The 47,820-nt window shown below is 54.6% G+C and carries 39 protein-coding genes and 2 pseudogenes; 27 read left to right on the top strand and 14 right to left on the bottom strand.

Going from position 1 to position 47,820, the window contains the following annotated elements:
- Nucleotides 1-236, bottom strand: a pseudogene (locus tag NV64_RS18205) (iron ABC transporter permease); the annotation flags it as partial.
- Between the two features lie 86 nt (nt 237-322).
- On the bottom strand, nt 323-1,348 hold the full coding sequence (locus tag NV64_RS18210) for an ABC transporter substrate-binding protein (RefSeq protein WP_101506484.1): 1,026 nt from the start codon (nt 1,346-1,348) through the stop codon (nt 323-325).
- A gap of 216 nt (nt 1,349-1,564) precedes the next feature.
- On the opposite strand from NV64_RS18210, the gene NV64_RS18215 reads away from it, so the two are divergent.
- Together NV64_RS18215 and NV64_RS18220 are read left to right on the top strand one after the other, a co-directional pair.
- Nucleotides 1,565-2,605, top strand: a complete 1,041-nt coding sequence (locus NV64_RS18215; protein ID WP_101506485.1) for a LacI family DNA-binding transcriptional regulator — start codon at nt 1,565-1,567, stop codon at nt 2,603-2,605.
- Between the two features lie 171 nt (nt 2,606-2,776).
- A complete protein-coding gene (locus tag NV64_RS18220; protein ID WP_056232968.1) occupies nt 2,777-3,688 on the top strand; it encodes a pyridoxal-phosphate dependent enzyme in 912 nt (303 codons plus the stop codon).
- Nucleotides 3,689-3,903: 215 nt separating this feature from the next.
- Here NV64_RS18220 and NV64_RS18225 read toward each other — a convergent pair whose 3' ends face one another.
- Nucleotides 3,904-4,890, bottom strand: a complete 987-nt coding sequence (locus NV64_RS18225) for a threonine/serine dehydratase (RefSeq protein WP_082502284.1) — start codon at nt 4,888-4,890, stop codon at nt 3,904-3,906.
- Between the two features lie 52 nt (nt 4,891-4,942).
- Between NV64_RS18225 and NV64_RS18230 the strand changes: the two genes are divergently transcribed.
- Nucleotides 4,943-5,287 (top strand): helix-turn-helix transcriptional regulator, encoded by a 345-nt coding sequence (locus NV64_RS18230; protein ID WP_056232966.1) that lies wholly within the window; start codon nt 4,943-4,945, stop codon nt 5,285-5,287.
- 97 nt (nt 5,288-5,384) lie between these two features.
- Here NV64_RS18230 and NV64_RS18235 read toward each other — a convergent pair whose 3' ends face one another.
- From NV64_RS18235 to NV64_RS18245, 3 genes are all read right to left on the bottom strand, one after another.
- Nucleotides 5,385-6,992, bottom strand: a complete 1,608-nt coding sequence (locus NV64_RS18235) for a glycoside hydrolase family 43 protein (protein ID WP_101506486.1) — start codon at nt 6,990-6,992, stop codon at nt 5,385-5,387.
- On the bottom strand, nt 6,989-8,365 hold the full coding sequence (locus tag NV64_RS18240) for a glycoside-pentoside-hexuronide (GPH):cation symporter (RefSeq protein ID WP_101506487.1): 1,377 nt from the start codon (nt 8,363-8,365) through the stop codon (nt 6,989-6,991). The genes NV64_RS18235 and NV64_RS18240 overlap by 4 nt, the downstream gene beginning before the upstream one ends.
- Nucleotides 8,366-8,615: 250 nt before the next feature.
- The gene (locus NV64_RS18245) at nt 8,616-9,524 is read right to left on the bottom strand and encodes a helix-turn-helix transcriptional regulator (protein WP_056232959.1); all 909 of its coding nucleotides are present in this window, start codon (nt 9,522-9,524) and stop codon (nt 8,616-8,618) included.
- Between the two features lie 197 nt (nt 9,525-9,721).
- Between NV64_RS18245 and NV64_RS18250 the strand changes: the two genes are divergently transcribed.
- The 3 genes from NV64_RS18250 to NV64_RS18260 all read left to right on the top strand — a co-directional run bounded on the left by NV64_RS18250 (nt 9,722) and on the right by NV64_RS18260 (nt 12,301).
- Entirely contained in the window at nt 9,722-10,321 is a 600-nt protein-coding gene (locus NV64_RS18250; protein ID WP_056232956.1) for a nitroreductase family protein, read from the top strand.
- 289 nt (nt 10,322-10,610) lie between these two features.
- Nucleotides 10,611-11,330 (top strand): DUF6088 family protein, encoded by a 720-nt coding sequence (locus tag NV64_RS18255; protein ID WP_056232955.1) that lies wholly within the window; start codon nt 10,611-10,613, stop codon nt 11,328-11,330.
- Nucleotides 11,327-12,301, top strand: a complete 975-nt coding sequence (locus tag NV64_RS18260; RefSeq protein WP_056232953.1) for a nucleotidyl transferase AbiEii/AbiGii toxin family protein — start codon at nt 11,327-11,329, stop codon at nt 12,299-12,301. Before NV64_RS18255 ends, NV64_RS18260 begins: the two co-directional genes overlap by 4 nt.
- A gap of 132 nt (nt 12,302-12,433) precedes the next feature.
- Here NV64_RS18260 and NV64_RS18265 read toward each other — a convergent pair whose 3' ends face one another.
- The gene (locus NV64_RS18265; RefSeq protein WP_056232951.1) at nt 12,434-14,569 is read right to left on the bottom strand and encodes a TonB-dependent siderophore receptor; all 2,136 of its coding nucleotides are present in this window, start codon (nt 14,567-14,569) and stop codon (nt 12,434-12,436) included.
- Nucleotides 14,570-14,848: 279 nt separating this feature from the next.
- Entirely contained in the window at nt 14,849-16,018 is a 1,170-nt protein-coding gene (locus tag NV64_RS24195; protein WP_233209033.1) for a helix-turn-helix transcriptional regulator, read from the bottom strand.
- A 374-nt stretch (nt 16,019-16,392) separates the two neighbouring features.
- Between NV64_RS24195 and NV64_RS18280 the strand changes: the two genes are divergently transcribed.
- The 12 genes from NV64_RS18280 to NV64_RS18330 all read left to right on the top strand — a co-directional run bounded on the left by NV64_RS18280 (nt 16,393) and on the right by NV64_RS18330 (nt 30,293).
- Nucleotides 16,393-16,818 (top strand): PAS domain S-box protein, encoded by a 426-nt coding sequence (locus NV64_RS18280; RefSeq protein WP_056232947.1) that lies wholly within the window; start codon nt 16,393-16,395, stop codon nt 16,816-16,818.
- Nucleotides 16,819-16,821: 3 nt separating this feature from the next.
- Nucleotides 16,822-18,357, top strand: coding sequence for a sulfite reductase flavoprotein subunit alpha (locus NV64_RS18285; protein ID WP_056232945.1), 1,536 nt, complete (start codon nt 16,822-16,824; stop codon nt 18,355-18,357).
- A 265-nt stretch (nt 18,358-18,622) separates the two neighbouring features.
- Complete coding sequence (gene xapA / locus NV64_RS18290; RefSeq protein WP_056232943.1) at nt 18,623-19,450, top strand: xanthosine phosphorylase; 828 nt, start codon at nt 18,623-18,625, stop codon at nt 19,448-19,450.
- A 26-nt stretch (nt 19,451-19,476) separates the two neighbouring features.
- Nucleotides 19,477-20,727, top strand: coding sequence for a nucleoside permease (locus NV64_RS18295; RefSeq protein ID WP_101506488.1), 1,251 nt, complete (start codon nt 19,477-19,479; stop codon nt 20,725-20,727).
- Nucleotides 20,728-20,792: 65 nt separating this feature from the next.
- Nucleotides 20,793-21,707, top strand: coding sequence for a LysR family transcriptional regulator (locus NV64_RS18300; protein ID WP_056232938.1), 915 nt, complete (start codon nt 20,793-20,795; stop codon nt 21,705-21,707).
- A 547-nt stretch (nt 21,708-22,254) separates the two neighbouring features.
- Complete coding sequence (locus NV64_RS18305) at nt 22,255-24,828, top strand: type VI secretion system Vgr family protein (RefSeq protein ID WP_101506489.1); 2,574 nt, start codon at nt 22,255-22,257, stop codon at nt 24,826-24,828.
- 90 nt (nt 24,829-24,918) lie between these two features.
- Nucleotides 24,919-26,892, top strand: a complete 1,974-nt coding sequence (locus NV64_RS18310; protein WP_101506490.1) for a lipase family protein — start codon at nt 24,919-24,921, stop codon at nt 26,890-26,892.
- Nucleotides 26,879-27,661 carry a hypothetical protein gene (locus tag NV64_RS24200; protein WP_233209034.1) on the top strand — a complete coding sequence of 261 codons (783 nt, stop codon included), beginning with the start codon at nt 26,879-26,881 and terminating at the stop codon, nt 27,659-27,661. The genes NV64_RS18310 and NV64_RS24200 overlap by 14 nt, the downstream gene beginning before the upstream one ends.
- Before the next feature lie 129 nt (nt 27,662-27,790).
- The gene (locus NV64_RS23475) at nt 27,791-27,937 is read left to right on the top strand and encodes a hypothetical protein (RefSeq protein WP_156365549.1); all 147 of its coding nucleotides are present in this window, start codon (nt 27,791-27,793) and stop codon (nt 27,935-27,937) included.
- A 38-nt stretch (nt 27,938-27,975) separates the two neighbouring features.
- Nucleotides 27,976-28,242: a PAAR domain-containing protein gene (locus NV64_RS18320; RefSeq protein ID WP_072166278.1), complete on the top strand. Its 267-nt coding sequence runs from the start codon at nt 27,976-27,978 to the stop codon at nt 28,240-28,242.
- Nucleotides 28,243-28,247: 5 nt separating this feature from the next.
- Complete coding sequence (locus NV64_RS18325; RefSeq protein WP_101506491.1) at nt 28,248-29,393, top strand: type VI secretion protein; 1,146 nt, start codon at nt 28,248-28,250, stop codon at nt 29,391-29,393.
- A gap of 225 nt (nt 29,394-29,618) precedes the next feature.
- On the top strand, nt 29,619-30,293 hold the full coding sequence (locus NV64_RS18330) for an acyl-homoserine-lactone synthase (protein WP_101506492.1): 675 nt from the start codon (nt 29,619-29,621) through the stop codon (nt 30,291-30,293).
- On the opposite strand, the gene NV64_RS18335 is transcribed toward NV64_RS18330, so the two are convergent.
- Together NV64_RS18335 and NV64_RS18340 are read right to left on the bottom strand one after the other, a co-directional pair.
- The gene (locus NV64_RS18335; RefSeq protein WP_101506493.1) at nt 30,279-31,022 is read right to left on the bottom strand and encodes a LuxR family transcriptional regulator; all 744 of its coding nucleotides are present in this window, start codon (nt 31,020-31,022) and stop codon (nt 30,279-30,281) included. The two genes, NV64_RS18330 and NV64_RS18335, sit on opposite strands and share 15 nt — an antisense overlap.
- 282 nt (nt 31,023-31,304) lie before the next feature.
- Entirely contained in the window at nt 31,305-31,601 is a 297-nt protein-coding gene (locus NV64_RS18340; RefSeq protein WP_072166277.1) for a helix-turn-helix transcriptional regulator, read from the bottom strand.
- A 642-nt stretch (nt 31,602-32,243) separates the two neighbouring features.
- On the opposite strand from NV64_RS18340, the gene NV64_RS18345 reads away from it, so the two are divergent.
- Nucleotides 32,244-33,734, top strand: a complete 1,491-nt coding sequence (locus tag NV64_RS18345; RefSeq protein ID WP_158239906.1) for a sensor domain-containing diguanylate cyclase — start codon at nt 32,244-32,246, stop codon at nt 33,732-33,734.
- 175 nt (nt 33,735-33,909) lie between these two features.
- Complete coding sequence (locus NV64_RS18350; RefSeq protein WP_101506495.1) at nt 33,910-34,524, top strand: TetR/AcrR family transcriptional regulator; 615 nt, start codon at nt 33,910-33,912, stop codon at nt 34,522-34,524.
- 691 nt (nt 34,525-35,215) lie between these two features.
- Here the strand turns inward: NV64_RS18350 and NV64_RS18355 are convergent.
- Entirely contained in the window at nt 35,216-35,353 is a 138-nt protein-coding gene (locus NV64_RS18355) for a DUF2256 domain-containing protein (protein WP_072166275.1), read from the bottom strand.
- A gap of 228 nt (nt 35,354-35,581) precedes the next feature.
- Here NV64_RS18355 and NV64_RS18360 point away from each other — a divergent pair, with 228 nt between their 5' ends.
- The 3 genes from NV64_RS18360 (at nt 35,582) to NV64_RS18370 (ending at nt 40,721) form a co-directional block, all read left to right on the top strand.
- On the top strand, nt 35,582-36,691 hold the full coding sequence (locus NV64_RS18360) for an efflux RND transporter periplasmic adaptor subunit (RefSeq protein WP_101506496.1): 1,110 nt from the start codon (nt 35,582-35,584) through the stop codon (nt 36,689-36,691).
- A complete protein-coding gene (locus NV64_RS18365) occupies nt 36,688-39,768 on the top strand; it encodes an efflux RND transporter permease subunit (protein WP_101506497.1) in 3,081 nt (1,026 codons plus the stop codon). Before NV64_RS18360 ends, NV64_RS18365 begins: the two co-directional genes overlap by 4 nt.
- 335 nt (nt 39,769-40,103) lie before the next feature.
- Nucleotides 40,104-40,721 carry a TetR/AcrR family transcriptional regulator gene (locus tag NV64_RS18370; protein WP_056232919.1) on the top strand — a complete coding sequence of 206 codons (618 nt, stop codon included), beginning with the start codon at nt 40,104-40,106 and terminating at the stop codon, nt 40,719-40,721.
- Nucleotides 40,722-40,737: 16 nt separating this feature from the next.
- Here NV64_RS18370 and NV64_RS18375 read toward each other — a convergent pair whose 3' ends face one another.
- Nucleotides 40,738-41,025: a hypothetical protein gene (locus tag NV64_RS18375; RefSeq protein WP_101506498.1), complete on the bottom strand. Its 288-nt coding sequence runs from the start codon at nt 41,023-41,025 to the stop codon at nt 40,738-40,740.
- Between the two features lie 123 nt (nt 41,026-41,148).
- Between NV64_RS18375 and NV64_RS18380 the strand changes: the two genes are divergently transcribed.
- From NV64_RS18380 to NV64_RS18395, 4 genes are all read left to right on the top strand, one after another.
- Entirely contained in the window at nt 41,149-41,817 is a 669-nt protein-coding gene (locus NV64_RS18380; RefSeq protein ID WP_101506499.1) for a DUF3313 domain-containing protein, read from the top strand.
- Between the two features lie 387 nt (nt 41,818-42,204).
- Nucleotides 42,205-42,855 carry a dTMP kinase gene (locus NV64_RS18385; protein ID WP_101506500.1) on the top strand — a complete coding sequence of 217 codons (651 nt, stop codon included), beginning with the start codon at nt 42,205-42,207 and terminating at the stop codon, nt 42,853-42,855.
- 689 nt (nt 42,856-43,544) lie between these two features.
- Nucleotides 43,545-44,630 carry a nucleoid-associated protein gene (locus NV64_RS18390; protein ID WP_101506501.1) on the top strand — a complete coding sequence of 362 codons (1,086 nt, stop codon included), beginning with the start codon at nt 43,545-43,547 and terminating at the stop codon, nt 44,628-44,630.
- A gap of 2 nt (nt 44,631-44,632) precedes the next feature.
- On the top strand, nt 44,633-45,919 hold the full coding sequence (locus NV64_RS18395) for a hypothetical protein (protein WP_101506502.1): 1,287 nt from the start codon (nt 44,633-44,635) through the stop codon (nt 45,917-45,919).
- Between the two features lie 564 nt (nt 45,920-46,483).
- On the opposite strand, the gene NV64_RS18400 is transcribed toward NV64_RS18395, so the two are convergent.
- Both NV64_RS18400 and NV64_RS18405 read right to left on the bottom strand, forming a co-directional pair.
- Nucleotides 46,484-46,888: a hypothetical protein gene (locus NV64_RS18400; protein WP_101506503.1), complete on the bottom strand. Its 405-nt coding sequence runs from the start codon at nt 46,886-46,888 to the stop codon at nt 46,484-46,486.
- A 241-nt stretch (nt 46,889-47,129) separates the two neighbouring features.
- Nucleotides 47,130-47,820, bottom strand: a pseudogene (locus NV64_RS18405) (hypothetical protein); the annotation flags it as partial.

The raw sequence follows: 47,820 nt of genomic DNA on the forward strand, positions 1-47,820 counted from the left end.
GCCTGTTGCAGGCGGGCCAGCCCGCACAGCGCCAGCATCAGCACGGCAACGGCCAGCCACGGGCGCTCAAACAGGACGATTTGCCACAGTGCGGGGGCGCTGTCAGCATCGCTCCACAGCGTGCTCAGCCAGCCGAAATCGAAAAAGCCGGCTTCCTGGCTGTACCACGGCAGCAGCAGCAGGGCGCAGGCACCCAGCAGCAAAGCCCCGTTCAGGCGGCGGTTTTGCGCATTCATTTTCACCTCGGTCATCGGGTGTCAGGGAACAGGCCGTGCGGCGCATCGGGTTGGCCGCACGGCGTCAGAGGTCAGGGTGGGAGGCGTTACTGCGCGCTGGCACCGATCTCTTTATCCCAGCGGCTGAGCAGCTCTTTACGTTTTTCAGAGTTGCCGTAGGTTTTGAAGTCGTAGTCGATCAGCTTGATGTTCTCGAAGCGCGGCGCGTATTCGGAGATCTCCGCCTTACTGTTGGACGGCAGCTGGAAGGATTTGGCGTCTTTCATATGCGACTGGGCGTCGGCGCTCAGCGCCCAGTCGTACCACACTTTGGCGCTGGCGAGGTTGCGCGCGCCTTTGACGATCGACATCGAACCAATCTCATAGCCGGTGCCTTCGCACGGGGCCACCGCCTTGACCGGGAAGCCGTCCACCTGCATCGCCACCGCGTCGTGCATAAACACGATGCCGATGGTGGTTTCGCCCCGTGCCGCCGCCTTCACCGGGGCAGAGCCGGATTTGGTGTACTGCGAGATATTGGCGTTAAGCTTTTTCAGATAGTCGAAGGCTTTCTCCTCGCCCATAATCTGCACCAGCGTGGCGAGAGTGTTATAGGCGGTGCCGGAGGAGTTCGGGTTAGCCATCTGGATCTCGCCTTTGTAGGCCGGGTCGAGCAGGTCGGCCCAGCAGGCCGGTGCCTTGAGCTTTTTATCGGCGATCAGTTTGGTGTTATAGCCCCAGCCCAGCGCACCCGCGTAGACGCCGACGGTGCGGTAACCGGCGCTCTCTGCCTGCTTGCGCGCCCACTCCTGCTGTTCGCCGAGCAGCGGCGACTGGTAAGGCTGGGTCAGCCCTTCGTCGGCGGCCTGCATATGCGGATCGCCGGTGCCGGCCCACCAGATATCGGTGCGCGGGTTCCGCGCTTCGGTGCGGATGCGGGCGTAGGCCTCCCCGGCGGAGAGCCGCACCATACTGACCTTGATATCCGGGTGCTGCTTTTCAAACAGGTTGGTCATTTGCTCACACACCACCACGTCGGCGGAACAGATCATATTCAGCTTGCCGGCCGCCTGGGCCGGGGCGGCGAAGGCGGATCCGGCGACGACTGCTGCAATCAGGGTCAGACGATACATAGTGTTCTCCTTGGTTCTGTAGGGTGGCGATACGGTGTCGCCGGAGTTTTTTTGCACTTGTGTGCAATTAATTAATGGACAACAATTAACCTGTCAATCGCGTTACATGGCATTTCAGTGGTTGCGTCACAAAAACAGAACAATATTGTAACAATCTTGTTTGCACAGGCGTGCAAACTGCGACAAAATCAGTTTTCGTTTACCAGGGGGTGCAACATGGCAGTGGAGAAGGCGGTAGTCAGTGCAAAAGATGTGGCCGACCTGGCCGGCGTGTCGCGTTCGGCGGTGTCACGCACCTTCACGCCGGGAGCCAGCGTATCGCCAGCCACCCGTAAACGGGTGATGCAGGCGGCGGAATCGCTCGGCTATCACGTCAACCATCTGGCGCGTGGGTTAGTCAGCCACCGCAGCGGCATCATCTGCCTGATCGTCTCGGAGCTGGCTACCCCGTACCGCGCCAGCCTGGTGCGGCTGCTGACCCTGCAGCTGCAGGCGGCCGGTAAGATCACCATGCTGATTAACACCGACCGCTCCGACGACAGCGTGGCCGCCGCGCTGCAGCAGGCGATTAACTTCCGCGCCGACGCCTCGTTTCTGCTCTCCGGCATGCCGGACAGCGCCATCGCCCGCCTGTGCCACAGGCACGGCCAGCGGCTGGTGCTGATCAACCGTAATGACGTGCTGCCGGGGTCGCTGAGCATCAATCAGGACAGTCAGGAGGCCGCCAGCCGGGTGGTGATGGCCTTCGCCCGCGCCGGCTGCCGCCGTCTGGCTTTTGCCAACTCGCTGGCCGGCACGCCCAGCCTGATGGCGCGCGAACAGGGATTTGTGCAGGCGGCGGAAGCGGCCGGGCTGCAGGTCAGCGTCGAGCGCTTTGGCACCACCTCCTACGAGAGCGGGCAGATCCTCGCCCACCGGCTGCTGACCCGCCGCGACCGCCCGGACGCGGTGTTCTGCGTCACCGACCTGCTGGCCTGCGGCTTTATGGACGAGGCGCGGCACCGCTTTGCCCTGCGCATCCCTGAAGACCTCTGCATCGCCGGTTACGATGATATCCCGCAGGCCAGCTGGTCCTCGTATAACCTCACCACCTTCACCCAACCGGTGGCGCTGTTTGCCGAGGACGCGGTGAAGTGGCTGGTGGCGCAGGAGCGCAAGGAGGAGCGGGACAGCGCGAACGCGGGGCTGGAAACCGCCGGTGAGACGCGCAGCTATCAGGCCGAATTTATCTGGCGCGGGACGATTCGCGGGGGCTGAGCAGGACAGCAGCTGAGCTGTCAGACTATTTAAACAAATTGTTGATTTAAGTGGTCTGTAAGCGTAATTTACTCCACGCCCTTTAAGAACAATTCGAGTTAATTTCACTATTTTGTTGAAATAAATCCTCGCTATCCCTTTGCCGGATCCCCTTTTCCGATGGAGCGTTACATGCCACTGAGTATCACCACTCCGCTGCTGGAGTCGCTGCCGCCTGGACAGCTGAATCAGACCCGCGTCTGGCTGAAGATGGAGGCGCTGCAGCCCTCCGGCTCGTTTAAAATTCGCGGCGTCGGCCACGCCTGTGAAACCCACTACGCGCGCGGTGCCCGCCGCTTTATCTCCTCTTCCGGCGGTAACGCCGGGCTGGCGGTGGCCTATGCCGGGCGGCAGCTTGGCGTACCGGTCATCGTGGTGGTGCCGGAAACCGCCTCCGTCCGCGCCCGCCAGCTGCTGGTGCTGGAAGGGGCGGAGGTCCGGGTACATGGCAGCACCTGGGCAGAAGCGAACGATCTGGCGCTGTCGCTGCTGACCGACAACGATGCCTTTATCCATCCGTTTGACGATCCGCTGCTGTGGCAGGGCCACGCGACGATGATTGATGAAGTGGTGGCGGCTGGGGTGCGGCCGGATGCGGTGGTGCTGTCGGTAGGGGGCGGTGGCCTGCTGGCCGGCGTGGGCGAAGGGCTGCTGCGTAACGGGTTACAGGATGTGCCGGTGTATGCCGTCGAAACCGGGGGGATGGCGTCATATGCGGCGGCGCTGTCGGCGGGCCAGCCGGTGGAACTGGCGCAACTGTCCGGCGTGGCGACGTCGCTGGGTGCCCGGCAGGTGTGCCAGCGTGCCGTGGATCTGAGCCGTGAGCTGAATATTACCTCCGTTACCGTCAGCGATCGTCAGGCCGTGGATGCCTGCCTGAGCCTGCTGGACGACCAGCGCGTGCTGGTGGAACCCGCCTGCGGCGCGGCGCTGGCGGCGCTGTACTGCCGGAAGCTGCCGCTGGACGGGGTGAACAACGTGCTGGTGATTGTCTGTGGCGGATCCACCGCCACCGTGGCTTCGCTACAGTCATTTGCGGGCTGAGCGCTGAGGCAGACAAGTAACGCCGCCGACCTGACGGGTCAGGGCTGGCTAATGCAGTTGGGCTGACAGGTCATCATTGCCGGTCAGGATGGCTAATGCAGTGGAGATGACAGGTCATCATTGCCGGTCAGGATGGCTAATGCAGTTGGGCTGACAGGTTCCATTGCCGATCAGGCGGGCTACAGCAGCCAGCCCGATCGGGCTGACGTTGCCGATCAGGCGTCGTTAAGCAGCGACAGATAGCGCGAACCCGCCACGTTTCTGCCGCTGATCACCGCCACGGTGCGGCGTCCGGCGATCTCCCCCGCATAGCGCAGCGCCCCGGCCAGCGCCGGTACGCCGGACGGTTCAGCGACCTGGCGCTCAACGTCAAGCAGGATGCGCATCGCGGCTTTGATCTCCGCTTCCGAAACGGTCAGCACCCGATCCACCCGGTCGCGCACCAGCGGCCAGGTGAGGGTGGAGGCTTCAATCGGGCCGCTGACGCCTTCGGCAACCGACGGGCTGTGCGCAACCGGCACGGGTTCACCCGCATCCATCCAGCGGGCGAAGGTTGGGCTGGCCTCGCTCTGAATCCCCCATACTTCAATCGCCGGATTGATCGCTTTCACCGCCGTTGCGATCCCGGCCGCCAGACCGCCGCCGCCGATGTTGACGAGGATGATCTCCGCGTCGGCCCACTGTTGCAGGATCTCCAGCCCGACCGTGCCGCCGCCGGCCACCATGGCGAGGTTGTTGTAGGCCGACACAAAGACGGCACCCGAGCGTTGCGCCTCAGTCAGCGCCGCATGGCGAGCCTGTTCAACGTCGTCGAAGAAGGTTAAGCGCGCGCCAAAATCGCGCATGGTGGCGACCTTGCCCGGATCTGCCGCGTGCGGCAGGTAGATGCTGACCGGCACGCCGGTGGCATGGCCGGCACAGGCCAGACCCAGCCCGTGGTTGCCGGCGGTGGGAGCAATCACGCCGGTCTGCCGCTGTTCGGGCGTCAGGCTGGCCAGCACGTTGGTCGCTCCACGCAGCTTAAAGCTGCCGGTCAGCTGCTGGCTCTCCAGCTTGAGGCGCAGCTCCGCACCGATGCGTGCCGAGAGGGCGGGGGAGGGATCTAACGGCGTGGTGCGCACCGTGGAACGGATGCGCTCCGCAGCGGCAACAATATCCTGCACGCTGACCGTGTCGGTTGCCGTTTGCTGTGGGTCTGTCATAGTAGTGGCTCGGTAAGTGTATTGTGAAATAACTATATAGGTATTTGGCTATATGAACAAGCAGATGACGACCACGGCAGAACTGCTGCGGGCGATGGGCAACGAACAGCGGCTGATGATACTGCACTGGCTGGCCGATCCGTGCGCCTGGTTTCCCGCCCAGCGCGACGGCGATCTGGTTGAGGATGGCGTCTGCGTCGGCTTTATCACCGAAAAGCTTGGCCTCAGCCAGCCGACCGTTACCGGCCACCTGCAGCTGCTGGCGAAGGCCGGGCTGGTAACCTCAAAACGCATCAAAAACTGGGTGTTCTACAAGCTGGTGCCGCAGCGGCTGGCCGAAGCCAGCGCGGCGGTCAGCGCGCTGACGCACACCGCAACGGAGACGATCGCTAAGTAAGCACGCCACCACACGGGCCCTTTGTCCGGCCCTGAGTCTTGCCGGCGCAACGGGTCCATGGTCAGGTCAGTTCAACGGAGTAGTATTCTGTCCGGTTCTACACCTCCTCACCCTCCGCCCGGTACTCAAAGTAATCGAAGTCGGCATACGCGTTTTCACCGGTAAAGTCCTGGCAGCACAGGCCGACGAAGGTGCCGGTAAAGCGCTCAATGCCGCGCTCTTTAAAGTATTCGTCCGACAGTTTGCTGAACTCAACATAGCCGCCGACCGGATGCCACGTGGTTTCGTCGGCGGACCAGAAGAAGAACGCCGCATCGAAGCTGACCTCCACTTTCAGATACACCGGGCCGTCATGGCCCGTTTCCGTGCCGCTTTCCGTTGGCTGGCTGAGCCGGTTGAGATCGTTAATCATCAGATTAACGACGCGCCTGCCGTCAGCGCCGCGCGTCAGGTAGAGATAGAGGTAGTGGGTGGTGTCGTAAATACACACCAGCCCGGCCATCTGCTGGAACGAGGTCGGCTGGAAATCGACGCGGGTCTGCGCGGTGAAGGCGAAATCCGTCTGCCGCCGCGCCACCAGGCTCTGGCAGTGGCGCGAGCTGAGGGATTCGCGGCCGTACAGCCGCAGCCATCCCGGGCGCTGCCGCAGGCTGCAGACCGCTTCCGCCAGCGGGATGCGTAAGGTCTGCAGGTGCAAGGGTAGCGCTGGATCGTCAAAGTTATCGCGGACGGGCAGCGCAGGCCAGGGGTGTTCCGGCAGCGACGACCACACCTGCAGTTCCGGCGTGGTCTTTTCATTCGCCAGGCGCAGCCAGCCCTCTTCGTTCCAGTACACCGCCTGGATAGCGGTTTCCCGCCCCATGGTGCTGCGGCCGCGTGACGGCAGCGGCCTGCCGCACAGGTGCACCAAAAACCAGTCGCCCTGCGGCGTTTGCACCAAGTCGGCGTGGCCCGTGCGCTGCAGCGGCAGGCGGCAGTCGTAGCGCGAGGTCAGCATCTGGCCGATCGGGTCAGTCTCATAGGGGCCGAGTAAATTACGCGAGCGCGCCATCGTTACGCCGTGGTTGTAAAAGGTGCCGCCCTCGGCGGTCAGCAGGTAAAACCAGCCGTCGCGCTGATAGAGATGCGGCCCTTCGGTGATCCCCAGCTCGCTGCCGCCGTAGATCGTGCGGCACTCGCCGGTCAGGCGCTGCTGCTGCGGGTCATACTGCTGGATGATGATGCCGTTCCACTTCGGGAAGCCCGGCTTGCCGCCGTCGCGGTAGCTCATCTCCATGCTCACCAGCCATGTGCTGCCGTCAGCGTGGTGAAACAGCGACGGGTCGATGCCGCGACCGTTCAGGTAGACCGGCTCTGACCACTCGCCTTCGATATCGCGGGTGGTGACCACGTAGTTGTTGACGTCCCAGAAGCGGCCGCTGAGGTTTTTCACGTCGCTGTAGACCAGGTAAAACACGCCATCTTTTTCGCTCAGGCAGGGGGCATAAACGCCGCCGGAGTCCGGATTGCCCTTCATATCCAGCTGGCTGACCCGGTTAAGCGGATGGGCTATCAGCGACCAGTGCTTTAAATCATACGACTTATAGAGGCACACGCCGGGAAACCACTCAAAGGTCGACGTGGCGATATAGTAAGCGCCGTTGGCAAAGAGTATCGACGGGTCCGGGTTGAATCCGGGCAGAATCGGATTGGTAATGGTGGTCATTTTATCTCTCCCTGAGCGTCAGCCAGTGCGCTAACGGTGGGTTGCGGACTTGCCGGCGCGTGTTCGGCAGCAACGGGGTGGTGGCGGTAGTTTCTGAGTATCAGGATCAGGCTGAGCAGCAGCAGTGCGGGGATCACGGTGAAAATCAGCCGGATGCACAGCACGGCGCTCTCGCTCTGTAGTGTCGCGCCCCCGGTATAGCCGCCGAACGTTAATATCCAACCCATCAGCGCACCGCCAATGGCGATGCCAACCTTAATGGCGAAGATATTGGTGGAGAACACCAGCCCGCTAAATGATTTCGCCGCCTGCCGTTCAACATGGTCAATGATGTCGCTCAGCAGGCTCCACTGCAGCGGCGTGGCCATTGAGTTAATCAGGTGGATAATGCCAATGAGAGCGCAGATGGCGACGGCCTGCTGCGAGGGGACAAAAAACAGACCGATCATAATCAGCGCCTGCAGCGACATCGCCAGTTTATAAGCCCGCAGCCGTTCGATGCGTTTTGCGACCAGCGGGGTCAGCATTGAGCCAAAAAACTTGGCGGCGAGGATCAGCGTCAGCACCACGCTGACCAGCTCCGGGCGCTGCAGGTAATACGTCACGAAGTACATGGCGCCACCGGTTTTTAAAATCCCGGCGGTCAGGTTTACCACGTTGAGAGTAAACAGCTTGCGCCAGTTGGCATCCGCCGCCAGATAGCGCAGTTCGCTGAACACGCTGCTAAACTTCTGGCTGCGGTCTACCGGGCGAATATAGCGCTCGCGGGTCATGGCGAAGCAGAGGTAAAACATCAGCGTGCTGAGCCCGCCCATCAGCAGCATGGCGTAAAAGTAGCCGTGCTGCAGGTTACCGCCGCCCAGTACTTTGGTCAGCGGCAACGCCACCAGCGATACCAGAACGCCGCCCAGCGCCGCAAAGGCGAAACGGTAAGACTGCATCGACACCCGCTCCGCCGGGTTTTGCGACAGGTTGTTGATCAGCGCACAGTAGGGGACGTTAACCAGCGTATACAGCAGCGACAGCGCGGTGTAGGAGATATAGGCGTAAACCAGCTTGCCGGTCTCGCCGAACTCCGGCGTGTAAAAGGTCAGTGAACCAATTACGCCGAACGGCAACGCGAACCACAGCAGATAAGGGCGGAACTGGCCATGCCTGGTCAGCGTATGGTCGGCCAGGAAACCGATCCAGACGTCGAAAAAGGCGTCCAGCACCCTGACCACCAGGAACATAATGCCCATATGGTAGGCGCTGAGGCCATAAATGTCGGTGTAGAAAAAGGCCATAAACAGCATGATGGTTTGCCAGATGATGTTTGACGCACCATCACCGAGGCCGTAACCGATTTTTTCTCTGAACGTCAGTGCAGACATAGGGAGTCCTTTTTTGATTTTATTGTCAGGGCAGGCAAGCCGGGCTTGCGATATCAAAAATAGGCCTTATCAGGGCGCAATAATGTAGTGGAAAACGAGTGGAATATAATTTTCTTGCGCAGGAGGGGTAACGGCGATCACTGTTTTGCAAAGAAGCCGTTGGGCGGTCAGCCGGGCGAGGGTGCTGGCAGTGTTTCAGTCAGGTAACGCAGAGATAAGCCCTGGTCAGGCGGATGATGATAGCGACGCACTATCCGTCGGCGGCAGGCGTCAGCACGGCCACGTCATGGTAAGAGGAGAGCTGGCGGGTGGTGCGGCTGCGCTGGCGGAAGGTTTTCGGCGATACGCCCATCAGCGCTTTAAATTTGTAGCAATAGTAGGCGCTGTCGGTAAAGTCGCAGCGGTAGGCGACGTCGGTTATGCTCAGGTCGCTGTTTCTCAGCAACTCTGCGGACCGGGCGATCTTCTTGCGGATCAGATACTCCTTAAAGCCGACCTGCATAATCTTTTTAAAGGTGCGCGAGAAGTGGCTGGTGGAGAGCCCGCAGCGGGCGGCGGCCTCGGTCAGTGAGAGGGTAAAGCGCTGCTGGTGTTCCAGCCACACCACAAAATCAATCAGCGTATCGAACGGGCCTGCCTTATCGCCTCTGACGATGACTTTATCAGCCTGTTCGCCGCAGCCGTACACCGTGTTGAGCAGCAGCACCAGCAGCGGATCGATCTGCTCCGGGCCCTGCGGCGCGGCGTGCAGCTCGCTAAACCAGGTAAACAGAAACTGCAGCCGCTCGGCCTGCTGCGGGTTAAGCTGCAGCACAAAACCGGCCTGCAGATCGCCCAGCTGAAACGGGTATTTCAGGCGATGATGCACGGCCTGCTGGTACTGCAGTAAAAAGCGCTGATGATCGCCGCTGTGCTCCAGTTCCATATCGTGCAGCACCATCGAGCCAACAAACACCAGGGTGTTGTCCTGCACGCTGAATTTTTCACTGCCGATCGAGAACGCGCCGCGCGCGCGACGAAACCACATAATCTCATGTTCCAGATGCACGTGCGGGCGGATCGCCACGCCGTCCACCGGCACGCCTTCACCGGCACGCAGCATGTAATCCACGCCCAGCGTGGTTTCAATTTTTTCATAAAAGCGATCGGAATGGGACATGGCACAACACGGCGCAATTTCAGGAGCGGTTACTATTACGTTATCGCGCAGGCGAAAGCAATCCACCGTGCAGCGGCCCGCGGCCGTTCAGTTTTTTTTAACAACACCCACAGATTTTTTGGCTGCCATTTTCATCAGAATTTTCATAGTATGAAAGGCTCCGGGGTGTTCCCGGAGAAACTCAGCCAGGAGGAACTATGTCGGGTCATTTTTTAGAAATCGCCACGAAGCGTCGCAGTATCTATGTACTGGGTAACGATCTGCCACTGTCGAAAGAAGACGTTGCAGCGCTGATTAAAGAAGCCGTCCGTCAGGCACCGTCGTCCTTTAACTCACAGTCATCCCGCGTGGTGGTGCTGTTCGGTGAAGAGCATAAGAAGCTGTGGGAGATCACCCGCGAGCAGCTGCGCAAAATCGTCCCGGCCGAGAATTTCCAGGGCACCAGCGATAAGATGGATATGTTTGCCGCCTCCGCCGGTTCCGTACTGTTCTTCGAAGATGAAACCGTGATTGCCGGCCTGCAGGAGCAGTTCCCGAGCTACGCCGATAACTTCCCAATCTGGTCTGAGCACAGCACCGGCATCGCCCAGTACGCCGTCTGGCTGGCGCTGGCCGAGCAGGAGATCGGTGCCAACCTGCAGCACTACACCCCGCTGATCGACAACGACGTGCGCGAGGCATGGGATATCCCGGCCAGCTGGAAACTGCGCGCGCACCTGAACTTTGGTTCTGTCCAGGCCCCGGCGAAAGATAAAACCTATATCGAAGACGATAAACGCTTTAAGGTGCTGGGCTAACGCTCTGTGCTACCACGGATTCGGTGCCTGCCGGGTCCGGTTTAATTCGGCAGTCTTTTGCGGCTGCCGGATTGCTCCTAAACTCTGTCAGTTCCTCTCTCTGCTGGTTCGCTTATTTTTCGATTATTTGTTGTTGTGGCTTAAAATTTAATGTAATAAATACAATAAGTTAAATATATATTCTTGCTAAGAAATGGTGGGTCCATTTACTCTAAATGTCATGTTTTTCTGCAAAAAAACTTTCTATTTTTTAAGGTGGGTGTAGAATACTTATCAGGAGGGAAGCAATATGAAGATTAAACCCTTGGTTGAGAATGAGATAACTCGATTTGAACCGGGTAAAATTTTTACCTATGGAGATTTATCTCCATTTCTTTCAAATCCTGAAACTACGGTGAAGGCTGTCAGTCGTCTGGTGAAGAATGGCGACATTAAAAGGTTCGCAAAAGGGCAGTTTTATCGTCCAAAGAAAGGGATTTTTGGCGAAATGCAGCTCAGTGATACTGAGAAGCTGAACACCTTCATCTATCAGGATGGCAAGCGGAGAGGTTATGTTACGGGAACAGGCCTCTATAACAGACTGGGTCTGACCACTCAGGTACCCAGAACGATTACCATTGCCAGTAACAAATCACCACAGCGCAAGAATCTTGGCACGATCGAAGTTAAATTAGTGAAAGCTAAAGCGCCTGTTTCGGAATCCAACAGAGAATATCTTGAGATCCTTGATGTACTTTCAGATATTAAGAAAATACCGGACAGTAATCCTTCATCCGTCATGAAGGTGATGGCAGGGAAACTGAAGGATATCGACAAAAGTGATCTTGATGAGATTATTAATCTGTCCGGTTTTTATTCGCCTGCAACGAGAGCCTTGTTAGGGTTGTTGACAGAGAAAATTAATATAAATATAGCGGAGAATATCAAAAAACAGCTCAATCCGACTACCCGCTACCGAGTTGGACTGGACGGTTCCTGGGATAATGCTGATAAATGGAATGTCGAATGAACCTTCATGATAATCCAGAAATGTTTCTTGAACTGATTAACCGGACAGCAGATCACTTTAAGATCCCAGAGGTTTATGTCGAGAAGGATTACTGGGTTACACGAGTCCTTCTCCAGCTAAGCCAGTCTGAGTTCAGGGAGGATTTTATTTTTAAAGGTGGAACGGCGTTATCCAGGGTCTTTGGTCTGATTCAAAGGTTTTCAGAAGATGTCGATCTGGCCATGTTTAACCATCGGGCGCTTAGCGATAACCAGATTAAAAAGCGTATAAGGGCCGCTGAGCAAAGGATTTCTGCCGGATTGACTTATATTGAGAGTCCTGGTGAGTCCAAAGGAAGTCAATTCCGGAAAGTCTATTATGAGTTTCCACGAATCGTTGATGGAGATTTTGGTCACGCCTCGGATGTTATTCTGCTTGAAATAAACAGTTTTACCTCACCTGAGCCTTTTTCTCCTATGCCTGTTGAATCACTGATTGCAGAATTCATCAGGAAAGGGCTGATTGAGGGTGGTGATGCGGTGATAACACGCTTCGGACTGGAAAGATTTGCAATCAACGTTCTCGACATCAAACGAACGGTTGCGGAAAAAATATTAGGATTGGTCAGAGCATCCAGGTCCGAAGACCCACAGCAGGCATTATCTGATAAAATTCGGCATATATATGATCTATGCATGATTAAACGTGATGCACAATATAGTCAGCTTTTTTATTCTGATGAACTTTTGGATATGGTCGATCTTGTGAAACAGGCCGACAGAGATCAGTTCGAAGATGCAGGAATCTGGCTTGATCAGCCTTTGCATGAGAGTGTGCTTTTCAGCCAGCCACTTGAAACCTGGGAAAATATCAGGGGTGTTTTCCACGGTGCTTTTTCTGAACTGGTTTACGACGGCGATCTTCCCTCTGACGACGAGGTGATTGGGGTACTCTCCTCAGTAGCCGATCTTCTCAAAAGAATGCATGACTGAAAGAGTAGTAATCAAGAACGTAAAAAACCTTGTTCGTTAATTAATTTTACGGTCACCACCTCGATGGTCTGTTCACTGGCTTTGCTGCGCTATTGCGGGCGGCCTCCCTGCCGCCCCCGGGTGCTGAAAAAATCAGAACTTATAGCTGGCACCCACCTGCCAGCTGCGGTCGCGGCCGATCCAGCAGTAGTTGCTGTCGTAGCAGGTGTAGGTGAACTTATTGGTCAGGTTCTGCGCCCCGGCCTTCACGGTTAAGCCCTTCAGGCTGTTGCTGACCACCCCCATGTCGTACGCCACGGCGGCGTCAAACTGGGTATTGCCGCCGATGGCGGGCACCGAGTTGTCCGGAGTGATCGCGGTTTTGCCCTGATAGCGCATCCCGGCACCAAGCATCAGGCCGTTAAGCGGGCCGCTGGCAAAGGTGTAGTCGCTCCACAGGTTCAGGGTGTTTTCCGGCACCTGGGTGGCGCGCTGGCCCTGATAGCGGTCGTCCTGCACGTTAATCGCCCGCGTATAGGCGTAGCTGGCGATCAGGTTCAGGTTCTCCAGCGGACGGCTCACCGCGCTGAACTCAAACCCTTTCGATTCGATCTCACCGGTCTGGCGGTAGTTCGCCAGCCCACCCACGTAAGTGTTATCGGTGGTCAGCACGTTCTTCTGATTGATCTTAAACACCGAGGCGGTCAGCGTGGTGGCGTAGTCGGCCAGCAGCGTTTTCACCCCGCCTTCCACCTGCTTGCTGGTGGTCGGTTTCACCTGGGTGGCGCTCAGCGTGCCAATCGGCGACACCGGCAGGAAGCCTTCCGAATAGCTGATAAACGGCGCGATGCCGTTGTCGAACTGGTACAGCGCGCCGAGGCGTTTAGTGACGCGATCCTGGTCGACCCAGCTTTTATCACCACCGTTGAGGTGATCGGTGGTGGTGGAGCGGTAGTCGTCGTAGCGCAGGCTGGCGATCAGGTTCAGCCCGCCAAACTCGACCTGATCCTGCAGATAGTAACCGGCCTGGTTAAAGCTCATATGCTGGCGCGTGGCCGCATACAGGCCGAGATTGTTATCGGTGACCACGCCGTGATCCGGGTTCTGCATATCGATCGCCGGATAAACGCTGCCGTAATCATAGTTAAAGTTGGCGTTCAGGCGCTGATAGTCAACGCCGGCCAGCAGATGGTGTTTCCACTCGCCCAGGCTGAGCGTTTTCGTCAGCTGGTTGTCGATATTAACGTTGTTCAGCGACTCATCGGTAGTGTAACCAAAGCGCGACAGGGTGGTGTCGCTGCCGCTGGTGCCGGTGGAGTAGATGCTGCGCTGGTATGATTCCACGTGGGCATAACGTGCTTTCTGCACCACGCCCCAGCCGCTGTCGAACTGGTGCTCGAAGGTGTAGCCGATCAGCGTCTGGCGCTGTTTGAAGCCGTTCCAGCGGTCGCCGGCGTAGTCATCACGGCTGGCCGAACCGCTGCGCAGGTAAGCCAGCGGCAGCGGGTTGGACGGCGTCAGGCTCGGCTGATCCTGGTAGATGGCATCGATGGTCAGGCGCGTCTGGTCTGACGGCTGCCAGCTGACGGACGGGGCCAGCAGATAGCCTTCATGTTTGGTGGTCTGTGCCTGATCGTCACCGGCGCTGGCCTTGCCGATAAAGCGGTAGTTCCAGTCGCTGTCGGCGATCTGGCCGGTGGAGTCCAGCGTGCCTTCACGCAGCGCGCGGTTGCCGGTGGTGAACTCCACCTCGGTGCTCTGCTCTTTTTTCGGCGTTTTACCCTGAATATTCACCAGCCCGCCCGGCGAGGCGTTGCCGTACAGCACCGAGGAGGGGCCTTTCAGGATATCCACCTGCTCGATCAGGATCGGATCGATGCCGGCTTTGGTATTGCCGCTGACGTTGTACGGCAGCTGCAGCCCGTTGTAGTACTCGTGCTCGGCGCTGAAGCCGCGAATTTTGTACTCACTCATATAGGTGGTGGAGCCGCGCATTTCGGTCGCCACGCCCGCTTCGTAGCGCAGGATCTCATTCAGTGAATTTGCATGGCGCTTCTCAATTTCCGCCTTGCTGATGGTATCGATAGTCTGCGCGGTACGGCTTTCCGGCACCGCCGATTTACTGGCGCTGTTGGTATAGGGCGCAACGCTGTTTTCGGCGCTACCGCCACCGGCGGTGACCACCAGCGTGCCGTCGCTGTTAGCGGTGGCGGCCTGCGCCAGCGGTGAGAGGGAGGCCGCAATGCTGAGCGCCAGAAGGGAGAAATGCCGGTAACCGTGCCTTGCCATAAAGAAAGTCTCTCTGTTTTTATCAAATTCGCGGCGGCTATTATTGCTGAAAGATTCGCATTCGCACCTATGCGAACTGCCGGATTGCGTATGCGGGATGACAAAAGCGGGCGGACAGAGGCCGGGGCAACCGGCACGGCGCTGTTATCCGGCGTAATTCACAGTCAGGATCCCGGCGATAATGTCCGTTGCTTTCAGGAACTATCGCCAGCCCGGTCAGCTCGTGATGAGGCGGGCCCCGGTCACAGGCGAACAGGACAACCGGGATCGGGTGTTTGCTCAACCGGCCTGCAGCGCGCTGGGTGCCACGCCGTAGCGGCGGCGAAAGGCGGTAGCGAAGTTGCTGGCGTGCTGGTAGCCGGACATCCACGCCGCCTGCTGCACGCTGTGCCCCTGCTGCAGGTAGCGCCTGGCCTGCGCCAGCCGGCAGTCGCGCAGATAGTTAAACACCGAGTCGCCGTAGGCCTGGCGGAACTTGCTGCGCAGGCTGCTCGGGCTCATCGCCGCCGCCCGCGCCAGCTCTGCCAGCGTATGGGGTTGCTCGGGGCTGGCGGCGATCAGCTGGCGCACCTGCTCCAGCCGCGCCCGTTCACCGGGCGGCAAAGGTGGGGTTAACGAGGCAACCGCCATGCCGCTTTGCGGCGATGCGGCGGCAACGGGCCGGGTAATACCGGCGGTCGCCACCGCGTCTGCCCTGGCTTCAGCGGCGGCGGAGGCAAATGCCGGTGGGCTTTCCTGCGGGATGGCCGCCGTGTTACCCGCAGTTTTCGCCATTCCGGAACGAGATACTGTACCTGCTGTACCCGTCTGTGAAGCGGCTTCGGCCGGTTCGGCCAGCAGCTGTTGCGCCAGCAGCTGCAGCAGCAGCCCCTCCAGCATCAGCTGGCGCACCAGCGGATCGGCACAGGGCTGCAGCACCCCCCGTAGCCCGGTCAGCAGATGGTCCGGGATCTGCCACACCTCCGAACCGGGATAGCGCTGCTGCCAGGCCCCGAGCAGGGTGGCGATCTCCGATCCCGGTTGAAACCGCGCCGGATTAATGCCAAGGGTGATGGCAACCAGCCGCTGGCCCGCGTCGTGGCGTGCCTTCAGCTCCAGCCGGTCGCCAATTGAGGTGGCCAGCGCCATGCCGCCGCGCATTAGCTGGGGTTCGCCGTTCAGCCACAGCTGCACGCAGCCGCTGACCACCACCAGAATATAGAGCGGGGAGTGGCCAGCGGAGGTGGTTTCATACGGCTGGACGATCTGCAGGTCGGAGCAGGTAACGCTGAGCCCGGAGGGCAACAGATGCTCGTCGACGTAACCCTGCACCACGGTGGCGGCAAGCGAACGCTGCGGCGCGCTGCCCAGCGCCGGAAAGCGGTAGTCAATGGCGTGGCGCTGGCCATATTCAAGAAAGTTTGCCACCGAGAAGCGTTGTTCCTGGCGGGCATGTCGCTGTGTATTCATGGAACTCCGCTGGCTGGGGGAAGGGCCGCTCAGGTCTGAACGTCGGATAGTGCCAATAATAGCATCGGTAATTTCAGTGGTAAATTAAATGATACTTATTCTCATCAGTCGCCCTGTATGCGGCGTCGGCGACACGCGCTGCCACCTGCCTGCTGGCAAAGCGAAACCCACCCGCATCATCTGATTAACCTTTTGGTAATAATTCAATCTATTGATTTACATCAATAATACCGTTTCTTTTTACGCGGCTTTTGATTGCTTTTTTGATCGCGGATCGTATAAAGTGTATTTGAAATGCATCTTATGGTTGATGCAGCATCCTCTACCCACTTGGCACTGGCCGCGACGGCCAGGCTTACCGTAAGGAAAGAAACATGAATCAGAACCTCGACTCCGCACAGCTGATTAGCGCCCTCGACAACGTGATGGTGATCTCCACCACCGATCTGCAGGGCACCATTACCTACGTTAACGATCTGTTCTGTACCCTGACCGGCTACCAGCGCGAAGAGCTGCTCGGCCAGCCGCACAGCATCGTGCGCCATCCTTCGGTGCCAAAAGCCACCTATAAGGAGATGTGGGACACTATTAAAGCGGGCGAGATCTGGACCGGTATCATCCCCAACGTCGGTAAAGGCGGTGGCCTGTACGTGGTCGATACCACGGTGCAGCCGCTGTATGACCAGCAGGGCAATATCAACGCTTACATCAGCATCCGCCGGGTGATCAACGATCTGATGACCGACTTTGACGCGGTGGAGTTCTCCAAAGAGCAGTTCGACGAATTTTACGACAACTAAGCCATGAACAAACCCATCGAACGTGTGCTGATCGCTTACGGTTCTGAATCCGGCAACGCCCGGGCGCTGGCCGAATACCTGGGCGGTGCGACATTCCTGCAGCCCTTCGCGCCGCAGGTGACGGAACTGAACCAGCTGCTACAGGCGGAGCCGAATGAGGGCGACCTGCTGCTGCTGCTGACCAGCTCGTTCGGTGACGGCGAACCGCCCGCCAACGCCGACCGGCTGCTGGAGCAGCTGCCGCACTACGCCGCGCCCGGCGGCCTGCGCTACGCCATTTTCGGCCTTGGCGATACCGCCTATCCGCAGTTCTGCGGCTTCAGCAAGGCGCTCGACGCCGCGCTGGCCGCGCAGGGCGGGCAGGCGCTGATTAACCGGGTAGATGCCGACGCCGGCTATCAGGACTTCTTCCGCCAGTGGCTGGCGGTGGTGGAAAAGGTGCTGCAGGGCGATGCTGAGGCCGGGCAGGCGCTGCGGCTGCAGGTGACGCCTTACGGTGAGCAGAACGCCTTTACCGCCCGGGTGCTGGAACGATCGCACCTCAGCGGCAGTGCGCCACACGCCTGGCATATCCGGCTGGATATCCGCGGCAGCGGCATCCGCTATCGTGCCGGTGATACGCTCTGGGTTTTACCAGAGAACGACCCAACGCTGCTGGCCGGGCTGGCGGCAGGACTGGGCGATGAACGGGCGATTACCCAGCTGCGCGATAAAGAGCTGCGCCAGCTGAGTAAGGGCGTGCTGCGCGAACTGGCGAAGCTGGGCGGCAGCGAGGCGCTGAAGGCGCTGCTGAAAAGCAGCCAGCGTAAGGCGCTGGAAGCGTACCTGTGGGGCGCAGACCTGCTGGACGTGCTGCAGGACCACTGCCCGCCCGGCTCCGTCAGCCTGGCGCAGCTGCTGGAGATCCTGTCGCCGTGCCTGCCGCGCGCCTACTCGATCGCCTCGGCCGGCGATGAGCAGACGCTGGATCTCTGTGTACGTGAAGTCAGCTACGCGCGCGACGGCCGCCCGCGGCAGGGGATGGCGACCGGCTGGCTGCTGGCGCAGGACGCGGTGAAGATCTTTGTGCGCAGCAACCCCGCCTGCTGGCTGCCGGAGGACGCTGACGCCCCGCTGCTGCTGGTCGGTACCGGCACCGGCATCGCGCCGCTGATCGGCCTGACCCGCGAAATGGCGGGCAGCGGGCAGCAGCGTGAAACCTGCCTGATTTTTGGTGATAAACAGCGCGAGGTGGATTTCCTTTATCGTCAGGAGCTGGAAGCGCATCTGGCCGACGGGGTACTGAGCAGCCTGCTGACCGCCTTCTCCCGCGACGGCGACAGCAAATACTACGTGCAGCACGCAATAGCCGATCACGCTGACCAGATTGCCGGGCTGCTGCAGCGCGGCGCGCATATCTACCTTTGTGGCAACCGGCGCCATCTCGAAAGCGCGGTACGGGCGGCGCTGGATGCGGTGGCGCGTGAGGCAGGGTGGCCAGAGGGTGAGTTATGGCCGCAGTTGCTGGGGCAGGGAAGGCTGCATCTTGAACTGTACTGACACTGAGGTCCTGCTCCACCATGCAGCACTCTCTGGAGTCTTCAGGAGTCATTACTGATATGCAGGCCAGACAGGGCAGCCGGCTTGAGGCAATCCCCGACAAAATAATTGCTGAGGTGCTGGCCCGCCCGGGCGCGATCTTCAATTGATACATTTACGCTATCAATCATGTGGTTAAACGGTATTGGTTAAGCTTTGCAGGAAATCGGTATAAGAGTAGCGTCACATTACTTTCTTACTACCGACATATGGAGCTGCTAAGCCGATGACCTCTCTTGATAATTCCCCGTTCTACGCCGCCGATATTATCCGCTCACGCCTCAACGGCCTGAATCCGCGCGTGGCCTTTATCCTCGGTTCCGGCCTGGGGGAACTGGCGGAGCAGATCGAAAATCCGGTGGTGTTCTCATATGCCGAACTGCCGGGCTTCCCGGTCAGCACCGTACACGGCCACGCCGGTGAGCTGGTGGCCGGAACCCTGTCCGGCGTGCCGGTGCTGTGCATGAAGGGGCGCGGCCACTTCTATGAAGGGCGCGGCATGGCGGTGATGACCAGCGCTATTCGTACTTTTAAACTGCTCGGTTGCGAAATCCTCTTCTCCACCAACGCCGCCGGTTCTCTGCGCCCGGAGGTCGGCCCCGGCAGCCTGGTGGCGCTGAACGATCATATCAATACCATGCCCGGCACGCCGACCGTCGGCCCGAACGACGACCGCTTTGGCGACCGCTTCTTCTCACTGGCTAACGCTTACGATGCTGACTACCGCGGCGTGCTGCAGCAGGTGGCCAGCGAACAGGGCTTCCCGCTGACCGAAGGGGTGTTTGTCTCCTATTCCGGCCCGAACTTCGAAACCGCCGCCGAAATCCGTATGATGCAGATCATCGGCGGTGACGTGGTCGGCATGTCGGTGGTGCCGGAAGTTATCAGCGCCCGCCACTGCGGCCTGAAAGTGGTGGCGGTAGCGGCGATCACCAACCTCGCGGAAGGCCTCGGTGACGTTGAGCTCTCCCATGCGCAAACGCTTGCGGCCGCGCAGCTCTCTAAGCAGAATTTTATCAATCTGATCTGCGGCTTCCTCGGCAAACTTTCCTGAGCAGACACTAAACGGCGGGCAGCGTGATGGCGATACAACTACGCTTGAAGATTATGATGTTCCTGCAGTACTTCATCTGGGGGGCCTGGCTGGTCACGCTGGGTGCTTATCTGATTAACACCCTCGGCTTTCGCGGAGCCGACGTGGGCCTGGTCTACAGCGCCAAGGGTATTGCGGCGCTGCTGATGCCGCCGCTGATTGGCATCGTCGCCGATAAGTGGCTGCCAGCCAACCGGGTCTACGCGCTGTGCCACCTGACCTGCGCCGGCATGCTGGTGTGGGCGGCCGGGGCCAGCCAGCCGCAGCTGATGTTCTGGGCGATGCTGGGCAATGCGATGGCGTTTATGCCGACGCTGGCGCTCTCCAACACCATCGCCTACGCCGGGCTGGAGAAGGCCGGGCTGGATACCGTCAGCCACTTTCCCGCCATCCGTGTGCTGGGCACGGTCGGCTTTATCGCGGCGATGTGGGCGGTCAGCCTGCTGCAGCTGGAGCTGAGCAACGTGCAGCTGTATATCGCCGCCGGGGCATCGCTGCTGCTGGCGCTGTATGCGCTGACCCTGCCGACCACGCCGATCGTCAAAGGGCTGCCCTCGCGCAGCTGGGTCAGCCGGCTGGGGCTGGATGCGCTGGTGCTGTTTAAAAATCCGCGCATGTCGGTGTTCTTCCTGTTCGCCATGCTGCTCGGTGCGGTGCTGCAAATCACCAACACCTTCGGCAGCCCGTTCCTGCACGACTTTGCCCGCCAGCCGCAGTTTGCTGACAGCCTGGTGACGCGCTATCCGTCGATGCTGCTGTCGGTGTCGCAGATTTCGGAAGTGGCGTTTATCCTCACCATTCCCTACTTCCTGCGGCGCTTCGGCATCAAAACGGTGATGCTGATGAGCATGATCGCCTGGGTGCTGCGCTTTGCGCTGTTTGCCTGGGGCGACCCGTCGGCGTTTGGTTTTGTGCTGCTGCTGTCGATGGTGGTCTACGGCTGCGCGTTTGATTTCTTCACCATCTCCGGTTCGGTGTTTGTTGAGCAGGAGGTGGACTCGCGGATGCGGGCCAGCGCGCAGGGGCTGTTTATGACCATGGTCAACGGCGTCGGCGCCTGGCTGGGCGCGATCCTCAGCGGCTGGGTAGTGGACTACTTCTCCGTGGCCGGGGTAAAAGACTGGACCAGCATCTGGCTGGTGTTTGCCGCCTACGCGCTGGTGCTGGCGGTGGTGTTCCAGTTCAGCTTCTCCTGGCGACACTCGCGTCCGGCCGCGTCTGCCGCCGTCACCCATTAGCGTTCCGTCTGGTACAAGCCGCTAATGCGGTGGTAAATTATGGGGTTTCCCGCTATGGAAACCCCATGAACCCGTCATCCCGCCCGCACCGCCCGGACCTCAAGCTGCTGCGCTACTTTCAGACGGTGGCGGAGGAGCTGCACTTTGGCCGCGCCGCCACCCGCCTGAATATGTCGCAGCCGCCGCTCAGCTTCCATATCAAAGAGCTTGAATCCCAGCTCGGCACCCAGCTGTTCGTGCGCCATTCGCGCAGCGTGGTGCTGACCCACGCCGGGGAGGTGCTGCTGAATAAAACCCGCGCGCTGCTTAACAGCGTCGAGTGCGCCTTTGCCGAGGTGGAGCAGATAGGCCGGGGCGAGAGCGGGCGCATCCGGCTGGGGATTGTCGGCACCGCCATCTGGGGTGGCCTGCGCCCGGCGATCCGCCGTTATATGCAGGACTACCCGGCAAGCGAAATTCTGTTTTACGAAAAATCACCGGGCGACCAGCTGGCGCTGCTGCAGCGCAACGAGATCGACGCCGGCATCTGGCGCATGGAGACCCACCCGCCGTGCGGGCTGCACAGCGAAAAGCTTAACGACGCCACCTTTATGGTGGCGCTGCCCGTGGAGCACCCGCTGACTCAGCAGCCGGCGATCGACATTCGTCAGCTGCGCGAGGAAGATTTTGTCACCATGACCGCAGTCCACTCCGACTGGACCTTTCTGCAGAAGGTGTGTGCCGAGGCCGGTTTCACCCCTAAGGTGGTGCGCGAAGCGGTGGAGCCCCAGACGGTGCTGGCGCTGGTCAGTATCGGCCTTGGCCTGACTATAATGGCCGACAGCTACGCGCAGATGAGCTGGCCGGGCGTTACCTTCCGCCCGATGGTGCAGGCGATCCCGGCCGACCTCTATGCGGTCTATGCGCCGGAGCAGCTGACCGGAGTGACGAGGAGGCTGATTGAGGCGCTGAAGAAGTCGGCGGGGCTGGAAATCGCGTAGCGCCGCTAACGGCGGATGCAGCCCCTGCTGGCGGGCAAACGCCTTCGGCAGATAGTCCACGATGACCCGCACGTGAGGAGAGACCACTAACAGGTACGGATACTGCACCGTGATGGAAAACTTGACTGGCGGGTTACGGAGGGGAGTCCCGGGACTTTCAACCGCCCGAGTCGTCCCGTTTTTCCTGCCATGGCGGCGGTTTCGACCAGCATTCCACCCCTTATCACGATCCGTAATGCTTAAGTTATTCTGCTGTTATTGCTGAATGAACGGTGATAGCCAGATAAATTGATGACGAGTGTCTTGTTTAGGTGTTCAAATAATTTCAGAGATTATTTGGCTATTTAATCAGCAAGTTATTACCATTCTTTAAGATTATTCCCATATAAATCAGTTAGTAATTCCTTTCATGACCTGTTGCTCATTCCCGCCGGGCTGTTCTATAGTCGCGTCTGTACCCATACGGAAAGTGTCCCGGGTCGCGCTTTGAATGCCGCGACAATCGGCGATCCTGGTGAGTAATGCTTATCAAAAAGGAGCGTTCGCGATGAGCCTGATAAACACAGTACAAAGGAAGGGACCCGGTCTGGAGGGCAGCTCGCTAAATCGCTACCGGCTGGAGATCCCGTCCTGTGATGCAGCGCTGGACGTGGAAGATTTTAGCGGTCTGGAGATGATGAGCGGGCTGTACCGTTATGACGTCACCTTCACCTGCCCGGAGAAAGACCTGCATGCTGCGCACTTCCTGCGTCAGTCGGTCACCCTGACGATGGGGACCGGGCCCTTGCTGAGCATAACGGGATTAAAGCGTGTTCACGGTGTCACTACCCATTTTGAACGTGTCAAAGCCTCGCCAGACCAGGCGACATACCGGCTTATTCTGGAACCCTATCTGGCTTTACTGCGTAACCAGTTTCGCACCCACCGTTTCTTTATCAACCAATCGGTGCCCGAGGTGGTGAAGGCTGTGTTGGCAGAGCATAAATTCAAAGACTGGGAATATGCGTTTAACCTCAAAGGGTGCTACCCGAAGCGCGAACAGATCAACCAGTATCAGGAAAGCGACCTGGCGTTCGTTGAGCGCCTGCTGGCCGAAGTGGGGATTTTCTACTTCTTCACTCTGCAGCCTGACACCCTGACCGAAGTACTGCAGATGGCCGACGCGCAACGTGCCTGGCGGTTTGGTAAAACACTGCCGCTGATCGGGCCGTCCGGCACCCATGGCAACGGCGTGGAGTCGGTGTGGGATATTCACGTTCATCATCAGGTGGTGGAGGCATCCGTCACCGCCGGGGACTACAACCACCGCGCCGCTAACAAAGTTTTACTGACGCCGCCCGCCGACAGGAGCGGCGTTGAAAGTGAGCTGCAGACCTATGGTGACGTCTGGCACTATCGGCCTAAGTACCTTAGCGCAGGCAATAAACATACCCCCGATACAGAGACGGGTAACTTCTGGGCGCGGCTGGAGCATGAACGTTACCTGTCGAGGCAGACCCTGGTCGTCGGCAGCAGCACGGATTATACCTTAGCCCCTGCTGAAGTTGTGACCATCAGCCCGGCTTCACCGATCCAGACCCTGCCCGCAGCGTTAGAAAACGACGTGGTGATTGTGCGGGCCAGCTTTACGGCCAGCCGCAAAGACGCTCTGCAGGTTAACTGGGAGGCGGTTCCCTTCAGCGAAACCCGTTGCTGGCGACCCGCCGCTAAACCCCGCCCGGTGGTGAGCGGCACCCTGATGGCGCGTGTCACCAGCGCCAAAGCGCAGGACAGCTACGCGCATCTCAGCCAGAGCGGCCTCTACTGGGTCAGATTTGACGCCGACCGTGATGAAAAACCAAAGGGCTACGAAAGCATGCCGGTGCGTCTCGCCAAACCCTACGGCGGCGATACCTTCGGCATACACTTCCCGCTGATTCAGGGCACCGAAGTGGCTATCGCCTTCCACGAGGGCGACCCGGATCGCCCCTACATAGCCCATGCGCTGCACGATTCCTATAACCCGGACCACGTGACCGCCGACAATAACACCCGCAACGTGATCCGCACCGCCGGCCTGAACAAACTGCGTATGGAGGACAGGCGCGGCGAGCAGCATATCAAGCTCAGCACCGAATACGGCGGCAAGACGCAGCTGAACCTGGGGCATAACGTTGATGCGCAGCGCGTGCTGCGCGGTGAAGGGGCCGAGCTGCGCACGGATGACTGGTTGAGCCTGCGTGGTGGTAAAGGGGTGTTTATCAGCGCGGATAAACAGACCAAAGCTCAGGGCCATAGCCTGGATATGGATGAAGCTATCCGACAGCTGAGTCAGGCATTGTCGCTGGCACAGAGCCTGAATAAAGCGGCGCAGACGGCAAAGGCTACGCCGGGTGAAATTGACAGCCAGCAGCAGTTGGACGACGCGTTGGGACATCTGAAAGAAGCCGGAATCCTGGCTCATGCGCCAGAAGGCATTGCTGTTCTCAGCCAGCAAGCCATTCGTCTGGCATCGGGCAGTAAAAGCATTGGACTGATGTCAGGGAAAAATACTGATATCAGTGCGGGCCGGTCATTTACCGTCGCCGCTGAGGAAACGGTAAGGCTGTTTGCACAGGGGGCAGGGATGCAGCTGTTTGCCGGTTCAGGCAAAGTCGATATCCAGGCAATGGGCAACGCACTGGATGCTTCCGCACTGGAAGACGTAACCATCAGCAGCACTGAAAACAGCGTGACGATTAATGCCAGTAAGGCGCTGATCCTCAACTGCGGAGGGGCATACATCAAGCTGAGCGAGGGAAATATCGAACTGGGCTGTCCCAAAAATATATTTCTCAAAGCCACAAACGTTGACCAGACCGGGCCCGCAACACGGAATACGCCGCCGCTGACTTTCCCTAAAGGATACCAGGAGAAGTTTACCCTTAAAGACCCACGGTCAGGTGAAATTAAGCCGTTTACGCGCTACAAGATCACCACCGGGGAAGGAGATGTCTTTTTCGGTGCTTCTGATGACGCCGGCAAAACCTCCGCCGTTCATACCTCAATGCCCGCCAGCCTACAGATCGAGTTTCCGGATGAATTGCCTGATGAAGGGCCAGGATTCTGGCTAACGACCGACGATGATTATCGAAGTAGTTAAACCTTGGGTGAATATTGCTTTTAAGCCTGGTTCTGATTTTTTCAGAACTGTTAAAACTGAGTGCGTATATATTAGCGAAAGGAGATCGCCATGCATAAGCCAACGGCATATACATCCCTTAAACCTAAATGCCCGGATGCATTTACCTGCGGGCAGAAAGAGTACTGGGTTGAAATCCAGCTGGTAGACGAAGCAGGCAAACCGGTATCTGCGTTGCCTTACACCCTGGAGAACGAAGCCACCCGCAGCGGTCATCTGCCAGCGTATAAAGGCAGCAGCGACGGTGAAGGCTTGATTCGTGTTACCAGCCTGCACTGGCTGGATCTGACGTTAACCGTTGAGGCACAGCCGCTGGCGGATGAAATGCAGCAGCGGCCTCTGGCAATCAGCCGGCCACCGCGCCGCTCTGCCACGGCTGGCCGGCCGATCGCCAACAGCTGGCGCTCCAACGTGCAGATTAGTGCTGAGCAGAAAGGCTACCTGCACCATTACGTCACCATTGGTGAGCTCTGCGACAGTGCGCCGCAGATTGATAAATGGGAGGCGAAACAGCTGCCGCAGTTTCATTTCCCTGAAGGAAAATCCCTCAAAGGGTTTGAACTAACTCGCGAGCAGCTTGATAAACGTCACGTTATTGAGATCTGCCCGTTCCGGGCCTGGGTGCTGGTACTGCACGATACCAAAGAGTACTCTCTGGCGAACGGGTATAACCTCGGGCTGATGGCGGATATGGCATATGCAAAAGGAGGAGACAGTGTAATAAAACAATTTTTCCTCGAGAAATGCCAGGACCTGTCAACCACGCCAGGTTACGAAGAGTATCCATCTTACGTGCGTGCCCTGACTGTTGATGTGCCATTCAGCCAGCGTTACACATCGGCTGAATTTTTGGACTCATCCGATAAAAAAGACAGCGGAAAGGGCCAGCCTTTACTTGATAGCACTCAGCTTTTTTATGTTGAGTGTGCCGGGCATCTGGTTGTTGCCTGGCGCGGAACTCAGGAAGGCGCCGACTGGTTAACTGACGCTTCGTTTATCCCAGTACCCTGTCCGCCAGAGTTAGCAAAGGCTGGAAGTATTCATGGTGGGTTTTACGATGCGTATAAGTTGGCACAGGAACGATTTAATGAGAAATTCGCACAGATAAAAAAATCATTGTCAGAAGCGAATGAAATAAAAAAATTATTTATCTGTGGGCATAGTCTTGGCGGTGCTCTTGGGCTGACCTATGCAGCTGAAATGAAAGCTGGTGAGCCCATTATTTATACTTACGGTATGCCACGAACTTTTACGGCTGATGCTATCGGCAGTCTGTATCCAATAACGCATTATCGGCATGTTAACGATGCCGACACCATTCCGAGCGTGCCCTTTGATGCCAATTTAGATAACTGGCTGTACGGTAAGTTTGGCTATCTCGGGAATACGCTTGGTTTTTTCTGGGCGCTGCTGGCGGAGATTCCCACTCAGATGCTGGGGGGCTATATCGGCGAACACTACTGGCATCACGGTAAGCCAGTGGTGTTTTTCCGCACGGCGCAATCCGTTTCTTACGAGGAGTGCCGGGTGATGATGAACCCCAACACCTGTCGCCGCTATAGCTACCGTTTGCCGATTAAAGCTAAATTATTTCTCGTGCCTTCACTGTCAGAAAGTGAAAATCAACAGGCTAAACAGGCGCAGGAGAGGCTGGTTAAAGCTTATCCGGTGGACGATATGCAGCGTCTTTTTCCGCGTAATACTAATCCTTCATTCGATCATCTTACCAATCCAATGCGCCACTCGATGGCCAGTGAATATCTGCCATTTCTTAATAATCAGCTGCTGGAGTTGGCCTGGCCGCAACTGGCGATGCAGCGTAAGAAGAATCGTGAGGCGTTTAAGCAGCAGATGAAAAAGTATGCCATGCAGGCACCTGAGGAAGAACTGATGCGTAATAAAATATTTCTCGATCTGCAAAGTATGCTGAGCACTACGCTGGATATCACCCACAAGCTACCCGGTGGCGAAAATGCATTGACTCGCTTCAAATCAGAAGCGGAGGAAAAAGTTGAAATTATCTAAACTTATCAATTTAATAGCGCTAGTATTGCCTCTCAGCGGTTGTGCCGTGCGCCCGGACTATACGTTGAGCCCACCTCCTGGCACAGAGTGGATCACGCTGTCGGTGAAACTGCCGCCGCAAACGGAAGTTATACCGATGGATGTTTTGTACCGCTCAGAGAAGTGCCAGCGCGAGGTTTACGATCAAGGCACTGAATCTCACACCAGCATGGACAGAGGTAAAAACCCACAATTGGTGTCTCTCTCTCAGCGGGGTAAAAGTAATATCTGGCAAGCCCAAATCGCGCTTAACGGTGGTGGAAAGTGTGAATGGCAACTCAGTGCCGTAAGAGTCGACATTCAACCTGTAAAGACACTTGCCTTAGCAACAGGAAAGAAAATTATCCCAACGAGCTACGTTTTTGGCTTTGATGACGAAGCTTATGGTGGGGGGGAGGGCTCTGGAAGTAAAAAAGAGACTCGAGGCGATTTAAACCTGCAAACAGAATTATTTCCTGTGATTTTTATCAATCATATGTTCAATGAGACAACGTTTGAAATGTTTGGTGGGGATACGAGGTTTGAAAAATGGAGTCGATACTTCAGGGTGTTCGGAACGAAGGAAATATTAATATCACCGACATTTTATCTTCAAAAAGTGGTGACACTTGAAAGTCCTAAAAATCGCAAAGATCCAGCAGGGATGATAATCACCTATCCTGACGGGGAGGTTGTGCATGAGCGAAAAATCGCTCCAGATTATGAAAAACTACTTTCGATGAAAGAGTGATGAGAAATCAGAGGCGAAATAGTATTTGATAAGTTTTCATGCAGAAAGGCAGCCGAGTATAGGCAGTCTGTTTTTCCGCGTAATACTAATCCGGCCTTTGATCATATCACCAGTCCGATACGCCACTCGATGGCCAGTGAATATCTGCCGTTTCTTAATAATCCGCTGCCGGAGCTTGCCTGGCCGCAGCTGGTGATGCAGCGTAAGAAGAATCGTGAGGCGTTTAAGCAGCAGATGAAAAAGTTTGCCAGGCAGGCACCTGAGATTGAGGATTAACTGTTCAGGTTCAGCCTGTTCATAACCGAGGAATGATTATGTCAAAAGCACTCGTAGTACTTGGCGATAGTACGACTCATGGCGGCAAAGTCATTACCGCCTCGTCAAAAATAATCGTGGACGGTAAAAACGTTGCGGTCGTCGGCGATCGGGTCAGCTGTCCGATTGCAGGGCATGGAACCAGTCAAATTGTGGAAGGCATGCCGCAACGCACCTGCGGCGGTCGGGCGGTGGTGGTTGATGGCTGTCAATGTCAGTGTGGTTGCCGGGTTCTCTCCAGCGCAACCAACAGTACGTTAGGATAAATCATATGGAATGGGAAAGGACTAAAGCATCTGTCAGGGAACTGCCGCTGGCTCCATCCCTGAGGTGGTGGTCGCTGAGCGGTGCGCTGGCGCTGATGGTTGGGGCTTTATTATTTCTTCTTCACGCTTCCGGCACGGTACCAGCCCTGGCAAATATTGATATCTGGCAGCTTTCACTGGCTGTGCCGGGTGCCTGGCTGCTGATGTTGTCTCTGCGCGGGTGGTGGTTGGTGCGGGCAACAGACGAATACGTCTTTCTGCAGAACGAAGCTCAATTCGCTCAGGAGCAGTGGGAAGCCTGGGCAGGCAGGCACCTTGCCATTCTGGCAGGCAGTGTGCAGTTGCCGGATGGCCTGACTGCCGCCGTGATCCATGAGCCGTCAGCAGCCATTCCGTCTCGCGGGGGACTGACCCGGCGGATGGCCCATATTCACGATCCGCTTAAACTCTGTCTGGCTGGCGTTGAGGAAGCGTTAAGCACGCTGCCGCCAGATCTTCCGCTGCGGGTCACCCTTGTTTCGGATTCCCCCGTTGCACAACTGACTGAGACCTTTGCCAGACACTGGGCGTCGCGTTTTCCTCTGCGTGAGCCGCCGGACGACATTACCGTGACGGCAAGCTTATCCCTGCAGCGTATGGCAGAACGGCTTAAACAGCCTGAGTTAACGGTCGATCTGATTCTGCTAATGCAGCTTAACGGCGGCGAGGCATATAGCGACTGGCTGGCGTCACTGCTGCTGACCAGCGATGACGTAGCGCTTATACATAACCTTGCGCACCCGGCACGTCTGCTACGCCCAATGGCGCTGGATATGGCAGCCTTTGAGCGGGGGTTCACTCTGTTTCTGGAAACGCAGACGGTTGCCTGTACCAGCGTAAGGACGCTGGCCGATGCGCTGAGCTGGGAAAAGTCTGCTGCGTCACTGATGACTACCGGTGCACGCTGTGGCGCGGCATGGCAGCCTGCTGAACGTCTGGTGCTGGAAAAGTTATGCGGTATTCCTAGCCCAATGGCGCCGTGGCTGGTTGTCGTTCTGGCCTCTGAACTGGTCAGATTAAGCAAAGTATCAATGCTAACGCTGTTCTCTTCGGGAACAGAACATTATGTCAGTACTGTCACATCAGGAGATGAAGATGCAAACAACGGGTAATCTGCCCGACCGTTTGGGGCGCGCTGGGATGTTAATAGCCACTGACTGATTTTGTGAAAGGTTATGCTTTCGCGAGTTTCTTGAGTATTACATTGGTGTTTGTAATGAGTTTTACTAACAAGGCAGATGTTTTAATCTGTTGTTATGATGGCTCAGGTGGTAAGTGAGTGAAGTGATTGTTTGGACCTAATACGATTGTCATACTTGTGCTTGCATGATAAACGTATGCTGTTTTTCGCTTTAGAATCTGGAGGGTTAACTATAATGCTTGAATTGTATGATGTGACCTACGAGAAGTTAACCAGTGCTGAGATGCATGATTTATTCTCATTGAGATGTGGTGTGTTCAAAACACGATTGAATTGGAATGTTTCCGTGAGAAAAAGCCTGGAGTCAGACGAGTATGATAATAGATCCGCAAGTTACATATTTGGCAAGATTGGTAATAAGCTAGTATGTGGCGTGAGATTTATTGATTCGAAAAATAAGACAATGATTTCAGGTGTTTTCCAAAAAAACTTCAAAAAACTCAATCTTCCAGAAGGTGATTATTTGGAGGCGAGTAGATTGTTTGTAGATAAAGTCACCACACAAAATTTAAATATTCATAATCAGCCAGTGAGCACTCTACTATTACTCTCAATGATAAATTACTCAAAATCAAACGGCTATTCAAGTATCTATGCAGTCGTAAGTATTGAGGTTTTTCTTATTTTCAAGCGCACAGGATGGATGATTGAAGTTGTCAGTGAAGGTGTGTCAGAGCAATCTGAGAAAATTCTATTTATTTATATGCCGGTTGATGATAAAAATCAAAGCATTGTGATTGAAAAAATAAAATCGTGTTCTAAGTATAAGTTCAATAACTTAGATTCATGGCCTATATTATGGCATGTCTGATAGAATCGGCTTGATAAGCTGAAGCTCAACACCTAATCTAATCGCATGCTTTATGTTAATAACGCCAAGTTTTTTTACGACATTACTGGCGTGATACTTTACTGTCGTTAGTTTAATATCCAGGATGGTCGCTATTTCTTGATAGGTCTTTCCCACGCTGGCCCAATAAATTATCTCATTTTCTCGTGTTGACAGTATTCCACGAATGCTATTTCCGTAACTATCAGATTTTATTTTTAGACCTTGATAAAGAGTTGTTAAATTTTCATGAATAGTGTTTAACACCATCTGGAGTTGACATTTATCTCTATGAATGGCTTCTTCAATACAACTGTCACACTCTTCATCTATTATTAGTGATAATAGAACAAGATTATTGTTATGATCGTGTAAAACAAAGGTGTACCCGGAGATGATATTATACTTGCTTGCTATGTTGAAAAGTTTCGGTACTTTTATCCCATGGTTCAGTACAGTATTCTCATCCCACGAAAAAGGCGTCAACCGATTCAATGCCGTGATAAGGACCGGATCTATAAACTGAAAGTTGTTTTTGACATATACATCAAACCACTTTTTTCTGTTTGAAATAACAACGAACCTTGCAGGGTTTCTTTTGCTCATGATGGCGTATGCATATTTTATGTTCTTATAGTGATGGAGTTTTTTTTCAAGTATGTTCTTTATCCTTTCATTTATCGTAATATTGTCAAAAAAATATTTATTCATTTTCTGATATCCTTTCCGAAGTTTTCTTATGATGTGCATTTTGTCATATCGATTGAATATTAAATTGAAGTGGTTCATGCTTTGGCGGTAATTTTAAATTAAATTATTTCTATTTTATTAAAGGCAATGAGTTTTTGCGAAAGTCAATCTATTAATTCTGATACTGTGAATTATATGTATCTTTTAAGTATTAACAATAGTGGTTTATTTTATTTTTGTCAAAATTGTTAGCAGTGTAATCAGGTTTTCTATCTTTTCCCATTTATGTGAGGTGAGAGTTGGCTATCGCTTACTCTTCGAGAGAGATAATTCACACTCCAGCCTGAATCGATGAATTCGCTTAAGTTTTTCACCAGATATGGACAGATAGCGAGAAGGCCAGATCTCCTCAGCTTTAAAGCCAATCGCTTCAGCGATGATGTGTTCGCCCTTAGTCCAGGGCCGCACTAATGCATTCCCTAATGTACCAGAACTAAGCCCATGACCTCTTGAGAGTGCCGCCAGTGATCCGCACTTTTTTCTGACTGCTGCGAGGATATCAGCGCGATGCCAGTCTTCTCCGCATGATTCTTTTTTCATTGTTTTTTCCATTTTTAATGAGTGACGGTGTTAATTTATTTCAATCTAAAAATAATGCATCTTATAAAAACTTTTTTACCTGTATTTTAGTACAGCTAATCACTGTTCTTAATACATATAACTGAGTTAATTGTTGAATGTTCATGCTATTTTCTTTTTGTAAATTATGCATTCCTTTAAACTGGGATAGTGCTTGATTTCAATGGGGGTAACTAAATAAGGTTAACCAGTCAATGACACTCTGCGAACAGAGAGGGGAGGGGGCTTGCTGCTGGAACTGAGATGTGAGGCAAGGTATTACCTGGCCGCTCAACGAGACCAGGCACCCTGCTACAAAGGCGGAAAATCACCCCGTACATCAACCAACGCTTGCGCTTACCGGTGACCAATTGCAGACTGACGGTGGCTGGACAGTTGTGCCCCGTAGGCAACGGTTAAGCCCCCCTGGTTGCCGGGGTTAGCCAAAGGGTTTCACCCGCGGTTTCAGGTGGTAGTGTGGTATCAGGGATTCCGGAACGATCTGGAGACTGCAACGCTGTGCGAGGGCTTATGCTTAAACGAATTAAATCTGCCGGTCTGTCCGCCAGGATAGATTTGCGCGGGGTTATTCTTCTGTCTTCCCTGCTCATCCTCGTCGTTACGTTGCTGATTAGTTTATTTGTCGCCTGGCAGGTTCAGCGTCAGGCGTTGCTGGAAAACGCTCAGGAGTCAAGCCGGGCTTATGCCCTGAAAGTCGCCTCCGGGGTGGATGATTTTATCTACGGAGCGCACCGCAGGCTGGGGTACAGCGCCGCGCTGATCGGCGATGCGCTGACGGACGATCGTCTGTTAACGGAGGAGTCCCACCGGCTGCTCGATCAGGATGCGTCGTTCGGTGCCGTCATCATCATTAATGCGGCAGGTAAAATACTCAAGGCGACCCCTGAGCGGTTAGGGCTGCTGGGGAGGGTGACGCACGCCGACGGCAGTGAAGAGGCCCTGCGCGAGCAGCGGCCGATGGTCAGCAACGTGTTTGAGGCGACCTCAGGCGGGCAGGTGGTGTTTATTACCATGCCAGTCAGGGACAAGGGCGGTCAGTATCGGGGTCTGATTGGTGGGGCGATCAACGTGCGCAAGCAGGGGACGCTGCATACCCTGGCCAGCGATCACTTTAACCGCGACGGCACCCGCACATACATTGTCGATCGGGTGGGCCGGATCATCCATCATCCGGACCCGGCGCGCGTCGGCACGCTGGTAGACAAGGCGTTAATGGAATATTTCGCGCAGAGCGAAAGCAGCGGCCCGCTGCTACTGCAGACCAGCGAGGGGAACAGCGTTATTGCCGGTTTTGCCAGAGTGCCTTTATCCGGCTGGCTGGTGGTTTCTGAGCGCACGCGGGCGTCGACGCTGGTGGCGCTGGAACCGCTAATCTGGAAAATGTTCTTGAGCATTATTCCTTTTGCGATTGCCATCGTGGTGGCTATCTGGTGGCTGGCCCATCTGATCTCGCGGCCGCTGCGCCTGCTGGCCCGTGGGGTTGCCGGGCCCGACACCCGTGAAAATATTGGGCGGATCCGCGGCGTGCTGACCTGGTACCGCGAAGCCTTCAGCATTAAGCAGGAGCTGCTAAAGGGTATGGCAACCATGCAGGACACCATCCGCCGCCTGAATACCCAGGCGCACACCGACCCGCTGACCGGGCTGGCCAACCGGCGGGCAAAACGAGAGGCGCTGAGAAAGATGGAGGCCGCAGGCCAGCCATTTGCGGTGGTGGTGCTGGATATCGACCATTTCAAATCGATTAACGATACCTGGGGGCACGAGGCTGGCGATGTTACCCTGTGCCACCTGGCGCGGCTGCTTGAGGCGTGTTCCCGGGAGGGCGATATCGTCTGCCGCATCGGCGGAGAGGAGTTTATGCTGCTGTTGCCGGCGACCCCGCTGGTTGAGGCGGCAAAAGTGGGTGAGCGGGTGCGTAAGCGGGTGGCTGGCTCAGCCGTGGATGGCGTCGGCACTATCACCGTCTCGCTGGGTATTGCTGGCTGGCCGGTCAGCGGCAGAAAACCCGCCGACGTCGTTAAACAAGCCGATCGGCTGATGTATCGCGCCAAACAGGCCGGCCGCAACCGGCTTTACGTGGATACGCCTTAGTCGTTAGCTGAGTGGGGGCTGCGCACGACGCATCGTTTCCCTCTGGAGAAAGGCGACCTTCGGTGGCCGCCTTCACTGCGTCCTCGGAGAAGGGCAGTGTAGATTTATTTGAGTGACCTTATAATTAATCAGTCACTCGTTGTCTGTCAGTACCTTATTAGGCTAAGCTGGAAAAATGAGTAAACAAACAGAACTTCATCCCCCTCGGGGCCCGCTGGACCACAGCGTCCGCGATCGGGTGGTGGCAGCCGCCACCGAACATTTCAGCCATTACGGCTATGAAAAAACCACCGTCTCCGATCTGGCTAAAGCGATCGGTTTCTCCAAAGCCTATATCTATAAGTTCTTCGACTCCAAGCAGGCGATCGGCGAGGTGATCTGCAGCAACCGGCTGGCGATGATTATGGCGATTGTCGATGCGGCGATCGCCGACGCGCCCAGCGCGACAGAAAAATTACGCCGCCTGTTCAGTGCCCTGACCGAAGCCGGCAGCGATCTGTTTTTCCACGATCGCAGGCTTTACGACATTGCGGCGGTTGCCTCACGTGATAAATGGCCGTCAGCAGAGGCGTATCAGGCACGGCTGCGTCAGCTGGTTGAGCAGATCGTTGTTGCCGGCCGCCAGGCGGGTGAGTTTGAACGAAAAACGCCGCTGGATGAGACGGCCGATGCGATCTGTCTGGTAATGCAGCCCTATATCTGCCCGGTGCAGCTGCAATATAATCTTGAGACGGCGTCGTCGGCCGCGGTGCTGCTTTCATCGCTGATACTGCGCAGTTTAGCACCCTGAGTGGTGGCTGTTCAAAATAAAAGCCCCGACCGTTGCAGTCAGGGCTTTTAATCTACTACGAACTTCGAATTTAACATTAACAGACTTAAAGGAAGACTACGGTGATACTGATTTTAAATGTACGCGTTTAACACAGATAATATTGGGTGTTAATACTAAATAACCCCCCTCTATTGACCGTTATACTTTACTCGCCATCCTCATAAGCTTGCAGGAATGGCACTCTAAACAGGTACATCTCCCCTCGCGACATATACTCTTTGATGCGTGGCCTGACTTCCGTTGCGATCGTTAAACTCAACGAGCTTTCACCATCGAATCGCAAGTAATAACTATTAAAACATGGCCTTACATCGTCGCGTTTCCTCATAAATTTGCGATTATTGCAACTGGTTACGTGGCCTTAACGCTGTGTCGACGTAGAACAAACATCGCTTATCGTCAACGTCCCATACAACAAACTTCGTGGCCTTTATCGCAAATTACACTTCACACTCAAATTAACTAACACTTTCAACCTGAACGGCGATCTGATATTTCACCGCCGTTAAAGTCCAATCTACGGATTTTAAAACCAGTGTCAATACTGTTATTAATGACATGTTTATACTTACAGTAAGTATATAAGAATTAGTGCTATTCCAGCGTGAGTTCGCTCTGTCTGGTTATCAGGCGAGCGCGTTCCAGGCCCTTATGAGGCGTCTTTTTGCCGCCGGCAGCGCTCTGAACACTTCCGCACATCGTCCCAGCATTTTTCCCACTTTTTTCGCCAGCTGAAAGGGCGTCCGCATACCGTGCAGATTTTGGTCGGCAGTTCGCTCTTTTTCACAGTGACTCTCCTGCATCGAGTTTATCCAGCAGATGCTGGCCGCGTTGCCACAGCGCCAGCCGCTTAGTCGAAAACCTCAACTGAACCCTAATGATAGCAGCGACTCCCTCAGCGCTCTTATCCTCAATGATACTGCGAGGTCTGTCAGCGCCATTAGTGACCATTGACATTTTTGGTCACTGGTTTGAGAATGCGCTTACCGTCCTGCTCAATCAATTAAGGTAATCCATGCTCAGGCTCAATCCTGCCACCTTCGCTGTCTGCCTGTTGCCGCTTGCTCTCGTGGCCTGCGGTGACACTACCGGTACCGACGATCCCCGTACCCATCCGCCCCTGGTCAGGTCTGCGACCGTAGTCAATGCGCTGGATGCCTCACGCGCATTTACCGGGGTGGTGGTCGCCCGGGTTCAAAGCGATCTCGGTTTCAGAGTGCAGGGTAAAATCCTTGAACGTCTGGTCGATACCGGCCAGACCGTTAAACGCGGCCAGCCACTGATGCGTATGGATCCGGTTGACCTCAGCCTGCAGGCGCAGGCTCAGCAACAGGCCGTCACGGCCGTACGGGCGCGGGCTAAACAAACCCGCGATGACGAGGCGCGCTACCGTGGGCTGGTCGCCACAGGTGCGGTATCGGCATCGGACTACGATCGGATCAAGGCCGCCGCCGATGCGGCCAGAGCTGAACTCAGTGCGGCGCAGGCGCAGGCGAATGTGGCGCAAAACGCGACGGGCTACGCCGTGCTGCTGGCCGACGCCGACGGCGTGGTGATGGAAACGCTGGCGGAACCCGGTCAGGTTGTCACTGCCGGTCAGCCGGTGGTCCGTCTGGCCAGGGCAGGGCAGCGTGAGGCCATCGTGCAGTTGCCCGAAACGTTACGCCCGGCGGTTGGAAGCGAGGCGGAGGCAACGTTGTACGGTAGCGTTAAGCAGCCAGCTCCGGCGAAACTGCGGCTGCTTTCCGAGGCAGCCGATCCGGTTACGCGCACCTTTGAGGCGAGATTTGTACTTGAGGGGACAATGGCCGGCGCGCCGCTGGGATCCACGGTGACGCTGCAAATCAGCGACGATAAATTGCCGGGCCAGAGGGTGCAGGTGCCTTTAGCGGCCCTCTACGATCCGGGCAAAGGGCCGGGGGTGTGGGTGATTTCAGGAAAACCGGCCAGAGTGTCATGGCGGCCCGTGCAGGTGCAGGGGGTAGGTGACGATGCCGCGCGGGTGATCGGCAGCGTAAAACCGGGGGAACAGGTGGTCGCTCTGGGGGCGCATCTGCTGCATGACGGTGAGGCCGTGCGCCTGGCTGAACAGAGCGGTAGCAACATCGCCGGGAGCCAGCCATGAGCGGGGGGCGATTCAATCTTTCAGCGCTGGCCGTACGCGAGCGCTCAGTTACGCTGTTCCTGATTATCCTGATCACAGTGGCCGGTATCCTGTCGTTTTTTGAACTGGGGCGGGCGGAAGATCCTCCCTTCACCGTCAAGCAGATGACCATTATTTCTGCCTGGCCCGGTGCCACCGCGCAGGAGATGCAGGACCAGGTGGCTGAACCGCTGGAAAAGCGCATGCAGGAGCTCAGGTGGTATGACCGCAGTGAGACCTACACGCGCCCCGGTCTGGCTTTTACCATGCTGTCACTGAAGGACAGCACGCCGCCTTCTCAGGTGCAGGAAGCGTTTTATCAGGCGCGTAAAAAGCTCGCTGATGAAACTAATAACCTGCCTGCCGGCGTCATCGGGCCGATGGTCAATGATGAATTCTCCGACGTGACCTTTGCGCTGTTTGCGCTGAAGGCAAAAGGGGAGCCACAGCGGCTGCTGGTGCGCGATGCGGAAGCGTTACGCCAGCGAATTTTGCATGTGCCGGGGGTCAAAAAGGTCAATATCATCGGCGAACAGTCTGAGCGCATCTTTGTCTCGTTCTCGCATGACCGTCTGGCCACGCTGGGCATCGCGCCGCAGGATATTTTCTCCGCCCTCAACGGCCAGAACGTACTGACCCCCGCCGGTTCGATTGACACCAAAGGGCCGCAGGTGTTTATCCGCCTGGACGGTGCCTTTGACAAACTGGAGAAAATCCGCGAAACGCCGATTGTTGTCCAGGGCAGAACCCTGCAGCTTTCTGACGTGGCAACCGTTGAACGGGGCTACGAAGATCCTGCGACCTTCCTGATCCGCAATCAGGGTGAACCGGCGCTGATGCTGGGCATCATCATGCGGGACGGCTGGAACGGTCTGGATTTGGGTAAGGCACTGGATGCGGAAACGGCCAGCATCAATGAGGGGATGCCGCTGGGGATGACGCTTGCCAAAGTCACCGATCAGGCCGTTAACATCAGTTCGTCCGTCGACGAGTTTATGACCAAATTTTTTGTCGCGCTGCTGGTAGTAATGGTGGTCTGCTTCGTCAGTATGGGATGGCGCGTGGGCGTGGTGGTTGCGGCGGCGGTGCCGCTGACGCTGGCGATTGTCTTCGTGGTGATGGAGGCCTCCGGCAAAAACTTTGACCGCATTACCCTGGGCTCGTTGATCCTGGCGCTGGGGTTGCTGGTTGATGATGCCATCATCGCCATCGAGATGATGGTGGTGAAGATGGAAGAGGGCTACGACCGCGTCAAAGCTTCGGCCTATGCCTGGAGCCACACGGCTGCGCCGATGCTGGCCGGTACGCTGGTGACCGCCGTTGGTTTTATGCCCAACGGCTTTGCACAATCCACCGCCGGTGAATACACCAGCAACATGTTCTGGATAGTGGGGATCGCCCTGATTGCTTCCTGGGTGGTGGCGGTAGTGTTTACCCCTTATCTTGGCGTGAAGATGCTGCCCGAGATCAAAACGGTAGAGGGTGGGCACGCGGCGATCTACAACACCCGCCACTACAACCGCTTTCGCCGCTTACTGACGTGGGTGATCGCCCGTAAGTGGATCGTGGCCGGGTCGGTAATTGCCGTCTTTACGGTGGCGATACTTGGCATGGGGCTGGTGAAAAAACAATTTTTCCCGACCTCCGATCGCCCGGAAGTGCTGGTCGAAGTGCAGATGCCCTACGGCACGTCGATTGAGCAAACCAGCGCGGCAACCGAGAAGGTTGAAGCCTGGCTGAGAAAGCAGAAAGAGACAAAAATGGTGACGTCTTATATCGGCCAGGGTTCACCGCGTTTCTTCCTGGCCATGGCGCCGGAGCTGCCCGATCCGTCGTTTGCGAAAATTGTGGTGCTGACGGACAACCCGGAAGCCCGTGAGGCGCTGAAGTTCCGGCTTCGTGAAGCCGCGGCGCAGGGCCTGGCACCCGAGGCGCGCGTGCGCGTGACTCAGCTGGTGTTTGGGCCTTACTCACCCTATCCGGTGGCCTGGCGTGTTATGGGGCCGGATGCGGTCAAACTGCGCGAAATTGCTGACAGGGTAGAACAGGTGCTGCAGAACAGCCCGATGATGAGGACCGTTAACAGCGACTGGGGGCCTAAGGTGCCGGCGCTGCACTTCACGCTGGATCAGGATCGCCTGCAGGCGGTGGGGCTGACGTCGACCGCGGTCGCGCAGCAGCTTCAGTTCCTGCTTTCGGGCATTCCGATCACCCCGGTGCGTGAAGATATCCGCTCGGTGCAGGTCATGGGGCGCGCGGCAGGGGATATCCGTCTTGATCCGGAAAAAATAGCCGGTTTTACCCTGGTGGGCTCTGCCGGCCAGCGCATTCCGCTGTCGCAGATCGGCCAGGTTGAGGTGCAGACGGAAGATCCTGTTCTGCGTCGTCGCGATCGCACCCCAACCATAACGGTCCGCGGGGACATCGCCGAAAACCTGCAGCCGCCGGATGTCTCCACCGCCATCACGAAGGCGCTGCAGCCGCTTATCGCTTCGCTTCCGGCGGGATACCGCATCGAGCAGGCGGGATCGATTGAAGAGTCCGCCAAAGCCACCGGGGCGATGGCACCGCTGTTCCCGATTATGATCGCCATGACGCTGCTGATTATTATCCTGCAGGTGCGGTCGATGTCGGCGATGGTGATGGTGTTCCTCACCGCGCCGCTGGGGCTGATCGGCGTGGTGCCCACCCTGCTGCTGTTCAACCAGCCGTTTGGCATCAATGCGCTGGTCGGATTGATCGCGCTGTCGGGGATCCTGATGCGTAACACGCTGATCCTGATCGGCCAGATCCATCACAACGAACAGCAAGGGCTGGCGCCATTTGACGCGGTGGTGGAGGCGACGGTGCAGCGGGCCCGGCCGGTATTGCTGACGGCGATGGCGGCCATTCTGGCGTTTATCCCGCTGACCCACTCGGTATTCTGGGGCACGCTGGCCTATACCCTGATTGGCGGGACGTTTGGCGGCACCGTTATTACGCTGGTGTTTCTGCCGGCGATGTACGCCATCTGGTTTAAAATCCGGCCGAACTCTGCCGGACCCGCCGAGGGGGAATAGCATGTATACCCTCCTGCTGGCGGCCACCTTTTCGCAGAGTCGAACGGTAATGCACTGCATAAACTGGAGTGCATTTCACACTAACTTTCGTGCTTTCAGTAGTTCATGTCTTCATGGGAACAGATTTGGCTGTCAATGAATTTTATCCATGACGTACGTTAAAGAAATATCCCGCTCAGGTCTCTCCGGGCCTGACATCCAGCCTGCATACGATAGTGCTGACTCCGCATCAGTCAGAGGGCATTCAGGTTGTCCCTATGGCGAAACAAAAGGGCGCAACTTTAATGAACCCGCCGGTTCTGTTAATCTGACAGCAGTTAACAGGGAGAAACGACATGCGAAAACTGACTGAACAGAAACGAAATGACATTCTTAACGCTGCCACCACCGTCTTTCTTGAGCAGGGCTATGAACGTGCTTCCATGGAAGGGGTAGCCAGAACGGCCGAATGCTCTAAAGCCACGCTCTATAACTACTTTACCTCCAAGGAAAGTCTTCTTGATGCCGTGGTCAGGGCTTACGGCACCAACTTTCTGACGCGCGCGGCGGACGATCTTCACAGTCAGGACAGCAGTAAACTCTCTCTGAATGACCGGCTGCAGCGCTTTGGTGAAGGCATGCTGGGTGCACTGACGTCCGACTGGAAGGGGCTTCAGCTGTATCGCATGGTTATCGGTGAGGCGGGGCATTCCGGCATTGGCGATATCTTTTATGAGTCCGGCGTACGGGAGAGTATGAACGCGCTGGCGGCACTGATGGAGCAGCACATTGACGCTGGCGACATGCGGCCCGCCAGCCCCGAACTGAGAGCGAAACAGTTTTCGGCTCTGGTAAGGGCCGAAGCTGACGAGCTCTTTCTCAGACATGACATGCCGGTTTATACGCAGCAGGATATCGTGGCGATGGTTAAAAGTGCCGTGGACGTATTTACCGCTGGCGCGTCAGCCCGCTGACGACGCGGAAAGGTTTTCAGTACAGCGTCACGTCGCTCAGTACCAGAAGCGTCAACACCCCCAATGTATCCACCACGATGCATTCGACCAGCAAAAAAATCAGCAGCAGCCCGGCTGAACATCCCCATACCCTGATGGCATAGAACCTGGCCCGATGCAGCCTGAATCGGCGGATGCGCCAGATTTCCCTGAGGTTGCCGCCGGTGATCGCTAAGGTGAGTGCCACGACTATCGTCATAGTTCCATAGATGAACCATTGCCGCAGCGGCGTACTCTCCAGCGTGATGATCAGCCACGCGATCATATCGGACTCCCCATGAGTAAATTACAGATACGAAATGAAGCATTTTGTTGACAGAGTCAGGATAAGGCATGTTAACTACACCGTACAGTTTATTTTTGAAAAACCTGATCGGAGAGTGTTTCTATGGTTTGCCTGACTAAACAGCTGTCCCGCACGCTGATCCTGACCGCCATCATTGCCACCGTGGGGTGTTCATCCACCTCGCCGGTGAAATATGCCGGCATCGAGGCCACATCCAGAATGCTACCCAACACGGCTGACGACAGCGCGCGGATACCTTTCCGCTACGCCGCCCCGGTTGACTGGAGCAAATACCGCAGCATCACTATCGAACCCGTCGAGATTTACGGCGGCAGCGACGCGCAGTTTAATGACCTGCCGCAGGAAGATCGGCGCAATCTGGCCGACTACATGCAGAAGAAGTTCGCCGAAGTGCTTGCGGAGAAGTTTACTGTCAACACCTCCGCCGGGAACGCTCCCGCTCTCCGGCTTAAGCTGACGCTGGCCGGCGCGGACACGACGCCTCAGTTTGTTGGGACCGTTACGAAATTCGACCTGGCCGGCGGCCCCTATAATATCGTTCAGTCCGTACGCGGCGGGCGCGGCCTGATGAGCGGATACGTCAACTATGCCGTTGAGGTTAAAGATGCCGCGAACGGCGAACTTCTGCTGGCCTACGTAGCGGAGCAGTATCCGAACGCAATGAACGTAGGCGCTACGTTTGGATCAATGAGTGCGGCAGAAACGGGGGTGGATAAAGGCGCCGAGCAGCTGCTGGAGAGATTGCGCTAGCTAAGCCGGTACCCGGGCAGAACAGGATGTCCGCCTGGGACCTATTACGCGTTGGTGAGCGGTAGATCCGGGAATAGGCTTAATCAACGCTCTTAACAGGGGAAGTTTTCCGTTTTCTAAGCGGATCCCATAAACTACAGCACGCAGGTCACACAGATACATAATGACCCTCAACGGCTGTAATTCTGGGTTTCAGACTCGTGAGTCAGAAACCTTTGTCAGGACGTTCATCCGTCTTTGTTGATAACACCCCTCCCTTCGGTTTACGCTGACGTGCCAGGCGGCTCCGACGAGCCAGGAGCGGAGGCGCTATTCACACCAGGGAAGTAAGATGCTGTTGCCAGATTCAGACTGTACAAAAATCCTTTGTCAGTTGTCGTTTCAACCATGAGTCGTCCGCTGTTTATTTCTCTGGATGGGCCCAAGGGGGTCGGCAAAACCACGCTCCTGGAGGCCATCACTAAGGTACTCAGGGCGGACAACCGGAAGGTAGTCCGACTGTGTGAGAAAAAAAGCGATCCCTGGCGAGGGGAAACCATGGCCCTTGTTAACCGGCTCGTCAGAAATCCCTGCCTGGATTTGGAACGGGAGGTGTGCCAGCGCTTTGCCGATAGCCGCGCGTGGATTTCCCGGCACGTGCTGACCAGACAGCCGCCGGGTAGCATTATCCTGATGGACCGCTGGTATCCGTCGGAAGCCGCGTTTCGCCGGATGGTGCCTTTTGCCGAGATTTTACAGCTTAACCTTGAGCGAGACGTGCAAACGCCAGACCTGCATGTCGGTGTAGTTACCGCGCCGGCTATTTCATGGGCGAGGGCGGCTGCCCGATCGCGAGGGCTAAGCAGCACCGTGATGCATAAGCTGGAAGAGCATGTCGCCAGTACCCGCGCGTTCGAGCGAGAAATTGCCGATCGCGGCTGGGTATTGTGCCGTAATGAAGGAAGCATCGAAGAAGCAACGATGCAGGTGGTTGCTGAGATTTACAGAGTTCCTGGATGCCCCAACCCCTCGGTTGAGCGGGCAGCGCCGGTAAGATAAAGCTGCATCCGTGACAAGCCAGACCAAAGCAAAAACCCCGCTCAGGTTTCCCTGAGCGGGGTTCTTTAATTTGGCTCCTCTGACTGGGATCGCCTTTGCCAGTAGCTGGCTAATCTATAAGCTAAACCTGAATTATATTTCTGTCAAGACCACCAAAATGACCACCAATAGTTGCTCGTTACGTAAAACAGGTTTAAAAACTTCGCTTCATGCGCTGATCGTGCCATGAGGTTCTCTGCAAAAGACGGGTATCCAGAACAAGCATCAAAAAGTCGGCTCGAAGCGAGATGGTGTCCAAAGAGCTCTGACGGTCTGCTCTGTGCCAGAGGCAGACATTGCTAATATCTATCTGCATAATCTGTGGGGAGCAGATCAGGGGGACTAGGATGCGCAGGTGGGTGAAGCGCTGAGTCGGATGACGCAATTGGGGATAACGCGCAGCGTTCGGATCACATGACAGGTGTGCCAACAGTAGCCATCCTGTCGACTAACTCTGATTTATTCAACAAAGCCTCTAACTTCCTAAATACTGTCGCTTTGTTCATGTATGCAAGAAAAAAAACCTTGTACAGCTAGCCATAAACATTACACTATCTGCAACACAGATCTTTCGTGGTTGAAAGAGATTTTTCAACCTTTTTATGAAGTTAGATGAATCACTACGGTGATATATTGATAATGGGTGAAAGATGGCATTTCAGTTAAGGCATTGTGTTATACACGAACTTGTAAAAGAAAGTGGAAAACAGCGCGTTGAGGATATTATTAAGCAGGTTCTACCTACAGATGACAAGTATGTGCAGGAATTAGTGAAATCCTTAAATGACTTAATTGGAAAGAAAGAAAACCAAGCAGCAAGAGGGACTTTTGATATTGAGGATCCTACTTATAAGGTACCGAATGCCTTCCAAGACTATTACAACGGTAGGGCAGAGTCTGATTCATTTCATACATTTTCAACAGTGTGTATGAATGAACTTACCCGACAAGCAAAAGACCCTTCAAGAGTTGCCGCATCTGGTGGAGCAATAGTATTTGCTCATTACACAAGTGGTACCTCTAACTTCATGCTTATTACGATGGTTAAGCAAAAAGAAGCTTTACGGCTAGATGAAAATTTAAAGCCGGTAGGAATCGTTCAAATAGATATGGCTAAGATACACCAAGCTGCACGGGTAAACTTTGATAGATACCATCAATATGAAGTATTACCGGAAGAAGAGAAACCTACATATCTCGCCTTCGTCAGTCCTAAAATAAATCAAGATGCTTCAGGATATTTTGTTGCAGCCTTAGGATGTTCAGATAGTGTTCCCTCTGCTAAAGCCACTGATGGTGCACTTAATGGAGTAAAACAATACTTCGAAGCGAACAAAGAGTTAACTGCGTATAAAAATCAAGCGTATGATGCTGTACTCAATTACTTAACATTAAAAGAAGATGGTAAATTAGCATCTCTTACCGAAATCGATCATGCAGTTAGAGGTATAGTTCCTGCAGAAAAGCATGAATATATGGATAATTTTATAACTTACCTTAATAGCGAAGAAATTGGACTACCGTTAGAGTTTTCTATTAACAGAGCTGTACTCGGTAGGCGTGCTAAAGTAAAAGCTAAGTCAAATGGGTGGGAATTAAATTTTGAAAGGCGATTTTTCGGTACAACTCCAGGATCAGTAATTCAGTATAATCGAGCAGATAAAAAACTGATAATATCGAAGCTAGACGATAATATCATACAAAAGTTAGAAGCTGTACTTAAAGAGAGAGGGTAATTATGTGCGCCCAACAATTTGAAAAATTAGTCAATTTATATCGTGGTCTAGGTAGACCTGCGATGACTGATTCTCAATTTGTTTTTGAGGGAAAACTTAGAGATAACCTCATACAGCTAAAAGAGTTATGGGATGAACATAATCCAATGCTCTCAGATTTTGAAATATCATTTGATGGTTCGAGTGTCGGGACCTATTTCGGTGATATTTTCCCGACCAATATTGATAATGATAAAGAAGTAACACTGAAAGTTTCTTTGCCTGGTGGTGATTTTCAGTTTATAGATTCACTTGATGGATTTTTATTATTTGATAATAAATTGAACATGGGGTTAGATGTCGAGAATGTATACCTTGTCCAAGAAGATTATGTTTTTGGAGAAAAGACAAGCAATGAAAAAATTAAAAATACATTAATATTATCTCACTTTATAAATGAACTTAGTAAACTAGCAAACTACATTGATCGCATTGATGACAATGGCCGTCTTAAAATTGTATTTATTGATACCGGAAGCTCTAAAAAAATATCGCCAATTGTTATTGAGCCCAATATATCAATAGAGAATGTATCTTATCCTACAGTAGATTTATCAGTCTTTAATAACATCAATAATCATGAGAATGATAATGCTCACGTTCAAGAAAAACAATCAATGTTTAGAGTTTCATTAATTGAAGTGCTAAGAGAAGTGGATAGAGAGGATGGTAATTTTAATAACTTAATTAAGCACTGGGAACTTCTTAAAGAAACATATTACGGTAATTTCGAATGTTATTTAACGAATTTTTCATTTCTGAAACAAAAAAAAGAAGCTGCCGAAAATTACATGTCGGTTTCAAGCAAAATATCAAGTACACTATCCTCTATTTCAGGGAAGCTTTTCGGGCTTCCGATTTCTATAGGTGTTGCTCTTGCTATTTTAAAGTCATCACAAAAGTTTGAAGGTATTCTCACATTAATTGGTGTCGCAATCACATCGCTATTAATACTCTTTACTATTCAAGATCAAAGAAAGGTTCTTTATTCGATAAGAGCATCTATAGATGCTTTATTTAGCCATACAAAGTCAGCTAAATCTGGCGAACTGTCAGAACTTATAGCTTCCCACAAAAGAGATCTTTTTTCTCAGGCTGATAAGCTTAACTTAGTAATGGTTATCTTTTTGATTTTATCAATTACGCCTTTCATCCTTTCATTACTAGTTTATTTATCAAAATTTGAACCAGCTATTGTTATTAAATTCGATACATTTATATCAATATTTATGAAGCAACTGTTGTCCTGATTTAAACAATAGGACGTAACCTAACCAATCAAATCTAAGTTAGCCAAGCATGTAAACAATGATTAACGTAATAGCATTTCATTAAAATCGTGATTCTGGAAACGTTTAAAAAAATCTCTATATCACTTCATGCATTATCGCCCATACCACATAACACGTCCGGCTACGCCGATTCATCTTACTAACATAATCAACCCCATATCCCCAATCTGGTTCCTAAGAAAACTCAACTGAAGTGTGTACTCTTCTATACAAAATCTCTTCTTAACCAGAACCCGAACATGGCAGTTACTGTTTGCTTAGTCCGCTTTGAACTCACAGCTCTTAGCGGACTTCAAGCTCAGTCAGATGGTCAGCTTAGTGCCAGAAGCGGATATTGCTTACATCAGACAGTGTTAATCAATAGGAATCAGGTCAGGAGCTGCATTAATTAATTGATGTCTGGTGTCAGAGTTTCATTATCACTTGACCTGATTGCCTCAAGCTTTAGAGACACTATTGATGTTTATGCATAATACCCGTTTCTGATAGGATTCATTCAGACCTGTAAGACAAACTGTACCATTATTCTTTTTTGACCCTGCCCACAATCAGGTCTTTGATGGAAACACCATCATTTTTTGCTCGATGATATAATACATAAAACGTTTCCTCATCAATCCTGATGACGAAAGTGCGTTTGATGATCCTGTCGTAAACGTATGCGCCTGCTAAAATAAGCAAGAAAGTAAGAGAGACGATTAATAATGCACTAGTTCCTTTATCAATATAGGTAGCAAGGAGAATACCCACAGGAGCAAGGAATAGCATAATATGAATCGCTAGAAAAAAAGCTGCACAGCCAAGCCCACTATTCTTGAACTCATTTCTCGTTTTTATCATTGCAGTTTTAGATACAAGAAATAAAGGGATCAGAACTAACCCGACTCCCATATATTTCAGATAATCCAACGCAGTTAGAGCGATCATTAACTATTCCTGACAGGGACTCGAGATCGTTGAATGCTGAGGTGAAGTTACTATAAAGGGAGCACCGGAAGATGTCCATGGAGGGTGGTGTGAACAACTGCGAACTTCCGCTTTCGCCCTGAGCAGACCTTCAGCATCAGGTATTTGTCTGCTGTGTGCCAAGAGCAGACTTCGCGAACATCACGACACGTTAAGGAAAGATATCTAAAATCACATGGCCGGGTTTTACGTGATGTTTACACTAGCGCCCGGCTCGCAGATCGAGGCGATCTAGTTCTTCAAGAGTTTGGACAACGGAATCCACATGTTCTCCATCAAAGTCATCGCGGTCTGCCTCCTCATGAGTGCCTTTGTTGAGATAGGTCCATACAAGATTATTAACGGGAATGCCTAAAATACGTCCATAAGATGTAAGAAGTGGCTCTTTGTTCGCGTGATTAAAAGTTGGAGAATCTCGCAATTTCTTGACCAATGCTTCGCATAAGTTTCTCAATCCGGGCTCAGCACCGACGCCAGCGAGCATGAGGTTTAGCACACCAAGATCATAACTTCCAAGCCATCGCCAAGTTTTCTCGCTCAGCATCTCCAAAGCTTGACGTGACGCTGCCAACGCATCTCGGTCGTTCAGCGCTTCTCTTGCTGTTCTGGCCTTGGCGATGTAGTTCGCGCTAGGTAAGTTGCCGGTTACTCTCGGTTGATAGTTACCATCGTGATGTCTTAGTAGATAAACCTGGCACCCATTCCTACGCTGAGCAGGCAGGTGTTGCTGGATATCTTTTATAAACTCATTGCTATGACAGGTGACGATCAATTGAGTGTTTGTGAAGTGGTCACTTTCAAAAATAGCCTCTCGGATACTGATCCTACCCGCATAATGTGGACACGCCCCTAAGCGAGGGTCTGGTTTTCGAACTGTCCGGGGCTGACACCGC

The sequence above is a fragment of the Erwinia sp. B116 genome (assembly GCF_002865965.1).
In the GTDB taxonomy this organism is placed as follows: Bacteria; Pseudomonadota; Gammaproteobacteria; order Enterobacterales; family Enterobacteriaceae; genus Erwinia.

Bases quoted from the DNA above. Each gene is read 5' to 3' on its own strand.
- NV64_RS18375 (WP_101506498.1), bottom strand. From the start codon at position 41,025: ATGATCGCGTGGCTGATCATCACGCTGGAGAGTACGCCGCTGCGGCAA.
- NV64_RS18280 (WP_056232947.1), top strand. From the start codon at position 16,393: ATGAATCAGAACCTCGACTCCGCACAGCTGATTAGCGCCCTCGACAAC.
- NV64_RS18255 (WP_056232955.1), top strand. From the start codon at position 10,611: ATGAAGATTAAACCCTTGGTTGAGAATGAGATAACTCGATTTGAACCG.
- NV64_RS18310 (WP_101506490.1), top strand. From the start codon at position 24,919: ATGCATAAGCCAACGGCATATACATCCCTTAAACCTAAATGCCCGGAT.
- NV64_RS18295 (WP_101506488.1), top strand. From the start codon at position 19,477: ATGGCGATACAACTACGCTTGAAGATTATGATGTTCCTGCAGTACTTC.
- NV64_RS18235 (WP_101506486.1), bottom strand. From the start codon at position 6,992: ATGACCACCATTACCAATCCGATTCTGCCCGGATTCAACCCGGACCCG.
- NV64_RS18360 (WP_101506496.1), top strand. From the start codon at position 35,582: ATGCTCAGGCTCAATCCTGCCACCTTCGCTGTCTGCCTGTTGCCGCTT.
- NV64_RS18210 (WP_101506484.1), bottom strand. From the start codon at position 1,348: ATGTATCGTCTGACCCTGATTGCAGCAGTCGTCGCCGGATCCGCCTTC.
- NV64_RS18325 (WP_101506491.1), top strand. From the start codon at position 28,248: ATGGAATGGGAAAGGACTAAAGCATCTGTCAGGGAACTGCCGCTGGCT.
- NV64_RS18250 (WP_056232956.1), top strand. From the start codon at position 9,722: ATGTCGGGTCATTTTTTAGAAATCGCCACGAAGCGTCGCAGTATCTAT.
- NV64_RS23475 (WP_156365549.1), top strand. From the start codon at position 27,791: ATGGCCAGTGAATATCTGCCGTTTCTTAATAATCCGCTGCCGGAGCTT.
- NV64_RS18320 (WP_072166278.1), top strand. From the start codon at position 27,976: ATGTCAAAAGCACTCGTAGTACTTGGCGATAGTACGACTCATGGCGGC.
- NV64_RS18330 (WP_101506492.1), top strand. From the start codon at position 29,619: ATGCTGTTTTTCGCTTTAGAATCTGGAGGGTTAACTATAATGCTTGAA.
- NV64_RS18395 (WP_101506502.1), top strand. From the start codon at position 44,633: ATGTGCGCCCAACAATTTGAAAAATTAGTCAATTTATATCGTGGTCTA.
- NV64_RS18400 (WP_101506503.1), bottom strand. From the start codon at position 46,888: ATGATCGCTCTAACTGCGTTGGATTATCTGAAATATATGGGAGTCGGG.
- NV64_RS18215 (WP_101506485.1), top strand. From the start codon at position 1,565: ATGGCAGTGGAGAAGGCGGTAGTCAGTGCAAAAGATGTGGCCGACCTG.
- NV64_RS18265 (WP_056232951.1), bottom strand. From the start codon at position 14,569: ATGGCAAGGCACGGTTACCGGCATTTCTCCCTTCTGGCGCTCAGCATT.
- NV64_RS18390 (WP_101506501.1), top strand. From the start codon at position 43,545: ATGGCATTTCAGTTAAGGCATTGTGTTATACACGAACTTGTAAAAGAA.
- NV64_RS18370 (WP_056232919.1), top strand. From the start codon at position 40,104: ATGCGAAAACTGACTGAACAGAAACGAAATGACATTCTTAACGCTGCC.
- NV64_RS18240 (WP_101506487.1), bottom strand. From the start codon at position 8,365: ATGTCTGCACTGACGTTCAGAGAAAAAATCGGTTACGGCCTCGGTGAT.
- NV64_RS18340 (WP_072166277.1), bottom strand. From the start codon at position 31,601: ATGAAAAAAGAATCATGCGGAGAAGACTGGCATCGCGCTGATATCCTC.
- NV64_RS18230 (WP_056232966.1), top strand. From the start codon at position 4,943: ATGAACAAGCAGATGACGACCACGGCAGAACTGCTGCGGGCGATGGGC.
- NV64_RS18305 (WP_101506489.1), top strand. From the start codon at position 22,255: ATGAGCCTGATAAACACAGTACAAAGGAAGGGACCCGGTCTGGAGGGC.
- NV64_RS18365 (WP_101506497.1), top strand. From the start codon at position 36,688: ATGAGCGGGGGGCGATTCAATCTTTCAGCGCTGGCCGTACGCGAGCGC.
- NV64_RS18225 (WP_082502284.1), bottom strand. From the start codon at position 4,890: ATGACAGACCCACAGCAAACGGCAACCGACACGGTCAGCGTGCAGGAT.
- NV64_RS24195 (WP_233209033.1), bottom strand. From the start codon at position 16,018: ATGAATACACAGCGACATGCCCGCCAGGAACAACGCTTCTCGGTGGCA.
- NV64_RS18300 (WP_056232938.1), top strand. From the start codon at position 20,793: ATGAACCCGTCATCCCGCCCGCACCGCCCGGACCTCAAGCTGCTGCGC.
- NV64_RS18260 (WP_056232953.1), top strand. From the start codon at position 11,327: ATGAACCTTCATGATAATCCAGAAATGTTTCTTGAACTGATTAACCGG.
- NV64_RS18385 (WP_101506500.1), top strand. From the start codon at position 42,205: ATGAGTCGTCCGCTGTTTATTTCTCTGGATGGGCCCAAGGGGGTCGGC.
- NV64_RS18220 (WP_056232968.1), top strand. From the start codon at position 2,777: ATGCCACTGAGTATCACCACTCCGCTGCTGGAGTCGCTGCCGCCTGGA.
- NV64_RS18245 (WP_056232959.1), bottom strand. From the start codon at position 9,524: ATGTCCCATTCCGATCGCTTTTATGAAAAAATTGAAACCACGCTGGGC.
- NV64_RS18350 (WP_101506495.1), top strand. From the start codon at position 33,910: ATGAGTAAACAAACAGAACTTCATCCCCCTCGGGGCCCGCTGGACCAC.
- NV64_RS18285 (WP_056232945.1), top strand. From the start codon at position 16,822: ATGAACAAACCCATCGAACGTGTGCTGATCGCTTACGGTTCTGAATCC.
- xapA (WP_056232943.1), top strand. From the start codon at position 18,623: ATGACCTCTCTTGATAATTCCCCGTTCTACGCCGCCGATATTATCCGC.
- NV64_RS18335 (WP_101506493.1), bottom strand. From the start codon at position 31,022: ATGAATAAATATTTTTTTGACAATATTACGATAAATGAAAGGATAAAG.
- NV64_RS18380 (WP_101506499.1), top strand. From the start codon at position 41,149: ATGGTTTGCCTGACTAAACAGCTGTCCCGCACGCTGATCCTGACCGCC.